The sequence below is a fragment of the Streptomyces sp. NPDC012794 genome (assembly GCF_042901085.1).
GTDB lineage: Bacteria > Actinomycetota > Actinomycetes > Streptomycetales > Streptomycetaceae > Streptomyces.
This window is the reverse complement of record NZ_JBIBCI010000009.1, coordinates 221,006-274,174: the sequence shown is the minus strand read 5'-3', so window position 1 is coordinate 274,174 and position 53,169 is coordinate 221,006. Positions and strand designations below refer to the sequence as shown.

Here is a 53,169-nt window from a genome sequence, read left to right as displayed (position 1 = left end):
GCGGGACCGGCCGGGGTGCTAGCCGGTCTTCGTGAGGCCCTTGTCGAAGTCCGGCCCGACGTGGCTCGGCTTCAGCGGGGTCTTCCGGTTGAGCGGCGGCAGCGGCGCTCCCGGCTGGGGGTTCGCCGGGGTCCAGACGACCGGAGAGGGGCAGCTGAGCGTGTCCGGCTCGCCGCGGTTCACCGCGCATTCGGTTTCGAAGACGGTTCCGGCCGTGGTGAGCACCTCGACGATGACGCGGTTGGCGGTCTCCGCGATCGTCACGCCACAGGGGTTGGCCGGGAAGGTCGGGGACCCCGCGGTGAGGTTGTACCAGGTGTAGGCGGGGCCCGTGCCGGGGACGGTCGGGTTCTCCGCGTTGAAGTCGTACACCCCGGCCCAGACGGTGCCGTTGGGGGCCAGTACGGCCTTGTACTTGACCTCTTCCTCGTCCCACGAGGTCGAGATGTCGACGCACGGTCCGGCCGGTCCGGGCGGCCCGGGTACGCCGGGCTGGCCCGGGAGGCCGTCGCGGCCGTCGCGGCCGTCACGTCCGGGAGGTCCGGGCGGGCCGGGCCTCCCTTCGCACTTGTCCTTGCCGGGGCTGGCCGCGGCGCCCTTGACGTCCGAGTCGTCGTAGTCCTCGTCGTCCGCGCACTTGTCGCCGGCCTGCGCCGCGGCCACCGTCGCCGTCCGGGGCGCTTCGGTGTCCGCCTGTGCGGGGGTGGAGAGGCCGAGCATCGCGATGGCCATCGTGGCCACCGCGCCGCCGGCGAGCCACTTGCTCTGCCGCGGCAGCGGGCCCATGCGGGACGGTGTCCTTGTCTCAGGACTCATGTGTGGTGCTCCTCGTGGGAACCGGGGGGTCTGAACCTTGAGGCGTGAGCGGCCTCGACCGGCATCCTTCGGGCGCCGCGCACCGTACGACGGGAGGCACGCGCTCTGATCATCACATCGGTGTCTCGTGCGGAGCCGATCGGCCGAACCTCGCGTCGGGCCCGGCCGGTCCGGGACGCGTTCGTGGGCCGCCGGACCGGACCCGGCGGCCCTCGTGCGTGCCGCGGAAGAGGGCGCGGCCCGGTATTCGGGGGGTTACGGCTCCCGGTGCACCTTCGTGTTCGAGGCCTGGGCGCGGGGGCGGACCACCAGCAGGTCGATGTTGACGTGGCTGGGGCGCGTCACCGCCCAGGTGATCGTGTCGGCGACGTCGTCGGCGGTGAGGGGCTCCGCGACGCCCTCGTAGACCTTCTCGGCCTTGGCGGCGTCGCCGCGGAAGCGGGTCTTCGCGAACTCCTCCGTCTTGACCATGCCGGGCGCGATCTCGATGACGCGGACCGGCCGGCCGACGATCTCCAGGCGGAGGGTCTCGGCGAGTACGCGGGCACCGTTCTTGGCCGCGACGTAACCCGCGCCGCCCTCGTAGGTCGCGTGGCCGGCGGTGGAGGAGAGCACGACGACCGTGCCGTCGCCGGAGGCCACGAGGGCGGGCAGCAGCGCCTGGGTGACGTTGAGCGTGCCGATGACGTTGACCTCGTACATCGTGCGCCAGTCGGCCGGGTCGCCGGTGGCGACGGGCTCGGCGCCGATGGCACCGCCGGCGTTGTTGACGAGCACGTCGCAGCGCTCCAGGGAGGCGGCGAAGGCGTCGACGGCGGGCCGGTCGGTGACGTCGAGGGCGTGCGCGGTGGCCCGGTGGCCGGCGTCGGTGATCTCGGCGGCGAGGGCCTCGACGCGGTCCTTGCGGCGGGCGGTGAGGACGACGTGGTAGCCGGCCGCGGCGAGCTGTCGGGCGGTGGCCGCGCCGATTCCGCTGCTCGCGCCGGTGACTACGGCGGTTCGGGTGGCCGGGCGCGTGCTCATGGGCGGGGCTCCTCGTGGGTCGCGGGGGTCGCGGGGGTCGCAGGGGTCGCGCGGTTCGCGGATAGCGGGGCCGCGGGGGACGTCGCCCGCCGGATCGGTCGTCCGTACGGGCGAACGCTCGCCAGCATAGGCCGGGTGGGTCAGCGGCGCGGCGCGTACATGATCACGGCCATCCCGGCGAGGCAGACGAGCGCGCCTGCCACGTCCCAGCGGTCGGGCCGGTAGCCGTCGGCGACCACGCCCCACAGCAGGGATCCGGCGACGAAGACCCCGCCGTAGGCGGCGAGGACGCGGGCGAAGTCGCCCTGGGGCTGGAGGGTCGCGACGAACCCGTACAGACCGAGGGCGATGACGCCGGCGCCGATCCAGGCCCAGCCCTTGTGTTCCCGGACGCCCTGCCAGACCAGCCAGGCGCCGCCGATCTCCAGGAGGGCGGCGAGGGCGAAGAGGACGACGGAGCGGGCGATCAGCATGCCGTGAAGCCTACGCAGCGGGCCGGGGCGCGGGCGACGGGCGAAGGGCGGGCCCCGCGGGGGCGAATGGCGGACGGCTCGCCCTCATTCGTGTGATGGTCCGATCGGCGGTTGGGTGGGGTGGCTACCGTCCGCGCGAGGAGGTGGTGGCGGTGCGCCGTGGTGCCGTACGCAGTGTGGTGGTGGCGGGCTTGCTGGTGCTGTACGGGGCCGGGCCCGCGGACGCCCGGTCGGACCCGGACGCGGAGGCCGACGTGGCCTACCACGGGCGGGTCCGGCTGGCGCACGGGCAGCTGAAGGTGTGGATGGTGCCGCGGAACGAGGGGCCGGGTGCGGTGCCGAACGCCACCGTGCGGGTGAGGCTCTCGGCGGACCTCGCCGACGCCCAGGAGCCGGCCGGGGGCTGCGCGCGGGTGGGCCGTCGCGAGGTCGCGTGTGAGACGGGCGCGCTGCCGCGGCACGGTCGGGGGCGGCACATCGTGCTGCTGCTGGGCCTGCGGGAGCGGCCGGCGGAGGTCGCGGTCCGGATCGACACCCTGTGGGACGGCGGCGCGGCCGACCGCGACCGCGCCAACAACGAGCACGTGGTGCTGGCGCTCGACACGGGCGACACGTACGCGTTCTGAGCCCCCGGCCCGTGAGGCCGGGGGCGCGGTCCGCCGAGCGGCGTCACGTCTTCGGGGCGCGGCTTCCCGGGAGGATCCAGCGGGCGACGGCCGAGGCGGTCTCGGCGTCGCCGGCCCGGGGGGCGCTCCAGGCGACGTAGCCGTCGGGGCGTACGAGGACGCGGGCGGCACGTCCCTCCGTGGCCCAGTGGTGGTGCGCGAGGCCGGCTCCGGGCGGGGTGGCCGCGTCCGGTGGGGTGATGAGGACGAAGCCGCCGGCGCGCAGGGCCTCGTACAGCCGCGTCCCGTCGGCGAGGGGGACGTCGGGGGCGCGCCGGCCGGCGGGGCCGGGACGGCGGGTGCCGGGCGGGGGCGGGTAGGCGATGCCGATGCCGGTGACCAGGCCGAGTACGCGGTCCCGGGCGGGGCCGACGCGGGCGAGGAGGCCGGCGCCGAGGCGGCGTGCGGTGCGCACGGCGGGGTTGCCGGTGATGACGGCCCGGACGAGGGTGCCGCTGATCCGCAGCACGAGGCGGCCGACGGGGTGGCGTTCGCGGTGGTAGCTGTCGAGGAGCGCTTCGGGGTCGGGGGCCCGGCCGTGGAGGACGGCGGCGAGCTTCCAGGAGAGGTTGGCGGCGTCCTGGAGCCCGGTGTTCATGCCGAGGCCGCCGGCGGGGGAGTGGACGTGGGCGGCGTCGCCGGCGAGGAAGACGCGGCCGACGCGGTAGTGGGGGACCTGGCGCTCGTCGCTGTGGAAGCGGGACATCCAGCGCGGGTCGTGCATGCCGTGGTCGCTGCCGAGGGCGGCGCGGGTGAGGTCGCGCAGTTCGCCGAGGTCCACGGGGTCGGTGTCGGCGGCCCGGGCGGCGGGGCTCCAGGCGATGGCGCGGTGGTAGCCGTCGCCGAAGGGGACGAGGAAGGCGAAGGCGTCGGCCGTGCCGTTGGCGGTGAGGGCGTCGGCGGGCGGGTCGTCGAGGCGGACGTCGGCCAGGACCATGGAGCGGACGACGGCCCGGCCGGGGAAGGGGAGGCCGAGGAGGCCGCGGACGGTGGAGCGGACGCCGTCGGCGCCGACGACGTGGCGCGCGTGGACGAGGCGCGGGGTGTCGCCGGGGCGGGTGGCGTCGCCGGGGCGGGTGGCGTCGGCCGTTCCGTTGGCCTGGGCCGTCCCGTTGGTGTCGTGGACTTCGAGGGTGACGGTGTCGTGGTCCTGACGGAGGCCGACGACCTGACAGTCGTATTGGATGTCCACCCCTGTGGACAACGCGCGGCGCTCCAGCAGTTTCTCTGTCTCATATTGAGGGGTGATGAGGACGAAGGGGTAGCGGGAACGCAGCTGTTGGAGGGGGAGGGCCATGCCACCGAAGGGACGCAGCAGGTCGATCCGCCGGCCGGTGGAGACGAGTTCGTCGGCGAGTCCGCGCGCGTCGAGCAGTTCGAGGGTGCGGGCGTGCACGGCGAAGGCGCGGGTGAGGTTGGCGGCCGTGCGGGGCCGTTTTTCGAGGAGGGTGACGGAGAGTCCGGTGGCGGCGAGGTCGCCGGCGAGCAGGAGCCCGGTGGGCCCGGCGCCGACGACGGCCACGTCGAAGAGGTCGGTGGTGGTGCCGGTGGTGTGGTCAGCGGCAGTCATGTCACGGCAGTCTGCCAGCCGGGGGCCGCCTCCGGCAGCGCTATACGGAGGCGCCGTTGCCGAATTCGGCCAGGGCGTCGCCGACGATCCGCTCCAGGCGGGAGTGGTGGGCGCCGCGCCAGTAGACGCGCTCGCAGTCGGCGCACTGCGCGAACACGTCGTACGAGCGCTGCGTGCCGTGCTCCAACCGGTCTCCCACGCTGTCCTTGTCCGCCTCGCGGAGGGGGCCGTTGCAGGCGGTGCAGCGGGTCCAGGGTGCGAGCTCGGGAGCGAACCGGCCGAGGATGTCGCGGAGTTGGTCGTCGGGGTTGTCGCTGTAGACGTACGCGCCGGCGAAGATCTCGCGGCGGCGCAGCAGGCCGCGGTCGCGGGAGAGCAGGACGCGCCGCTCGGCGGCGGAGCGGGCGGCGAGTGCGGGGTCGCCGATGTCCTCGTTCTCGTAGGCGGCGTCGACGCCGAGCAGGCGCAGGCGGCGGGCGAGGGTGCCGAGGTGGACGTCGAGGAGGAAACGCAGCGGGGCGCCGGGGATCCGCTGGGGCCGGTCCACGCCGAACACCTCGACCGACTCGCCGGCTTGGGGCACGTACGAGACGGGGACCTCCTTGCCGTCAACGAGCAGCCGGCCGACCTCGGTGAGCGGGACACCGGCGGATTCGACCACGTGTCCGATGCTGGAGGCGCCGTCGGTGGCGGTCGGTACGCGGTCCGCGCGCCGGCTGGGCGGGGCGAAGAGGCGCAGTTCGGGGGCGAGGGTGAGGTGGATACCGGGACCGTTCACGGTCCCAGCATGCCATTGGGGGATGCCGCGGCGCGGCCGAATTGGTGACGGCGGTCAGCTGGTGGCGGCCTGGTCGTAGGCCTCGCGGTGGGCGCTGACCTCGTCGAAGTGGTTTTCGGCCCACTGCTTGACGGAGGAGAGGAGGCAGCCGAGGCTGCCGCCGAGTTCGGTGAGGCGGTAGTCGACGCGGACGGGGACGGTCGCGGTGACGGTGCGGGTGACGATGCCGTCGCGCTCGAGGGAGCGGAGGGTCTGGGTCAGCATCTTCTGGCTGACGCCGGGGATCTTGCGGCCGAGTTCGCTGTAGCGCATGGAGCCCTGCTCGGCCTCGCCGAGGGCGCTGACGATGAGGCCGACCCACTTGTCGCTGATGCGGGCCAGGAGCTGTGTGGTGGGGCACTCCTTGACGAAGGCGTCATAGGCGACGCGGGCCTCTTCGCGGAGGGCGGCGGCGGTGCGGGTGGCCATGGTTGCCCACTTCCGGGTCGGGTACGCACTCCCGAGTACGTACTTACGAAAAGAGAGTACCTCTCCATAAGTTAGTGGTCATCGGAACGGCCGAACGGGCCGGACGAGACCGACGTGACCCACGGGGAGACAGTCATGAGCGAGCAGCGGAACCTGACCCAGACCCAGACCCAGACCCAGACGCAGACCCAGACGCAGGCCCAGACGCAGGCCCAGATGCAGGCCCAGGCCGAGGCCGGGACCCAGACCATGCGGGCCGTGGTGGTCAGCGCCTTCGGCGGGCCGGAGCGGGTGGAGCTGGCCGAGGTGGCGGTGCCGCGGCCGGCGGGGGGACAGGTCCGGATCCGGGTCCGCGCCGCCGGGCTGAACCCGGTCGACGGGGCCGTCCGCGCGGGCGTCTTCGGCGGGGCCGGACAGCGGCTCGGGCTGGGCTGGGACGTGGCGGGCGAGATCGACGAGGTAGGGCCCGGCGTGGACGGCTGGGCGCGGGGGCGCCGGGTGGTCGGGCTGCACTACGGTCCGGTGAAGCCGCTCGGCACGCACGCGGAGTACGTGGTGCTCGACGCCTCGGCGGTGGCGGCGGCCCCGGAGTCGGTGGACGACGCGGCCGCGGCGGCGCTGCCGCTGAGCGGGCTGACGGCCGCCCGCGCGGTGGACCTGCTGGGGCTCGCCCCGGGCGATTCGGTCCTGGTCACCGGTGCTGCCGGAGTGGTCGGCGGCCTCGCGGTGCAGCTCGCCGCGCGGGCCGGGCTGGTGGTGACGGCGCTGGCGGGCGCGGGGGACGAGGAGTTCGTACGCTCCCTGGGCGCGGCGGAGTTCGTGGCGCGCGGGTCGGCGCCGGCCGGGCCGGTGGACGGGGTCCTGGACACGGCGGTGATGGGCGCGGAGGCGCTGGGCTTCGTCCGCGACGGCGGTGCGTACGTCGGCCTGATCCCCGGCGCGGCGCCGGCCGCGGAGCGGGGGATCCGGGTGGAGGAGCAGGAGGTCGCCCCCGACGGCGCCCTGCTTGGCCGCCTCTCCGCCCTGGTCGACGCGGGCGCGCTGACGCTCCGCGTGGCGCAGACCTACCCCCTGGCGGAAGCCGCCAGGGCCCATACGGCCCTCGCCGCCCCGGGCACCCGCGGCCGCCTGATCCTGACCACCGCCTGAGCCCCGGCCCGCCCGCCCCGGCCCGGCCGCCGCAGCGCCCCGCCCGACGCGGCCCCGGGCCGTGCGGTCCGGCCCCGGGCGGGCCGTCAGGCCGGGGGGCGGAGGAGCCAGTGGCGGGTCAGGTCCATCATCTCGGCGTGGCTGCGGCCGCCGTGGTCGACGGCGATGAACCGGCCGCCGATCCGCAGCGAGAACACCATCAGGCAGCGCACCTCGACGTCGTCCGGGTCGGGGCAGAACGAGCCGAACAGGGCGCGCAGGTAGTCCATCCGCCGGTTGTCGACCCGGCGCAGCCGCGCCGCGACGGCCGGGTCGCGCCGGGCCCAGTCGCGGACGGCCAGGTCGACGGCCGTGCCCCGGACCGGGCCGTCGGCCGACTCCGCGACGAAGGTGAACAGCCGGTCCAGCCTGGCCCGCGCGTCACCGCCCCCGCTCTCGATGTGCTGGATCACCGCGTCCGCGACCTCGTGCTCCCAGGTGTCGAGCATCTCCTCCAGCAGCGCGTCCCGGTTGCGGAAGTACCCGTAGAAGCCGCCCTTGCTGACTCCGAGCGCCTGCGCGAGCGCCTCGATCCGTACGGCGTCCGGGCCGCCGGCGGCGAGGGCGCGCAGGCCTTCCTCGATCCACGTGCCGCGGGGTGTGCGGGCGGTGGCCATGGTGTGTCTCCCGTCACGTGGCGTTGATCTATACGGCCCCGTATAAACGGGCCTAGCCTCCATCTGTACGGCATCGTATAGATGGAGGGGCACACTCATGAAACTCCCCAGGACCGCCCATACCTCCCGCCCCTGGCGGATCCACGAGATCGCGGGCGACTTCCAGCTCGAGGACGTGTGGGCACTGCCGACACCGGGCGGCCCCGACGACCTGGCGAAGCTGGTCGCCCAGTTCGCGAGCGGCGGGAACGAGACCTCCGGCATCTCCTCCCCCCTCTACCGGGCCCTCTTCGCCATCCGCTGGAAGCTCGGGGCGCTGCTCGGCTGGGACGGGCCCGGCGACGGCGTCGGCGGGCGGGTGCGGTCGCTGCGCGAGCGGCTGCCGGCGGACCTCGCCGAGGGCCGGCGCGGGCCGGACCTGTCCACCCTCCCCTTCTCCTCCGTCTACCAGACGCACGACGAGTGGGTCGCCGAGATGGGCAACAAGACCGTGCACGGTCTGATGCACATCGGGTGGGTCCCGGACGGCCTCGGCGGCCACCGGGGTCAGATGGCCGTCCTGGTCAAGCCCAACGGCTTCTTCGGCGCCGCGTACATGGCCGCCATCAAGCCCTTCCGGTACACGGGGGTCTACCCGGCGATGATCAAGGCGATCGGCCGCAGGTGGCAGGAGGACGCCGCCGCGCGCGACGCGGCCTGACCGTCCGCGCCCCGGCCCGGCGCCGGACGCCCGGGCCGTCAGGGTCGTAGCCAGGGCCCCAGCCAAGGGCTGCCGGGGCTGCGGGGGAGACCCGTCAGGGCCAGACGAGGCAGTACGCCTGGTGGCCGTTCTCGTGGAGGCGGTGGGAGAAGTCCTGCCACTCGTGCAGCAGCTGGTAGACGTTGAAGGCGTCGCGCGGGCCGCCCCGGTCGGGGACCGTCGACCAGATGAAGGCGGCCGCGCCCACCGACTCCTCGCCCACCCCGCGCAGCGGGTCCACCACCGTCATGGGCAGCTTGACCACCGCGTAGTCGGGGTGCAGGACGACCAGTTCCAGCGGGGGCACCTTGTGCAGGGGTATGCCCTCGATGCCGGTGAGGACCATCGCGGCCATCGTCTCCGGCTTGATCTTGGTGAACATGCCGCCCATGCCGAGCTCGTCGCCGCCCAGCTCCTCCGGCCGCATCGTCTGCGGCACCCGCGCGGCCGTGGCGCCGTCGGGCGCGCCGAAGTACTTGTACGTCACTCCCATGCCGCGGCCCTTGAGCAGGCCGCCGGTGTCGTCCAGGTCATCCGTGTCGTCCTCGCCGCCCGGCGCCCGGGCCGGAACCGGCCCCGGTACGGGATCGACCTCGGCCGCACGCCGCCGGTGCTTGCCGCGTCGGCGGGCTTCACGGGCGCGCTGCGGGTCCAGGCCGTCCGTACCCTCGCCCGGTCCACCACCGCGTTGCATATCTCCACCCGACACGTATTGCCTGCCCCGGCCCCGCGGCCACCGCCACGCAGCCTGATCATCATGGCAGTGACCTCCCCCGCGGCGGCGCGGTGAAACGCCCCTCCGCAAGTCTGTCGCGGCCTCTGAGACCATGGCTGGTGTGAGCTACCCGTACCCGTATGAAGCCCCAGTTTCGCAGACGCTCTTCGAGCGCGCGTCCCTCGTGACCCCCGGCGGCGTGAACTCTCCCGTACGCGCCTTCCGTGCCGTGGGCGGTACGCCCCGGTTCATGGTGTCCGGTACCGGTCCCTATCTGACCGACGCCGACGGGCGCGAGTACGTCGACCTGGTCTGCTCGTGGGGGCCGATGATCCTCGGCCACTCCCACCCCGAGGTGATCGAGGCGGTGCAGGCGGCGGTCGCCCGCGGCACCTCCTTCGGCACGCCCGGCGAGGGCGAGGTCGCCCTCGCCGAGGAGATCGTCGCCCGCATCGAGCCCGTCGAGCAGGTGCGCCTGGTGTCCTCCGGCACCGAGGCGACCATGTCGGCGATCCGGCTGGCCCGCGGCTTCACCGGTCGCGCCAAGGTCGTCAAGTTCGCCGGCTGCTACCACGGACACGTCGACGCGCTGCTGGCCGCCGCCGGTTCCGGCCTGGCCACCTTCGCGCTGCCCGACACCCCCGGTGTCACGGGCGCGCAGGCCGGCGACACGATCGTGCTCCCCTACAACGACCTCGACGCGGTCCGGGCGGCCTTCGCCGCGCACCCGGGCGAGATCGCCTGCGTGATCACCGAGGCCGCGCCCGGCAACATGGGCGTCGTCACCCCGGGCGAGGGCTTCAACCAGGGCCTCGCCGACCTGTGCCGCGAGAACGGCGCGCTGTACGTCTCCGACGAGGTAATGACCGGATTCCGTACCTCCCGCGCCGGCTGGTACGGGGTGGACGGCGTCAAGCCCGACCTGATGACCTTCGGCAAGGTCATGGGCGGCGGCTTCCCGGCGGCGGCGTTCGGCGGCCGCGCCGACGTCATGGGCCACCTGGCCCCGGCCGGCCCGGTCTACCAGGCGGGCACGCTCTCCGGTAACCCGATCGCCACGGCCGCCGGCCTCGCGCAGCTGCGGCTGCTGGACGAGGCGGCGTACGACAAGGTCGACGCGGTCTCGAAGGAGATCCAGGACCTGGTGACGGCGGCGCTGAGCAAGGAGGGCGTGGTGCACCGGCTGCAGACCGCGTCCAACATGTTCTCGGTGTTCTTCACCGCGGACCCGGTCCGCGACTACGACGACGCGAAGAAGCAGGAAGCGTTCCGCTTCAACGCGTTCTTCCACTCGATGCTGGCGCAGGGCGTCTACCTGCCGCCGTCGGCGTTCGAGTCGTGGTTCGTGTCCACGGCCCACGACGAGCGGGCGGTCGAGCGGATCGCGGCCGCGCTGCCGACCGCCGCGCGGGCCGCCGCGGAGGCGACGGCATGAGCGACATCACCGTCGTCCACGTGGTGCGGCACGGCGAGGTGGAGAACCCGGAGGGTGTTCTGTACGGACGCCGGGCCGGCTACCACCTGTCCGAACTGGGCCGGCGGATGGCCGACCGGGTCGCCGAGCACCTCCAGGAGCGGGACGTCACCTACGTGGTGGCCTCGCCGCTGGAGCGGGCCCAGGAGACGGCCGCGCCGATCGCGAAGGTGCACGGCCTGGAGCTGAGCACCGACGGCCGGCTGATCGAGGCGGGCAACGTCTTCGAGGGCAAGACCTTCGGCGTCGGCGACGGCGCGCTGCGCAGGCCGGGCAACTGGAAGCACCTGACGAACCCGTTCAAGCCGTCGTGGGGCGAGCCGTACGTCGAGCAGGTCGTACGGATGATGAGCGCGATCGAGTCGGCGCGGGACGCGGCGCGCGGGCACGAGGCGGTGGCGGTCAGCCACCAGCTGCCGATCTGGATCGTACGGAGCTTCGCGGAACGGCGCCGGCTGTGGCACGACCCGCGGCGGCGGCAGTGCACGCTCGCCTCGCTGACGTCGTTCACGTACCAGGGCGACAAGCTGGTGTCGGTGGGCTACAGCGAGCCGGCGCGCGACCTGGTCCCGGCGCATCTCCTCGCGGGGGCGAAGCCGGTGAAGGGCAAGTCGAAGGCCTTCGGCGCCTGACCCCTCCGGGGGGTGGGGGCGCCGCTGCGCGGAGCGGCTCCCCTACCCCTCTTCGCCCGTTCCCCGGGGCTCCGCCCCGGCCCCCTCGGGGCTGTGCCCCGAACCCCGTCCGGGGCTGCGCCCCCGGCTGTGCCCCGGACCGCCTCGGGGCTGCGCCCCGAACCCCGCCCCGGGGCTGTGTCCCGGCCCCGTCCTCGGGCCCCGGCCCCGGCCCCCGCGCCTGGGGGCTCGGGTCGCCGGGGCGCCGCTGCGCGGAGCGGATCCCCTACCCGCCCTTCGCCCGTTCCCCGGGGCTGTGCCCCGGCCCCCGCGGGGCTGCGCCTCGAACCCCCGTCCGGGGCTGCGCCCCGAACCCCCGTCCGGGGCTGCGCCCCGAACCCCCGTCCGGGGCTGCGCCCCGAACCCCGCGGGGCTCCGCCCCGAACGGGCTGTGCCCCGGACCGCCCCCGGGCTGCGCCCCGGACCCCGCCTCGGGGGTGGGCCCGGAACTGCGCTCGGGGCTGGGCCCCGGACCCCGCTCGGGGCGGGACCGCCCACCGGACCCCGCCCCGGACGCGGGACCGCCGGTCTTCGCCGCCCGGCGCGCAGCGCCCGTGCGGGGTCCGGGGCGGAGCCCCGGGGAACGGTGGAAGGGCGGGGAGGGGACGGCCCCGCAGGGCGCCGCTCACGCGCAGCCCCGCGCCCGGTCACCGTTGAGGTGGTTTCGGGCCGTCCCCCGTGTCGGGGCACCGGTAGCCATGGAATGTCCGTTTATATGACATTTCATGAGTGATGTACCCGACCCCAGCAGGCGAACCGCGCTCGGCCTCGGGCTCGGCGCCGTCGCCGCCACCGTCGCGGCCGCCGCCGCCTCCCCGTTCACCCTCGCCGGCTGCGGCGCCGGCCACGGCCTCGCCGTGCAGGGCCCCATGGCCTCCGGCGGAGCCCCCGGCGGCAAGCCCATCGGCGACGGCTCCACCGCCGACGCCGGTCCCCAGCCGCACCAGCCGCCCCCGCCCGTGCCGCTCCAGCCCGGCGAGACGCCGCCGCAGTTCGTCGTGTTCAGCTGGGACGGCGCCGGCGAGATCGGCAACGGCCTCTTCCCGCGCTTCCTCAAGCTCGCCAAGGACCACGGCGCGGCCATGACGTTCTTCCTCTCCGGCCTCTACCTCCTCCCCGAGTCGAAGCGGGACCTCTACCACCCCCCGAACAACCCCGTCGGCGCCTCCGACATCGGCTACCTCAAGGACGAGAACGTCCGCAACACCCTGCGCCACGTCCGACAGGCCTGGCTCGACGGCCATGAGATCGGCACCCACTTCAACGGCCACTTCTGCTCCGGCACCGGCTCCGTCGCCCACTGGACCCCCGAGGACTGGCGCGCCGAGATCGACCAGGCGGTCTCCTTCGTCACCCGCTGGCGGACCAACACCGGCTTCGCCGACCTCGAACCGCTCCCCTTCGACTACCGCAAGGAGCTCACCGGCGCCCGCACCCCCTGCCTCCTCGGACAGGACGCGCTGCTCCCCGCCGCCCGGGACCTCGGCTGGCGCTACGACTCCAGCTCGCCCGGCGGCCTCCAGCGCTGGCCGGTGAAGAAGGGGGGCGTCTGGGACCTGCCGCTGCAGTCGCTGCCCTTCCCGGGGCACTCCTTCGAGGTGCTGTCCATGGACTACAACATCCTCGCCAACCAGTCGCGGAACAGTACGAGGGGGATGCCGGGCAACTACCCGAACTGGCGCGCCCAGGCCACCGCCACCTACCTCGGCGGTTTCCGGCGGGCGTACGAGACCAACCGCGCCCCCCTCTTCATCGGCAACCACTTCGAGGAGTGGAACGGCGGGATCTACATGGACGCCGTCGAGGAGGTCCTCAAGGCCATGGCGGACAAAAAGGACGTACGCCTCGTATCCTTCCGGCAGTTCACCGACTGGCTGGACGTCCAGGACCCCAAGGTGCTGGCCGCACTGCGCACCCTCGGGCCGGGGCAGTCCCCCTCCGGCGGCTGGCGCGGCCTGTTCTCCGCCGCCTGAGCGGGTCTGACCAGGGCCTTAACACCCCGTCGGGGGGTGCGGAAGATCCGCAAATCGGTCATGCGAAACTTTTCACATGAGCCTTAGCCGCGCGCGTGTCCGTCGAAGTAACCGCCGCTCTGCCAGCGGCCGCGCCGTCCTGCTGACCGCGATCACCGTCGCGAGTGCCCTGACCCTGTCCGCGTGCGGCGATTCCGGCAGCGGCGGCAAGCCGGCCGGTTCCGCCGGCGGCAACTACGTCACCGGCCCCAGCGGCATCTCCACCGTCGCCAAGGCCGACCGCGTCGACGCCCCGAAGCTCGACGGGGAGACCGTCGACAGCAAGACGCTCGACACCACCACCCTCAAGGGCAAGGTCGTCGTCCTCAACGTCTGGGGCTCCTGGTGCCCGCCCTGCCGCGCCGAGGCCCCGTACTTCGCGAAGGTCTCCAAGGAGATGGCCGAGGGCGGCAAGGACGTCGCCTTCGTCGGCATCAACACCCGCGACAACACCAAGCAGAACGCCGCCGCCTTCGAGGAGAACTTCGGGATCACCTACCCGAGCCTCTACGACCCGGACGGCAAGCTGATGCTCCGCTTCCCCAAGGGCACGCTGAACGCCCAGTCCATCCCCTCCACGATCGTCCTCGACAAGCAGGGCAAGATCGCCGCCCGCACCCTCGTCGCGGTCAACGAGGAGCAGCTGCGCTCGATGATCGACCCGCTCCTCGCGGAGCAGTGACCTCGTGACCCCGCACCTCCTGCTGGCCGCCGGGGCGACCGGCGTGAACACCACGGTCCTCAACGGCGCGCTGCTGCTGGCCCTGCCGATCGCGCTGCTCGCCGGGCTGGTCTCCTTCTTCTCCCCGTGCGTGCTCCCGCTGGTCCCCGGATACCTCTCCTACGTGACCGGCGTGAGCGGTGCCGACCTCGCCGAGGCCCGGCGCGGCCGGATGCTGGCCGGCGCGAGCCTGTTCGTCCTCGGTTTCTCCGCCGTCTTCATCTCGACCGGCGCACTCTTCGGCCAGTTCGGCGACGTCTTCCAGGGCGAGAACAAGGAGATCATCACCCGCGTCATGGGCGGCCTGGTGATCCTCCTCGGCCTCTTCTTCATGGGCGCGATCCCGGGCCTGACCATGCGGGAGTTCCGTTTCCACAAGAAGCCGACGGCCGGTCTGATCGGCGCGCCCGTGCTGGGCGTGCTCTTCGGCGTCGGCTGGACGCCGTGCATGGGTCCCACCCTCGCCGCCGTCCAGACGCTCTCCATCGACCAGGCCACCGCCGGGCGCGGCGCCCTCCTGACGGCCGTCTACTGCCTCGGGCTCGGCCTGCCCTTCATCCTCGCCGCGCTCGCCTTCCGCAAGGCGCTCGGTGCTTTCGGCTGGGTGAAGAAGCACTATGCATGGGTGATGCGGATCGGCGGCGCCATGCTGATCCTGACCGGCCTGCTGCTCGTCACGGGGATGTGGGCCGGCATCGTGAACGAGATGCAGAGCTGGACCGACGGTTTCACGGTGGGGATCTGAGGACTACACGGACATGAGTACGACCGACAAGGCGCCCGCCGAGGCGCCGCACGACCCCGCCGCCCGGGCGGGCGCGGACCCCGCCTCCCCGGCGGACTCCGACGCCGTCACCGACGCCGCCGCCGGAGCGCAGCTCTCCACCGCCCCCGTCGAGGACGGCGCCGCCGGCCCCGTCGGCATCGGGGTGATCGGCTGGGCCCGCTGGTTCTGGCGCCAGCTCACCTCCATGCGGGTGGCGCTGATCCTGCTGTTCCTGCTCTCCCTCGGCTCCATCCCCGGTTCCCTGGTCCCCCAGACGCAGGTCGACCCGATGAAGGTCGCCCAGTGGAAGAAGGACCACGCGTTCTGGGTGCCGGCCGCCGAGAAGCTCCAGCTCTTCGACGTCTACAGCTCGGTGTGGTTCTCCGCGATCTACATCCTGCTGTTCCTGTCGCTGATCGGCTGCATCATCCCGCGCACCTGGCAGTTCGTCGGCCAGCTCACCGGCCGTCCGCCGGGCGCGCCGCGCCGCCTGAAGCGGCTGCCGGCGTACGCGACGTGGCGTACGGAGGCCTCCCCCGAGGAGGTGCTCTCCCAGGCGAGGGACCTGCTCGGCAAGCGGCGCTTCCGTACGGAGTCGGCCGGTGATGCCGTCGCCGCCGAGAAGGGCTATCTGCGCGAGGCCGGGAACCTGGCCTTCCACATCGCCCTGATCGTGCTGCTCGTGGCCTTCGCGGCGGGTCAGCTCTTCAAGTCCGAGGGCGGCAAGCTCGTCCTGCGCGGCAAGGGCTTCGCGAACACGCTCACCCAGTACGACGACTTCAAGTCCGGCAGCCTCTTCTCCTCCGACGACCTGCCGCCGTTCTCGTTCACCCTGGACAGGTTCGACGCGAGCTACGAGAAGACCGGCCCGCAGAAGGGCACCCCGCGCGACTTCAAGGCGTACGTCACCTACAGCGAGGGCGCGCACGGGGAGCCGAAGAAGGCCGAGATCGAGGTCAACAAGCCGCTGGAGATCGACGGTTCCAAGGTCTTCCTGCTGGGCCACGGCTACGCGCCGGTCATCTCGGTGGCCGATCCCACCGGCAAGGTGGTCTACAAGGACGCCGTGCCGATGCTGCCCTTCGACGCCAACCTGAGCTCCTCGGGCGCGGTCAAGGTCCCGGACGGCTACCGCGACAAGAACGGCAAGAAGGAGCAGCTCGGCTTCAACGCCATGTTCGTGCCGACCTTCGCGGGCGAGGGCAAGGGCACGATGCTCTCGCAGTTCCCGGCCCTGGACTTCCCCGTCCTCGCCCTCAGCGCCTACCACGGCAGCCTGGGCGTGGACGCGGGCCTGCCGCAGAACGTGTACCAGCTGAACACCTCCAAGATGCAGGAGTTCAAGAACCCCGAGGGCGAGCTCTTCAAGCAGCGGCTGCTGCCGGGCGAGACGATGACGCTGCCCGACGGCGCGGGCACCGTGAAGTTCGAGGGCATCGAGCGCTGGGCCACCTTCTCGGTCACCCAGCAGCCCGGTGACGGACTGGCCCTCGCGGGCGCGGTCATCGCCATCGGCGGTCTCGCCGCGTCCCTGTTCATCCAGCGCCGCCGGATCTGGGTCCGCGCGGTCCGGGGCGAGGACGGCCTGACCGTCGTGGAGCTGGCGGGTCTGGGACGCAGCGAGTCGGCGAAGCTGCCGGAGGAGCTGTCGGTGCTCTGCGCCGCCCTGTACGAACGGGCGCCGAGTCCGGCGCAAGCACTGACCACAGAGGAAGAAGAGGGGGAGCGCGCATGACGACGCTGCTCGCGGCGGCGGCGAACGAGAGCCTCGCCGATCTCAGCAACAAGCTGGTCTACGCGTCGATGGCGGTCTACACGCTCGCCTTCCTCGCGCACATCACCGAGTGGGTCTTCGGCAGCCGCAGCAAGGTGGGCCGTACTGCCGCCGCGCTGACGGCGCGGAAGGCCGCGGCCGGTGCGGCTCCCGCCGTCCAGGTGCGCACCAAGGGCGGGGGCACGGCCGTCCTCGACAAGCCGGAGGTGGTCACCCGCTCCGCGTCGGGCACCCGGGACGTCCCGGACGGTCCCGGCGCGGCGGGCGGCACCGAGCAGGGTGACCTGTACGGGCGGATCGCGGTCTCGCTCACCGTGCTCGGCTTCCTCATCGAGGCGGCGGGCGTGGTCGCCCGCGCGCTGTCGGTGCAGCGGGCCCCCTGGGGCAACATGTACGAGTTCTCGGTGACCTTCTCCACGGTCGCGGTCGGGGCGTACCTGCTGCTGCTGGCGCTGAAGAAGAACGTCCGCTGGCTCGGGCTGATCCTGGTCACGACGGTCCTGCTGGACCTGGGCATCGCCACCACCTGGCTCTACACCGAGAGTGACCAGCTGGTCCCGGCCCTGCACTCGTACTGGCTGTGGATCCACGTCTCCACCGCCATCTTCTGCGGCGCCGTCTTCTACATCGGTGCGGCGGGCGCGGTGCTCTACCTGTTCCGCGACAGCTACGAGAGCCACCTGGAGGCCGGCCGCACCCCGGGCCGGTTCCGCACCTCGGTGCTGGAGAGGCTGCCCTCGGCGGCCTCCCTCGACAAGTTCTCGTACCGGATCAACGCGGCGGTCTTCCCGCTGTGGACCTTCACCATCGTCGCGGGCGCCATCTGGGCGGGCGACGCGTGGGGCCGTTACTGGGGCTGGGACCCCAAGGAGGTCTGGTCGTTCGTCACCTGGGTGGCGTACGCCTGCTACCTGCACGCGCGGGCCACGGCGGGCTGGAAGGGCCGCAAGGCTGCCTACCTGGCGCTCTTCGCCTTCGCCTGCTGGATCTGGAACTACTACGGCGTGAACATCCTGCTCAGCGGCAAGCACTCGTACGCGGGCGTCTGACCCCGCGGAGTGGGACGCTGGTGGTATGTCTCCTGTGAGCCATGCCACCAGCGAGCCGCGCGGCCCCGGCCGCTGGACCATCCGCTTCGAGATGCACCTGCCGTACGGGTACGAGGCCCTGTGGCCCGCCCTGACCACGGCCGAGGGGCTGCTCGGCTGGCTGGCGGCGGCTGACGTGCTGGAACGCCGCCTCGGCGGTGCCGTCACGCTGCGCTGGCCGAACACCGGCACCACCGCGTCCGGGCAGGTCACGGCCTGGGACACGGAGCGGGTCGCCGAGTACACGCTCTCGGGGCAGGGGCGGATCCGCTTCCACCTGGAGGCGGTGGGCACCGACTCGACGGTGATCCGCTTCCTGAACGAGCGCGGCGGCTCCGAGGAGGAGCGCCTGGACTGCCTGGCCGGCTGGCACGACCACTTCGAGCGGCTGGAGGCCGCGATGGCCGGGCAGCCGACCGACTGGGCGGCCTGGACGGACGCCCGCCGGTCGGAGCTGCGCGCCTCCTACGCGTCCTTCTCCCGGACGTAGGCGCGCTCGTTCCCCACGGCAGCGGCCGTCCCTCACGACAGCCCCCGTCCCTGCCTCACCACACCGGCCGCAGCGGCGGCAGGCCCTCGCCCCCGTGCAGGGCGCGGATGACGCGCGCCAGCTCCCCGCGCAGCACGCCGAGATCGGCCCGCTCGGCCAGCTCCGCCTCCAGCGCGTGCAGGACGCGTCCGGCGGTGGCGAGGTGCTCGACCGCGGCCGGGGTCAGGACGACCAGCTTGCGGCGCCCGCCGCCGGGGTGCGGCTCGCGCCGGACGTAGCCGCGCTTCTCCAGGTCGTCGACGATCTGCCCGGCGGCCTGTTTGGTCACCCCGAGCCGCTCGGCCAGCTCGCTGGCCGTGGCGCCGGGGCCCTTGAGCGCCTGGAAGGCCATGCCGTGCAGGGGGCGCAGGTCGGCGTAGCCCGCGTCGGCGAGGCGCCGGGTGAACTCGCCGAGCATCAGCTGGAAGCCGATCCCGAGGAGGAAGGTCAGCTCGACGCCGGAGGTCTCTTCGTGGGAAGTCACGCGGACCATGGTGGCACAGGCGAGTAAAGCCCCTTGACTCGCATGAGTAAAGGAGCTTTACTCGTGCGTGTCGCCGCGCATCCCACCACGAAGAAGAGGACCCGTCTTGCACGTGATCAGCGTTTCCCCCGAGAACGTCACCGCCTCGCCCAACGCCACCATGACGGGCCTCGCCGCCCCCAGCCGCGGCAGCCGCGAACTCTCCACCTGGCACGTGGACATGCCCGCCGGATCCACCGGCCCCGAGCACTCCGTCAGCCGCGAACAGGTCTGGCAGCTCACCGCCGGCTCCCTGGAGGTCACCTGCGACGGCCGCACCGAGAAGGTGTCCGCCGGCCAGACGCTCGTCCTGCCGCCGGACGTCCCGCGCCGGATCCACGCCCCCGAGACCTTCGAGGCGTACGTGGTCATGCGCGCGGACGGCGTCGCCTCGGTGCCCGGCACCGAGGGCACCCGTGTCCTGCCCTGGGCGCAGTGACCCGTACGCGCTACTCCTTGCCCGGCCCGCCCTTGCCCCGGTCGCCCTCGCCGTCGCCTTGGTCGTCCCCGTCCGGCTTCTTGTTGCGTTCCTGCTCCTCGCGCAGGGACTTCAGGAACTCCGGGTTGTCGTCGGGCGCCACCCACTGCTGCCGGCGCGCCCGGCCGCCTCCCCCGCCACCACCGCCGACGGCGGAGCGCTGACGGCCCGCGAAGAGCCACACCACCGGGCCGACGATCGAGAACAGCAGGATGATCAGCACCCAGATCGTCTTCGGCAGGTGCTTGACCTCCTCCTCCGGGGTGTTCAGACAGTCGATGAAGGCGTAGATGGTCAGCGCCAGGATCAGCAGGAACGGCAGATAGCGCAGCACGGTGTGGGACCGACTCCCAGGCAGTGGCGGCAGGGCCTCGCAGGGCCCCGGTGACACTCCCAGCGTAGTTGGTGGCGGATACTGGGCCCCATGGCTTACGACGATCTCCGCTCGCTGCTCCGGGCTCTGGAGCGGGAGGGCGACCTCAAGCGCATCAAGGCCGAAGTCGACCCGTATCTGGAAATCGGGGAGATCGTCGACAGAGTGAACAAGGCGGGGGGCCCGGCGCTCCTCTTCGAGAACGTCAAGGGCTCGGCGATGCCGCTGGCGATGAACGTCTTCGGCACCGACCGCCGCCTGCTGAAGGCCCTCGGCCTGAAGTCCTACGGCGAGATCAGCGAGAAGATCGGCGGCCTGCTCAAGCCCGAACTGCCGCAGGGCTTCATCGGCGTCCGCGAGGCCTTCGGCAAGCTCGGCTCGATGGTCCACGTGCCGCCGAAGAAGGTGAAGGGCGACTCCGCGCCCGTCCAGGAGGTCGTCCTCACCGGCGACGACGTCGACCTCGACCAGCTCCCGGCCCTCTTCACCTGGCCCAAGGACGGTGGCTCCTTCTTCAACCTGGGCCTCACCCACACCAAGCACCCCGAGACCGGCGTCCGCAACCTCGGCCTCTACCGCCTCCAGCGCCACGACAAGCGCACCATCGGCATGCACTGGCAGATCCACAAGGACAGCCGCAACCACTACGCCGTCGCCGCCGCGCGCGGCGAGCGGCTGCCGGTCGCGATCGCCTTCGGCTGCCCGCCCGCCGTGACCTACGCCTCCACCGCGCCGCTGCCGGGCGACATCGACGAGTACCTCTTCGCCGGGTTCGTCGCGGGCAAGCGGATCGAGATGGTCGACTGCAAGACGGTCCCGCTCCAGGTCCCGGCCAACGCCGAGGTCGTCATCGAGGGCTGGCTGGAGCCGGGGGAGATGCTCCCCGAGGGCCCCTTCGGCGACCACACCGGCTTCTACACCCCGCAGGAGCCCTTCCCCGCGCTGAAGATCGACTGCGTGACGATGCGCAAGCGTCCGCTGCTCCAGTCGATCGTGGTCGGCCGCCCCCCGACGGAGGACGGCCCGCTGGGCCGCGCGACGGAACGCTTCTTCCTGCCCCTCCTCAAGATCATCGTGCCGGACATCGTGGACTACCACCTCCCCGAGTCGGGCGGCTTCCACAACTGCGCGATCGTCTCGATCGACAAGAAGTACCCCAAGCACGCGCAGAAGGTCATGCACGCCATCTGGGGCGCGCACATGATGTCGCTGACCAAGCTGATCATCGTGGTCGACAAGGACTGCGACGTCCACGACCTGCACGAGGTCTCCTGGCGGGCCCTCGGCAACACCGACTACTCCCGCGACCTGACCGTGGTCGAGGGACCGGTGGACCACCTGGACCACGCCTCGTACCAGCAGTTCTGGGGCGGCAAGGCGGGCATCGACGCGACCAGGAAGCTGCCGGAGGAGGGCTACACCCGCGACGGCGGCTGGCCCGACATGGTCGAGTCCGACCCGGCGACCGCCGCCCTCGTGGACCGGCGCTGGAAGGAGTACGGACTGTGAGCCCGATCGCAGTGGAAGGCCCGGAGCTCTTCCTCGGCACCGAGGCGGCGTACGTGGCCCTGGCGCGCCCCGAGATCGACCCGACGCAGCCCGGTGTGGTCATCGCCGCCCGGGAGGCGGGCGTGAGCCCCGAGGAGTTCGCGGGCGCCGGCGACACCTGGGCCGTCATGTTCGACGGGGACTTCGACGGGGACGACGAGGGCGGCGGCTTCGAACTGCCCGGAGCGCGGGACGTCGAGGCGGACGACTTCGCGGAGCGGCTCCAGCACGCCCTGGCGGCCGGCGAGCCGTTCACGGTCGAGGCCGGGAACTTCCTGCGCCTCGACGGCCGCCCGTCCGGCGGGGCCTGGGTGGTCACCGCCCACGTCACCCCGCCGGAAGAGGGCGCCGCGGAGCGGACCCTGGAGCTCGGCGCGCTCCCGGCGGCGGAGTTGCTGGCCGGCCTCGAAACGTTCCGCGGGAGCCTCGCATGATGACGACCGCCGACGACGTCGTGGGACCCGGCTCCGGCCCCGCGCCGCAGGCCACCGGCAAGGTCAAGGCCTTCCTGCGCCTGGTGATGATCGAGCACTCGGTCTTCGCGCTGCCCTTCGCCTACATCGCCGCGCTGACGGCCATGTACCGGCTCGACGGGCGCATGCACTGGACCGAGCTGCTGCTCGTCACCGTCTGCATGGTGGGCCTGCGGACCTTCGCGATGGCCGCCAACCGGATCATCGACCGGGAGATCGACGCCCGTAACCCGCGCACCGCCGGGCGCGAGCTCGTCACCGGCGCGGTCTCGGTGCGCTCGGCCTGGACCGGCGCGGGGATCGCGCTGGTGGTCTTCCTCGGCGCCGCCGCGCTGCTGAACCCGCTGTGCCTGATGCTGGCGCCGGTCGCTGTCGTCCCGATGGTGGTCTACCCGTACGGCAAGCGCTTCACGGACTTCCCGCACGCCATCCTGGGCCTGGCCCAGGCGATGGGCCCGGTCGGGGCCTGGCTGGCGGTCACGGGGGAGTGGTCCTGGGAGGCGGTCGTCCTGGGCCTGGCCGTGGGCGTGTGGATCGGCGGCTTCGACCTGATCTTCGCCTGCCAGGACGTGGCGGCCGACCGCGCGGAGGGCGTCCGCTCGGTCCCGGCCCGCTTCGGCGTCCCGGCGGCTCTGTGGGGTGCCCGCGGCGCGCACGTCGTCACCACCGGCCTGCTGGCCTGGTACGGCGTGATGACGGAGGCGGGCGCGCTGTTCTGGTGCGGCCTGCTGGTGGTCGTGGCGGCGTTCCTCTACGAACACACCATCGTCAAGCCGCACGACCTGTCCCGCCTGAACCGGGCGTTCTTCACGGTCAACGGCTTCATCGGAATCGCCCTTTTCGTGTGCGCGCTGGCGGATCTGGTGGTGCGGGGTCTGACGGTCTAGTCACCGTGCGGCCTGCCATCGAGTGCATGGACAGGGAGGCCGACGCGACCGTCCCGGAGAGCGACCGCCTGCACTCACAGCTCAGCCGGTTCGAGGACATGTTCCCGGGCTACGCGGACTGGGGATCCATCAGTGACGTCGCCGTGCCGTTCGACGGTGACAGCGAGTTCTGCCCGGACCTCGGCCCCGAGGGCTACCGCGGCCGGGACGTGATCCCGTACGGGGATGCTGTCGTGGTGGAGACCGGGATCGGCAAGCTGACCGTGGACACCTCGGCCCTACCCGTGGACCCCGGTTCGGCCGTCAGCTGAGCAGGGCCGCCCGCCGGTGCGCCGGACGGCGGAAGTACAGCGCCGTCAGGACCCCGCCCACCAGCCCGCACAGGTGGCCCTGCCAGCTGATGGTCGGGTCCAGCGGCAGCAGGCCGAGGAAGAACCCGCCGCCCCAGTACGCGGCGACGGCCACGCCCACCAGGGCGCCGAGCACCTTCCGCTCGACGAACCCGCGCACCACCACGTAGCCGAAGAGTCCGTAGACGACGCCCGAGGCACCCAGGGTCATGCCGTCCGACGGGGCGATCAGCCAGGTGCCGATGCCGTCCACCAGGATGATCAGCGCGCACACCGCCAGGAAGCGCCGGATCCCGGACAGGGCGGCCATGAAGCCGAGGACCAGCAGGGGGACGCTGTTGGAGGCCACGTGGTCGAAGCCGAAGTGCAGGAAGGACCCGGTGAGCACACCGGCGAGGCTGTCCGGGTCGCGGCCGACGATCCCGTACGCGTCCAGAGCGTGCCCCGTGGCGTGGTCGACGACCTCGATCAGCCACAGCAGGGCCACCCAGCCCAGCATCAGCTTGGCGGCGGCCTTCGCACGGTCCGTCCGGCTCCGGGCCGGCTCGGCCGTCGTCGTCGCGCTCATGGTGTTCCCCCTCGTGCCGTCCCACCCCCTGGGACGTGCGGACACCTTACCGAGTGCCGCCGCGCCGTGGCCGGATAGTCTCGGAGGTATGACTGACGGCAAGCGCACCCCGTGGGTGGTCGGGGTTTCCGGGGCGTCCGGGACGCCGTACGCGGCGGCGGTGGTCCGGGGGCTGCTGGCGGCGGGCGAGAGTGTGGACCTGGTGGTCAGCCGGGCCTCGCGGCTCACCCTGCTGGACGAGACCGGGATCGCGTTCCGCGACGCGCACTGGCGCGCGGACCTGGAGGAGTGGCTGGGGCGCGGCGCCGACGGCAAGCCGGGGACCTTCGCGGGGTTCGACCTCGGCGGGGTGCGGTACTGGGGGGCCGGGGACCTGGGGGCCGGGCCGAGTTCGGGTTCGTACCCCGCCAAGGGGATGCTGATCGTCCCGGCGTCCACCGCCTGCGTGGCGGGCGTGGCGCTCGGGCTGTCGAAGGACCTGCTCCAACGCGTCGCGAGCGTGACGCTCAAGGAGCGGCGCAGGCTGGTGGTCGCGGTGCGGGAGACCCCGCTGAACGGACAGACGCTGAGGCATCTGGTGGCGCTGGACGAAGCGGGCGCGGTCGTGCTGCCCGCCTCTCCGGCGTTCTACGCGGGCGCGACGCACATCCAGGACCTGGTGGACTTCGTCGCGGGGCGGGTGCTCGACGCGGCAGGGGTGCCGCACCGGCTGTACCGCCGTTGGGAGGGGGAGCTTGGCAGCGCCCGCCCCCGTGACTAGCGCTTCTTCTGGGTGCGCGGCTTGCGGGTGCGGTCGACGCGGTGGGCGGCGGCGGGCTGGTCGGTGCGGGATCGGTTGGCCAGCTCCTGGAGCTGTCGCATGTGCGCGTAGGCCGCCTCGATCGTGTACACGGTGAACCACTCCTGAAGATCGTCATTGATCTGTTGAAAGATTCACAGGGTGTTAACCCTGTGTGCCTTTGATTCTATACCTAAACTTGCAGGATCGCCGAATAATGGAAGGCTCCACGTAATGGACACGGTGGACAGGCAGCTCATCCAGGCACTCCGTGAGAACGGTCGTGCCTCGTACGCGGAGCTGGGCCGTCTCGTGGGCCTCTCCGGCCCCAGCGTCACCGACCGCATCAACCGGCTGGAGACGGCCGGCGTCATCACCGGCTACCGCGCGACGGTGGCCGCCGCCGAGCTCGGCCTCGGCGTCACCGCGCTGATCGGCATCTCCCTCTCCGACGCCGCCGACCACGAGGACGTGGCGCGCCGGCTGCGCGACCTCGCGGAGATCGAGGACTGCTGGTTCATCGCCGGCGACGACTCCTTCATGCTCAAGGTCCGCGCCAGCGACGTCGACGGCCTGGAGAAGATCATCCGCAAGCTCTCCGGCACCAAGGGCGTCTCCCGCACCCGCACCACCATCGTGCTCTCCACCAAGTGGGAGAACCGGGTCGGCGAGCTGCCCGAGGACGCCTGAGAGTACGGTGGGTGGCGGTTGCAGACAGGTCTGGACAGGGACAGGTAGAGGAGACACCGGCATGGACGCGGGGCTCAAGCGCGAGCTGGAGGAGAAGGTCCGCTCCGGCGAGCGGCTGACGCGTGAGGACGGCATCGCCCTCTACGCATCGGACGACCTGGCCTGGCTGGGCGGTCTCGCCCACGAGGTGCGCACGCGCAAGAACGGCGACGTGGTCCACTTCAACGTCAACCGCCACCTCAACATGACGAACGTGTGCACCGCCTCCTGCGCGTACTGCTCGTTCCAGCGCAAGCCGGGCGAGAAGGACGCGTACACGATGCGTATCGAGGAGGCCGTCCGCCTGGCCAAGGCCATGGAGAACGAGAACCTCACCGAGCTGCACATCGTCAACGGCCTGCACCCCACCCTCCCGTGGCGGTACTACCCGCGCTCCCTGTCCGCCCTCAAGGAGGCGCTGCCGAACGTCTCCCTGAAGGCGTTCACGGCCACCGAGATCCACCACTTCGAGAAGATCTCCGGTCTCACGGCCTCCGAGATCCTGGACGAGCTGATCGAGGCCGGTCTCGAATCGCTCACCGGCGGCGGCGCGGAGATCTTCGACTGGGAGGTCCGCCAGCACATCGTCGACCACGACACCCACTGGGAGGACTGGTCGCGCATCCACCGCCTGGCGCACGAGAAGGGCCTCAAGACCCCGAGCACCATGCTCTACGGGCACATCGAGGAGCCGCGCCACCGGGTGGACCACGTGCTGCGGCTGCGCGAGCTCCAGGACGAGACCGGCGGCTTCCAGGTCTTCATCCCGCTGCGCTACCAGCACGACTTCGTGGACATGAAGGACGGCAAGGTCCGCAACAGGCTCCAGGCGCGCACGACGATGGCCACGGGTGCCGAGGCCCTGAAGACCTTCGCGGTCTCGCGCCTCCTGTTCGACAACGTGCCGCACGTGAAGGTCTTCTGGGTGATGCACGGCGTGCAGACCGCCCAGCTCGCGCTCCAGCACGGCGCTGACGACATGGACGGCTCGGTCGTCGAGTACAAGATCACGCATGACGCGGACAACTACGGCACCCCGAACAAGCTGGGCCGCGACGACCTCCTGGAGCTCATCCGCGAGGCGGGCTTCCGCCCGGTCGAGCGCAACACGCGCTACGAGATCATCCGCGAGTACCCCGGCCCGGACGCCTCCCTGCGCGAGTCCCCGCAGGCGATGCGCCTCTGACGGAGCGACGCCCGCGCCGACAGGAGCCCCGGTCCCCGCGGGACCGGGGTTCCCGCGCGTCCGGAGGCCTCCGGGGGACCCGTTGCCCACCGCCTTCAGTAATAGATACTCTGCATCTATGACCCTTACCTTCACCTTCGATCCGGTCGTGGACCCCGCCCTGCGCGAAGGCATCGCACAGCTGTGGACCGAGGTCACCAACGCCGGCGGAGCGGTCGGCTTCGTCCCGCCCGTCACCGTCGACGACATCCGGCCCGCGCTGGTCAAGCACCTCGTCGCGCTGGCCGAGGGCCGGCACCGGCTGCTGGTCGGGCAGGACGCCGAGGGGGCGGTCCGGGCCGTCGCGTTCCTCGCCTTCGAGCCGCACCCGTTGCGGAAGCACTGGGTCTGGGCGTACACGGTGATGGTCGCCCCCGCCCTCCAGGGCCGGGGCGCGGGGCGGGAGCTGATGGACGCCCTCGCCGACGCGGCCCGCTCGCTGGAGGGGATCGAGGCCATCCGCCTGGAGTGCCGCGGCGGGGTGGGCCTGGAGCACTTCTACGCGGCCTGCGGCTACAAGGAGGTCGGCCGGGTGCCCGGCGCCATCCGCGTGGCCCCCGGCGACGACCGCGACGACGTCACGATGCTGCTGCCCTTGCACTGACCCCGCCGGGCCGCGGCAGGGCCCCGGCGTGCTTCACTGGACGGGCACGTGCCGACGTAGAAGAGAGGGAGGGGTCACCGTGGCCCTCAAGCCGAGCGCGACGATCCGCTACACCGCGATGCGGCTGGGCATCTTCGTCGGGTGCCTGGTGATCGTGGCCGTCCTGGTCAACCTGGGCTGGGTGCCCGCCGGTCTGGGCGACGCCAACTTCGCCTGGGTCGTGCTGCTCGCCCTGGTGATCTCCGCCCCGCTCTCCTTCGTCCTGCTGCGCAAGCAGCGCGACGAGATGTCCGCGCAGATCTCCGGCCGCGTCGCGGATGCGAAGCAGAAGCTCGCCGCGAACCGCAGCCAGGAGGACGCGGCCGACGACGCCGCACGCGCGTGAGCCGAGCTCGGCGGAGTCCGAGCTGAACTGAACTGAACTGACGCCGGGGCCGGCGCGGAGCCGGTTGGCTTCGTCACAGCCGCCCCGCGGCCTTCCGTCCGCCGATGCGCCCCAGCGCCGGGAACTCCCCCCGCCACGCTGGGGCTTCGTCGTTCCCGGGGTCCGGGGCTCCCCGGCGGGCCCACTCCCGCACGATCAGTCCTCAAAGCATCTCTTTGAGTTTCCCAAAGCGGGAGTGTTAGCGTGTTCACCATGTTGACCGCAGCCGCGCACCCGATGAGCCAGAGCGTCCTGCTCGTGGCGCGCCTGCACGTCGACTTCTGCCGCCGCGTGTCCGCGGCCTGTTGCTGTTGCCGCTGAGGCTCCGCCAGCAGCGGTCCCCGGCCGGCCCGGCCCCTTTTCCGGCTGCCGCCGTACCGCACCCCTCGCAGAAACCTTCCGCCGTACGTCCGTGCGTCCCCCGGAGAGTGTCGTGTCCGCGTCCCCCCAGGCCCAGGCTCCCGCCAAGGCCCCCTCCACATCCTTCAAGTTCCCCTTCTGGGCCCAGATCGTCACCGGCCTCGTGCTCGGCGTCCTCTTCGGCTGGCTCGCCCGCAGCCAGGACATCGGCTGGCTGAAGACCACGCTGGAGCAGGTCGGCGACATCTTCATCCAGCTCCTCAAGCTGGCCGTCGCCCCGCTCGTCTTCTTCGCCATCCTGGTGTCCATCACCAACCTCCGGAAGGTGAACAACGCCGCGCGGCTCGCCTCCCGCACCCTGCTCTGGTTCATGATCACCTCGCTGATCTCGGTCGGCATCGGCCTCGCGATAGGCCTGCTGACCAACCCCGGCGCCGGCACCGGCCTCACCCCGGCCGACGGCAAGGAGCCCAAGCGGCACGGCTCCTGGCTCGACTTCCTGACCGGCATCGTGCCGAAGGACATCGTCACGCCCTTCACCGAGCTGAACGTCCTCCAGATCGTCTTCCTGGCCGCCGTCGCCGGTATCGCCGCCCTCCAGCTCGGCAGCAAGGCCCAGCCCGTGCTGAACCTCGCCGAGTCCGTCCTGGAGCTCCTCCAGAAGGCCCTGTGGTGGGTCATCCGCCTCGCCCCCGTCGGCACCGTCGGCCTCATCGGCACCGCCATCGCCAGTTACGGCTGGGACCTCATCGGCAAGTACGCCACCTTCACCGCCGACGTCTACATCGGCTCGGCGCTCGTCATGTTCGGCGTGTACCCGCTGCTCCTCGCGACCGTCGCCAAGGTCAACCCGGTCCAGTTCTTCAAGGGCGCCTGGCCCGCGATCCAGCTGGCCTTCGTCTCCCGCTCCTCCGTCGGCACCATGCCGGTCACCCAGAAGGTCACCGAGCGCCTCGGCGTCCCGAAGGAGTACGCCTCCTTCGCCGTCCCGTTCGGTGCGACCACCAAGATGGACGGCTGCGCCGCGATCTACCCGGCACTCGCCGCGATCTTCATCGCGAACATCTTCGACGTGCAGCTCGGCATCAAGGAGTACCTGCTCATCGCCTTCGTCTCGGTGGTCGGCTCCGCCGCCACCGCCGGTCTGACCGGCGCGACCGTGATGCTGACGCTGACCCTCTCCACGCTCGGCCTGCCGCTGGCCGGCGTCGGCCTGCTGATGGCGATCGACCCGATCCTGGACATGATGCGCACCGCCACCAACGTGGCCGGCCAGGCCGTCGTCCCGGTGATCGTCTCCGCCCGCGAGGGGATCCTCGACAAGGAGGCCTACGCCTCCGCCTCGTCCTCCCCGCTGGACGAGCCGGCCGCCGCCTCCGCCGCGGCCCCGGTGCCCGTCGCCGCCTGAGCCGACGCACGAGGCGCGACGCACGCCGAACGCCCAGGGGCGCCCCGGATCACCGCGATCCGGGGCGCCCCCGCGCATGCCGCGGCCGGGGGACCGTGCCGCCTTACGCTTCCCGGCCGCCGGGGCCGGTCGCGAACGCCAGCGGTGGCGCCATCGCCTGCGCGTCCGCTCCCTCGCCCACCCACAGACCGATGAACAGCGCGGCCGTCGCCTCCAGGAGCCCCGCCCGGTCGAGGCCGCCGCCGGACACCGGTTCACAGCCCACGTCCCGCACCAGCCCGTGCACGAGGGCGAGGGCCGTCCCGTCGTCCCCGCAGACCGGTACGGCCAGCGGCCGCGTACCGAAGACGGGCGGCCGCATCCGCCACACGTCCTCGTGGCAGAGGTTGAAGGCCTTGACCACGTGGGCCCCCGGAGCCGCCTCGGCCAGGCGCCGCGCGGCCGAGGGGCCCTCCCCGGTCAGCAGCCGGAAACCCGCCCCGATCGGGTTGGAGCAGTCCAGCAGCACCTTCCCCTCCAGGACCCCGCCCAGCTCCCGCACCACCTCGGCCCCCGCCCCGAAGGGCAGCGCGGCCAGCACCACCTGCCCGGACCCGGCCGCCGTACGCAGGTCCGCGGACCGCGCTCCGCCCCCGACGCGCGCCGCGAGCCGCTCCGCCTTGTGCGCGTCCCGTCCCCCGATGACCACCTCGTGCCCGGCCCGCACCCAGTGGGTGGCGAGCGCGTCGGCCATGTTGCCCGTGCCCAGTACGCCGATTCTCATCACGTGTTGCCCTTCGTGCCTGTTCGGACCGTTCGCATCGACGCTAGAAAGCCGTTCGGGCACCATTCGGTACGTGACGACCGACGCCTTCCTCGCCGACTGCCGGGCCCGCCTCGGCTTCGACCTGCTCTCCAACACGTGGAACTCCGTGGTGATCTGGGGACTGCGCGACGGCCCCTGCCGGCATGGCGACCTGCGGGAGCGGATCGGGGGCATCAGCTCGAAGGTCCTCACCGAGACCCTGCGGCGGCTGCAGTCCTACGGGCTGGTGGACCGGCGGGTGCGCCCCGACGCCGGCTCACGGGCCGAGTACCGGCTCACCGACCTGGGCCGCACCCTGCTGGCGCCCATCGAAGCGGTCGGCGCCTGGGGGTTCGCGTACGGCGACGAGGTGATGGCCGCCCAGCAGCCCGCCACGGACCCCGACTGACCCCGGGCTTCGCCCCGTCAGGCCAGTTTCCACACCCGGACGGTGGCGTCGTCGCTGCCGCTGACCAGGGTCGTTCCGTTCGGGCTGAACCCGACCGAGCCCACGGCGGCCGCGTGTCCGTTGAGGGTCGCCCGGTGGGCGCGGGTGGCGACGTCCCACAGCCGGACGGTACGGCCGCCGCCGCCGGCCAGTGTCCTGCCGTCCGGACTGAACGCCACCGACCGCACGGCGCTGTTGTGGCCGCTGAGGGTGCCGGCGGAGGTGCTGGTCCGGGTGACCACGTCCCACAGGCGGATGGTGCCGTCGGCGCTGCCGCTGGCCAGGAGCCCGCCGTCGGGGCTGAAGGCCACCGAGGCCACGGGTTGGGTGTGACCCGTGAGGGTGGCGGTGGCTTTGCGGCTGGGGAGGTTCCACAAACGGATGGTGCCGTCCTCGCCGCCGCTGGCGATGGTCTTCGCGTCGGGGCTGAACACGACCGAGGTGACCGGCCGGGTGTGACCGGCGAGGGTCACGGCCGGCCGCAAGCGGTCCACCAAGTCCCAGAGGCGGATGGTGCCGTCCTCTCCCGCACTGGCCAAGGTGGTGCCGTCCACGCTGAACGCCACCGCCCGGACCGGGGCCGTGTGGCCGGTCAGGACGCCCGCTTCGGCGAGGCCGCCGACGTCGTAGAGGTGCAGGAGACGGTCGCTCCCGGCCACCAGGGTGGTGCCGTCGTTGCTGAAGGCCAGGCAGGCGACGGGTTTCTCGAATCCGGGGAAGGGGTCGGTGCCCCGCCAGCTGAGGGCGTCCCACAACCGGAGGCTGCGGTCGCTGCCGCCACTGGCCAGGATCCTGTTGTCGGGGCTGAACGCCACGGCCTCCACGGGACCGGTGTGGCCGGTGAGGCTGCGCGTCAGCCGCACCCCGCCCGTGCCGGGCCCGCCCGCGTCCCCGCCGCCGCCGGTCAGCCGGAGCAGGGCGTACGTCCCGCCGCCCGCCCCCGCCAGCAGCGCGAGCCCGCCGAACAGGACGCCCCGGCGGCCCGGCCGGGCCGCCGGGGGCCGCAGGTCCAGGGTGGGTACGTCGGGCACCCTGGCGGGGACGGCCGTGCCCCGCAGCACCGCGCGCAGCCGTTCCGCGACGGCCGGGGCGTCCGGCCGGCCAGCGGGCTCCTTGGCCAGCAGCGAGGCCGCCAGCTCCACGAGCGCGGGCGGCACGTCCGCCCGTACGGAGCCCAGGGGCGGAGGTTCCTCCTCCAGGTGCATCCGCATCAGCACCCAGGCGTGGTCGGTGCCGGAGAACGGCGGCGCACCGGTCAGCAGCGCGTACAGCACGCACCCGAGGGCGTACACGTCGCAGCGCCCGTCGGCCTGCTCGCCCCGCCACTGCTCCGGGGCCATGTAGTGCGGCGTCCCGAACACCTTGCCGGTCGTGGTCAGCCCGCCCGTGGTGTCGGCGGTGCGGGCGATGCCGAAATCGCAGATCTTGAGCCGGCCGTCGCCGAGGAGGAAGAGGTTCCCGGGCTTCAGGTCCCGGTGCGCCACCTTCCGCGCGTGCGCGGCGGCCAGCGCCTCCGCCGTCTGGAGCGCGAGATCGAGCGCCTCGGCGAGGGCGAGGCCTTCGCCGGGCGAGGCGGCCAGGCGGTGGGCGAGGTCCTGGCCGTCGAGCAGCTCCATCACGAGGAAGAGCCGGTCGTCGTGGCGGCCGATGTCGTGCACGACGGTGATGCCGGGATGCTGGAGCCGCGCCCCGATGGCCGCCTCGCGGCGAAACCGGCCTAGCTGCTGCTCCGACGCGTCGAAGGCCAGCAGCACCTTCACCGCCACCGCCCGGCCCAGCTCGACGTCGAAGGCCCGCCAGACCTCGCCGAACCCGCCCTGCCCGAGCGGCACGTCCAGCCGGTACCGCCCGGCCAACTGCTCCCCCGGCTGCATCCCGCCCCCTGGGCCCCGTTCAGCTATTGCGCGTGCGAGGGGTCATTGTGCCGCAAGGAACCCCGCCCAGGCGGTGGCGCCGAAGGTGAGGTGGGGGAGGGCGGTGTCCTTGGAGTCGCGGACGTGGATGGCGGCGGGGGTGGTGGCCACCTCGACGCAGTCGTTGCCGTCACTGCTGTCGCTGTAACTGCTCTTGAACCAGTCCAGGTCGGCATTGCGGATCATGTCTCTCCCAGAAGTTCCTCGATGAACCCCATGCCCCGTCCGACCGACCCGAGGGGTCACTGTGCCGCAAGGAACCCCACCCAGGCGGTGGCGCCGAAGGTGAGGTGGGGGAGGGCGGTGTCCTTGGAGTCGCGGACGTGGACGGCGGCGGGGGTGGCAGCCACCTCGACGCAGGAGTCGCCTTCGCTGCCATCGCTGTAGCTGCTCTTCCTCCAGGCGTACGCCACCTCGACACAGTCGTCGCCTTCGCTGCTGCTGCTGTAGCTGCTCTTGAACCAGCTCAGCTCGGGGATGTGGATCACGTCTCTCCCAGTAGTTCCTCGATGAAGGCGCTCGACTCCCAGGGCGTGAGAGCCTGTGCCCGGATGGTGCCATAGCGCAACTCAAGGATCCGTAGCTGCTTCGGGTCTGAGACAGGGCGTCCGTTGAAGGCACCTTCGGACCGCCCGACAGCCGAACCGTCTCCGAATTTCAGCACTTCGATCAAGCCGCCCATTCCGGCGTGGTCTTCGCGGTTCGTGGGCATGACCTGAAACTCGATGTTCGGCAACCTGATCACCTCCAACAGACGTTCGAGCTGTCGGCGCAGCACCATTGTGCCCCCGATGGGACGGCGGAGCGTGACCTCTTCTTGGACGAAACTGAGTGCGGGTGCCGATGTCCGCTCGAAGATCGACTGCCGGGCCATCCGGGCGGACAGGATCCGTTCCAACTCGTCCGGGGAGTAGGCGGGCCTACGCATCCCGAACAGCGCGGCCGCATATTCCCTCGTCTGTAGCAGCCCGTGGATGTTGTGGTTGTTGTAGATGCCGATCTCGACGGCCTTGGCCTCCATACCTGCCAGCGCGCGGATCTTCTTCGGGTAGCGGACCTGCTCCATGTCCGCCTTCATCGCGGCGATCTGGCCGCCCGCGCCCAGGACCTCGTCCGCCCTGTCCAGGTACTCCGAGCGCGGGATCCGCCTGCCCGATTCGACCTTGCGGACCAGGTCCTCCCCGTACCCGATCTCCACCCCGAAGGCGGCGGCCTTCATTCCCGCCTTCTCCCGCCAGGTCCGCAGCTGGCGGCCCAGCGCAGCCAGGACCGCCGCTCCCTGTTCGTCCTCGGGGTCGACCTCCCAGCCCGCGTCTTCCGTACCGTCGTTGTCCACCGTCATGCGTGCCCCACCTCCGACGCACCGAATACCTCAACGCCCCCTGCCCAAGCGGCCGTCAGGACAGCCGGGACAGCGCCGGACAAGCGCGGGACAAACCCCGGACGCACCGGCGGTACCGCTTCTCACGGTAGTCACGGCGCCCCACGCTGGGTGATGTGACGACTCAAATCTGGTGCTCTGCACATCAGTTCGGTGTCCGGCTGCCCGCCACGCCCCGGGGTGCCCGGCAGGCGCGGCAGCTCGTGGTGGAGAGGCTGCAAGGGTGGGGGCTGCCCACGGAGGATCCCGGGCTGATCGTGGCCGAGCTGGCGGCCAACGCCGTGACCCACGGGCGGGTGCCCGGGCGGGGCTTCATGGTGGTGCTCAGCCTGGAGGGCGGGACCCTCCGGATCGCGGTGGCGGACGCCTGCCGCGACCGGGTCCCGGTTCTCCGGGAGGCGGACGTGAGCGCCGAGGGCGGCCGGGGTCTGGCCGTGGTGGAGGCGCTGGCCGACCGGTGGGGAGTGGAGCAGGAGCCGCCGCCGCGCAAGGCGGTGTGGGCGGAGGTGGACCTGCCTACAGGCGGCACGCCAGCAGGATCGTGACCGGAGCCGGGATCACCGCGATCCAGCCCGCCCAGCGTCCGGCGGCGGCCAGCGCGGGGCGCCGGCGGAGCAGCAGGCCGGCGAGGGCGAGCAGCGGGGCGGCCGTCCAGGAGGCCAGCCAGAACACCTTGACGACCGCCACGGTCTCGGGGTGGACCTGCTCGGCCATCCCGGCCAGGGCCCCGAAGAGGAACGCCACCGGGATCAGGGCCATGGCCAGGGCCGTGGCCCACGCCAGTGCCGTGCCCGAGGCGGGGGAGCCGGGGGTCTGGGTCTCGTGCATGGGGTCCAGCCAAGCCGCCGCGGGGGGCGGGGCGCCTGCGCCCGCGTACTCAGGATCCGCGGTCCGCGTACTCATCCGGGACGCGGGCCGGCGGGACCCGGTGACCCTCGACGTAACCACCTAAGTACCGGGTAAATCCACCCAACCCCCCCTCCGGCCCCCCGCTCACTCACTCGGGTGAACTCTGCCAACTCGGCTGGCTTTCGGGACGGTTGGCGGGCATATGCTCGCCGCACAACAACAGACATGAGACGGCCCCCGCCGGGACTGGCATCCCGGGCGAGGGCCTGACCAACCAGGAAGAAGCAGCTTCCCAATGGCGTTCAAGAAGCCTAACGCGCTTGTGCGCGCGTCGTCCCGCGTTCGTGCCGGGACCGTCCCATCGGGTGTCATCCACGTCAACGTGCGGCACACCGAGAACTACCTCGTCGTCGGCAATCACCTCGCCCAGCACGGCGCCCTGTCGCTGGTGTCGATCGGGCTGGCGGTGTACATCCAGTCGCTGCCCGCCGGTACCAGGATCGGCATCAAGGAGCTCGCGGCGCGCTTCCCGGAGGGCGAGGTGCGGATCGCCGCCGCGCTGCGGGAGCTGGAGGCCGCCGGGTACCTGGAGCGGACCGCCGTACGGACCCCCGAGGGCAGGCTCGTGACCCGGACCGTGTCCTACAACCACCCGCGCGGCACCGTCCCGCCGCAGGACGACCCGCCGCCCCCGCCGCCGGCCGGACGGGCCCCCGAGCCGGATCCGGAGCCGGAACCAGTGGCCGCGACGGCCGCCGTACCGGAGCCGGGGCCCGCCCCCGCGCCCGTACCGGCGCCGGAACCCGCACCCGCGCCGCCCCCGGCGGCCCACCGGGACGCCGCCGGCCTGCTCGCCCGGCTGCGCGATGACGACCCCCGGCTGCTGCTCTCCGAACGCGACGTGCGGCGGCTCGCGCCCGACCTGGCCGCCTGGCTGGAACGGGGCGTCGAACCGCAGGCCGTACGCCTCGCCCTGGCCGCGGACCTGCCCCACGACCTCCGCAGCCCGGCCGCGCTCATCGCGTACCGGCTCAAGGCGGGGATCCCGCCGCACCTGCCGGTCGCACCGCCGCCCGCCCTCCAGGCCGTACGGCGGCCCGACCCGATGCAGAACTGCGACGGCTGCGACCGCGCCTTCCGCGCCCCCGCCCCCGGCCGGTGCCGCGACTGCCCCCCGGAAGCGGCCCTCGCCGCGTAGCGGCCCGCCGGCCGTGTCAACCCGACCGTGCCGTAGGCCCGTTGAGGTGCGAGGATGGCGGCAGGTTCCGAACGGTGGGAGGCGGCATGGCCAAGGAATTCCAGGTGACGTACGACTGCGCCGACCCGGGCGCCCAGGCGGTGTTCTGGGCCGAGGCGCTGGGCTACCGCGTCCAGCCGCCGCCCGAGGGGTTCGCCGACTGGCCGGCGGCGCTGACGGCGTGGGGCGTGCCGCCCGAGCGGCACAACGACCGGTCCGCGATCACCGACCCGGAGGGCAAGGGGCCGCGGGTGTTCTTCCAGAAGGTCCCGGAGGGGAAGACGGTCAAGAACCGCATGCACCTGGACGTCCGCGCCGCCCCCGGCCTGACCGGCGCCGAGCGGATGGACGCGCTGGAGGTGGAGGCCACCCGGCTGGAGGGGCTGGGGGCGAAGCGGCTCTACCGGCTCGAACCCAACGGCGTGGACGAAGGAATGATCGCCATGGCCGACCCGGAGGGCAACGAATTCTGCCTCGACTGAGGGGCAGCGGCTGACCCTCCGGACGGGCCCGGCCGTGGCGATCAGCCGTTCCCGTCCCGGGGCGGCGCGTAGTCGAGGGAGCGCCAGACCCGCTGGGCCCAGGCCAGGTCGGCGGCGTCCTCGTGGGTGCAGAAGACGCGGGCCGCGCTGCCGGAGGCGTGGACGGCGAAGCCGTAGAACTCGTGGCGCTCGCGGCCGTGGTCCCGCGGGGTCATCCAGAACGCGTACCGGACGCCGTCGGCCGTCGCCTCGCGGGCGCGCTGGGCGGGCCGGGTGTCGGGGGCGCCCGAGAGCAGGGCGGTCAGGAAGTCCTCCGGGGCGCGGTCCGGGACGTCGTCCCGCATCAGGTTCACGGCCGCGCTGCGGTGCGGGCCGGTGTAGTGGTCCGCGCCGCCGGAGAAGGAGGCGGTGAGCCCGGCAGTGCGTTCAGCCTAGGGGGCCGGTATCGAGCGGCCGCTGCCTGGCGCAGCCTTCCGTGGCCTGCGCGCGGTGACGGCATCCACCAGCACGCGGTGGCGGGCCGGGCCCGCGTTCGTGCGGGCCCGGCCCGGCGTTCAGGAACCGTGGGGAGCGGGTCAGTCGGTGCAGTACCTCTTGATCGCGGAGTCGAACGCGGCGGTGTAGGCCTTCGTGTAGGCCTCGTCCGCCTTCTTCTTGGCCTCGCTGTCGGCGGTCAGGCCCGGGAAGTTCTTCAGCTTCGGATTCGGCGCGGCGTCGCAGGCACCGGACTTCGCCAGCGCCTGGCCATCGGTGAAGCCCTCACGGCTGCCGCGCTGGCGCTCGTTGTCGATGAAGTTCTTGTTGACCGCGTCCTGTGCCTCCTGGCCGCCCAGGCAGGTCGTCGCGGCCCCACCGGTCTGGGAGGCCTTGTACTTGCCGAGGGGCAGGTCGGCGGCGCTGAACTTGCCGTCGGCGCCCGCCGTGACGAGAGCCCCGCCGTCGCCGTCGGTCTGGTCGACGGTCACCTTTCCCTTGGCCTTGTCGAAGCCTTCGCCGGTGACGATCACCTTGGTCGCGTCGCCGGCCTTGGCCTCGACGAAGCACTGGGCCGTGGGTGCGGCCTGCGGGGTCGTGGCCCATGCGGCGGTGACCGGCCCGATGGCGAGCGAACAGGCCACGAGGGGGATGAAGAGAGTGGTACGGGTGCGCTGGTTCATGTCGTTCCTCACCTTGGGGGGCGGGAGAGGGGGCGTGAACCGGGGCGGGGTCGGCACCGCGAAGGGGGTGCCCAACGGCACGCGGTCCACACGACGGGGCGGCGGGGCGGGTGCGCTCCAGGCGCGACGACCGGCCCCGGAGGCAGTCCGTCCCTTCCATGCTCCCCCTTACGCCCGGGCCTGTCGACCGGAGGCCCCGACGCCCCGCCGGTGGGCGTCGCGCCGCCAGGAACCCGCTGAACGGCCTGCCGGGCCGGTGCCGTTGCGCCACACCTCCGCCCGGGCGCGTCGGCGCGCGGGCGCATAAACTGGTGTCGTCACGCCCTGCGCCCGTCGCGGGTTCCGGCACCCGCCCACGGGCCTGGGTACCACCCGTGGGCCGCGCCCGGGTCGAGACATCCGGGCCGGGCCGGGTCCACCCGTCCGAGAGGGCGACCATGACCGGCCACCTCCGGCGGCGGGCGTTCGGCCCGCTTGCCATGTTGTCCGCACCCGCGCTGGTGCTGCTGGCGGTCGCGCCCGCCGGCGCCCTGCCACTGGCCGCCACGGCGACCACCACGACCACGGCGACCACCACGACCACGACGGTGACTGCGCCGACGGTCTGCCACGGGTTGTCACAGGGTCAGGACCCGTACCACCGTGGCTGCCGTGAGGGCTACCTCCAGGGCTCCAGCTCCGGCAACCGCGACGGCAAACCGCCCATCTGCCAAAAGATCCTGCCGCCCTTGGTCCCGCCCAACCCCACGCCGTACGTACAGGGCAAGGCCGCGGGCTACGCGTACGGGTACAACCAGGCCTACGCGAAGTCGGCGGCCGCCAACAAGGCCGCGTGCGCCGCGATGAACAACCCCCAGCCCCCCCAGCCCCCACCGCAGCCGCAGCAGCAGACCCAGGAGAGCATGTTCGCCGCGGGGAAGTCGTCCGGGGAGGCCTGGGGACGTGACGAGGGGAAGGCGTGTCTCCTCGCACGCACCCACGCCCGGCTGATGCCACCCAAACAGCCCGACCCGCTCGTCATCGCCTTCCAGAACGGCTACGCACTGGGCTACGACACCGCCTTCGACGAGGCGTACCGCCAGAACTGCCTGAACAAGTGACCGTGTGCCGATTGCGAGGTAGGACGATGACGATGCGACGCGCTGCCATCGTGACGGCGGTGGTACCGCTGACCCTGCTGTGCGTGTGGACCGCCCCGCCCGCCTCGGCGGCCAGCACCCACACCATCACCGTGAGCGGAAGCCTGACGGTGTCGGACGCGCCGGGCATCACGACGAACCGCACCACGAGGACCATTCCCTTCACCAGAATCGCCCAGCTGAGCCACGACAGAACGAACGACACGCTGACCGCGGAGTCGTGCGTGGGCGGCGAGACCAGAGGTGTGCTGAGCGTCCAGATCCAGATCAGGGAGGACGAGACGGCGGTGATCTCCCCCACGCTCCGGCTCTACGAGGGCTCGGACTGTCTCACCAACGACCTCGACGGCGAGGACCAGGGCATTCAGCGGGGCTTGAGGCCGGGGAGGAGCCTGACCAACTGGGGGCTGTCCGCCGAGAACGGTGAGGCCGGCTCCGACGACTACGCCCGGGTGAACTTCAATGTGAAACATCAGGGCGGCACCGGTATCGGCGTCGGCAGCCCGGCCGAGCCGTCGAACGTGGTCGCCACCAGGGAGGCCGACCCCACGAGCGTGCGGGTGGAGTGGAGTGACGCCGCGACCGACGAGACGCGGTACGAGATCTTCAACAGCAGCCTCCAGCAGGCCAAGGGAGTGTCCGCGAACACCACCTCGTTCGTCTGGACGGGGCTGCCGCTGGGCAAGCAGTGCTTCCAGGTGCGGGCGGTCAACGACGTCGGTCCGTCGGACTGGACCCCGGTCAGTGCCAGGTCCGAGTGCGTCTGACCCCGCAACGGTGGGAGTCGGTACGAGGGGCGGCTGAGGATTCCGGTCGGCGGTGGGGGTCCTCCGCCGCCGGTTCCGGCTTGTCACGGTCCTGTCACAAGGGTGAGTTGAATGTGTTCAAAAGCTGGTGGTGCGGCCCTACGCTGAGCCCTCCGCAACAGGGGAGGGATCGATGTCCGAGAACGCCGAGAACGCCGGACAGGCGAAACCGGGAGGGCCCGCCCAGGCTCCGCTTCCGCCGACTCCGGTTCCGGCTCCGCAGCCGCCCATCGCCCCGGGCCTGCCCCGGCACGACCCGGCCGCCTGGCACGCCTGGCGGATGCAGCAGTTCCAACTGCAACAGCAGCAGGCCCGGGAGGCGGCCGCCGCGCGGGCGGCGAACTCGATGTGGCGGCGGATCCGGCCCGCAGAGGCAGCCCCGATCCAGACCGCCACCCTGGTCGCCGTGCTCGCGGCCGGGCTGACCACCGCCGTCGCCCTCGGGGACGGCATGGGCCCCGGGCTGCTGCTCGCCGCGCTGCCCGCCATGGTGGCCGCGTACGCCTCCGCCCGCGCGGCCGGGCGCAAGGCCCGCCCCTGGAGCCTGCTGTGGGCCGCCGGCTGCGTGGCGCTACTGGTGGTTCCGGCGCTGCGGGACTCCGCATGGCCGTCCACGCTGGCGATCCTCGCCGCCGTACTGCTCGCCGCGCTGGCCCTGCACGGAGCCGGCCGTTGGCCCGGCGTACTGCTCGCCCCGCTCGGGTTCCTCGACAGCGCCGTCAGCGGCGTCGGCTGGGCCTGGGCGGGCGTGCGGGCCCGCGGCGGCGGCGCGCGCCGCGGGCGCTGGCTGCCGGTGCTGAAGGCGGCCCTGGTGGCGGTGGCCCTGCTGCTCGTCTTCGGGACGCTGTTCGCCTCAGCCGACGCGGCCTTCGCGGACCTGCTCGGCGGGCTGGTCCCCGAGGTGTCGGTCGGGGACGGCCCCCTGAGGTTCCTGCTCTTCCTGACCGGCGCCGTCCTCGCGCTCGCCGCCGCCCGCACGGCGGCGGCCCCGCACCGCTGGGACCGGGTCAAGACCCGTCAGTGGAAGGCGCGTTCGCGGGTGGAGTGGAGCCTGCCGCTGATCGTGCTCAACCTGCTCTTCGCCGGGTTCAACGCGGTACAGCTGGCCGTGCTCTTCGGCGGCTACGGCAAGGTGCTGGAGAGCACGGGCCTCACGTACGCCGAGTACGCGCGCCAGGGCTTCTGGCAGCTGCTCTGGGCCACCGTGTTCGTGCTCGGGGTGATCGCGCTCGCGCTGCGCTGGGCACCGCGCGGCGGGGCGGGCGACCGGCGTCTGGTCCGCTCGGTGCTGGGGACGCTGTGCCTGCTGACGCTGGTGGTGGTCGCGTCGGCGGTGCGCCGGATGGACCTGTACGTGGACGCGTACGGGCTGACCCGGCTGCGACTGTCCGTCGTCACCATGGAACTGTGGCTGGGCCTGGTGCTCGTGCTGCTGATGGCGGCCGGGGCGGTCGGCGGGCGGTGGCTGGCCCGCGCGGTGGTCGGCAGCGCGGCCGCGACCGTACTGGCCTTCGGACTGCTCTCGCCGGACGGGATCATCGCGGAGAGCAACGTGACCCGGTACGAACAGGACGGCAAGCTCGACCTGAACTACCTCCGCGACCTGTCGGCGGACGCGGCCCCCGCCCTGGACCGGCTGCCCGAACCCCAGCGCTCCTGCGCCCTGACCGGGATCCGGGACGAGCTCCGGCGCGCCGGCGACGCCCCCTGGTACGCCACGAGCCTCGGCGAGTACCGGGCCCGCGAGATCCTGCGCGAGCGTCCGGTGACCACCACCTACCAGGAATGCAGGGTGCTCGGGGTGTACAGCGGCCCCAACCCGTGACCGCATGACGGGACTTCGGGGCGACCTGGTCGTGGACATGCCATGATGACGGCCGGTTCACCCCGTCCCGCCCCAGGAGTACCCCGTCGTGCGGATATCCCGGTTCCTCGCCCCCGTCGCCGTCCTCGGCGTCCTCGCCCTCACCGGCTGCGGGGGTGGTGCGCGGGCCGACGCGAAGGAGACCCCGGCCGCCGCCTCCCTGCCGCCGGCCACCGCGACGCCCACACCGTCGGCGACCACGGCCGCGCCGGATCCGGTCATGCCCGGCCTGACCGGCCGGACCGTGCGGGACGCGCGCCGGGAACTGGCCGCGCTGGACGCGGTCAAGGGGCGGATCACGGACGCCGCCCTGCACAAGGACGTCACCCTCCCCCCGGACCACGACGGCTGGTTCGTCTGCGAGACCGGCCCGGCGAGCGGTGCGCCGCTCCAGGCGGGCACCGCGGTGACCCTCAGGCTGGCGCAGAAGTCCGGCGACTGCTCCGTCGGCTTCCACGGCTACCTGGACGAGAAGAACGACCCGGCGTACACCCCGCCCAGGACCGCCGCCCCCACGCCGGAGCCGGAGCCGGAGCCGGCGCCCGCGAAGACCAAGCCCGCGGCGGGCGGCAGCGGCGGAGGGTCGATGACCACCTGCCCCGACGGCAAGAGCGGCTACGCCTGCACCTCCAACGGCCACCCGGTGGTGGACGGCCAGTTCTGCCCGAACGCCGACCGCGGCCGCACCGCCCGCGCCACCAACGGCACCACGGTCACCTGCTCCTACGACCCCAGCATCAAGCCGTACCGCTGGCAGTAGGCACCCGGAGGGCCGGCGGAGCCCGTCAGGCGCGGGAGTAGGAGCCGATGCCGACCAGGCAGTACACGTACTCGTTGATGACGCTGCCGTTGATCGTGTACTGGTACGAGAAGCCGTACTCCGTACGCGGGTTCTCGTCGCAGCGGCTCATGTCGCTGGTGCCGGGGAAGCGCTGGATGACCCGGTAGTGGGCGTCGGGGGCCGAGCAGGAGACCTCGTCGACGTCGACGGACTGGGCGACGGTGGAGTCCGGGAGCCGGCCGTTGAGGCAGGTGCCCGTCTCGAAGGGGCGGGGGGCCCGCGTGGTCGGGGTGGGGGCCGGCTCGGAGGTCTCCTCGTCCGCCGACGGGGTGGAGGCGGGCGGGTCGTACGTCGGCGGACGGTAGGTCGGCGCGGTGTACGTCGGCCAGGGGTCCGGGGTGTCCGTCGTGGAGGCCGTCGGGGCCGTGGATGCCGTGTGGGAGGAGTCGTCGTCGCCGACCGCGAGGGAGACGCCGACGATCAGCGCCGCCGCGGCCCCGAGCAGCACCAGCCACCCGACGGCACCGCCCTTGCGCGCAGGGGCGGCCGGGGCGGCCGTGGCCGCGGCCGTCGGCGGTGGTGCCGGTGGCCCGGACACCCGTATGCGCAGCAGGACTTCGGCCCCGCCGACCCTGGCCCGGACGAGGTCGCCGTTGCGGGCCGGGGGTATGCGCAGCCGTTGTGGGCCGTCCGGCAGGGGGACGGAGACCAGGGCGCCCGCGGCGGCCTGGGCGGGGGTGAGCGTCAGCTCGATTTCCTGGGACGGCGGCACGGCTGCTCCTCGGGGTGGGGGCGGACCCTCCGCGATTCTGTCCCTTCGCCTCGGGGGGACGCAGGCGTTCCGCGATGCGGGGCCGTCCCGGTGCCGGTGGCCGGCAGGTTGGCGTGTGCGCGCCTCGGGGGCATCCCGTCGACGTGGTGTGGAGCCGGCGGGGAGATGGCGTACGAGGGGTGTTCGCGGGAGGCGGCCGTGCGTACATTACCGGCGGTAACCCGCGCCGACCGAGGAGAACGCCGTGGACGCAGCCGCGCCGAAGCCCGTCGAGCCCGTCGAGCCCGTCAAGACGATCGTGGGCGGGGTGGTGCGGGAGGTGTCCGTGCCGGCGCTCGTCGGGCCGGCGACGAGCGGCTCCCTCGGGGACATACCGTTCCAGAACGCCCGCGAGGCCCCCCGCGAGGCCGTGCTCGCCCGCAAGGAACCCGACGGCACCTGGCGCGACGTCACCGCCGCCGAGTTCGCGCGCGAGGTCCTCGCCGTCGCCAAGGGGCTGATCGCCGAGGGGCTCGCCGAGGGCGACCGGCTCGCCATCATGGCCCGGACCACCTACGAGTGGACCCTGCTCGACTTCGCCGGCTGGGCCGCCGGGCTGGTCACCGTACCCATCTACCCGACCTCCTCCGCCCTCCAGGCCCGCTGGATCATCCACGACTCCGGGGCCGTGGCCTGCGCCGTCGAGGACACCGTCCAGGCGCGGCTCATCAGCGCCGAGCGCGCCCACCTCCCCGGCCTCGCGCACCTGTGGGAGTTCGACACCGGAGCGCTGGCCCGGCTCGCCAAGGCCGGGGAGCACCTGCCCGACGCGATCGTGCACGCGCGCAGGGCCGCCCGTACCCCCGAATCCGTCGCCACCCTCGTCTACACCTCCGGCACCACGGGCAGGCCCAAGGGCTGCGTGCTGACCCACGGCAACTTCCACGCCGAGGTCGACAACGCCGTGGAGCTGCTGCACCCCGTCTTCCGGTCCGTCAGCAGGGACCCGGCCTCCACGCTGCTCTTCCTGCCGCTCTCGCACGTGTTCGGGCGGATGGTCGCCGTCGGCTGCCTGCGCGCCCGGGTGAAGCTCGGGCACGCGCCGAGCATCAGCACCGACGAACTCCTCGCCGACCTCGCCGGCTTCCGGCCGACCTTCCTGCTCGCCATCCCCTACGTCCTGGAGAAGGTCTACAACACCGCCCGCGCCACCGCCGAGCGGATGGGCCGCGCCTCCTCCTTCGACCGGGCCGCCCGCATCGCCCAGCGGTACGGGGAAGCCGCGGAGGGCAACCCGCCCGGGCTGGGCCTGCGGGCCGCCCGGGCCCTGTACGACCCGCTCGTCTACCGGCGGATCCGGGCCGCGCTCGGCGGCCGGGTGCGCTACGTCCTCAGCGGCGGCTCACCCCTCGGGCGGCGCCTCGCCGCCTTCTACACCGGCGCGGGCATCGACGTCTTCGAGGGCTACGGCCTGACGGAGACGACCGCGGCCTCGACCGTCACCCCGCCCCAGCGCCCCCGGCTCGGCACCGTCGGCTGGCCCCTGCCCGGGACGGCGGTGCGCATCGCCGACGACGGGGAGGTGCTGCTGCGCGGCCGGCACGTCTTCGCCGGGTACTGGAACGCGGCCGCCCACCAGCCCGGGCAGTGGCTGGCCACCGGGGACATCGGCGAGCTGGACGCCGACGGGTACCTGACCATCACCGGCCGGAAGAAGGACCTGATCATCACCTCCGGCGGCAAGAACGTCGCCCCCGCGCCCCTGGAGGACTGGCTGCGCGCCCACCCCCTGGTCGGCCAGTGCCTGGTGATCGGCGACAACCGGCCCTACGTCGCCGCCCTCATCACCCTGGAGCCCGACGGGCTCGCCCACTGGCGGCAGATGCGCAAGAAGCAGGGAGTGCCCCTGCGCGAGCTGGTCACCGACCCGGAGCTGCTGGCGGAGCTCCAGCGGGCGGTCGACGAGGCGAACAAGCTGGTCTCGCGGGCCGAGTCCATCCGCCGCTTCACCGTCCTGCCGGCGGAATTCACCGAGGAACGCGGCCACCTGACGCCCTCGCTGAAGCTCAGGCGCGCCGCCATCGCCCGCGACTACGAGCGCGAGATCGACGAGCTGTACCGGGCGCCCCGCACGGCCTGACGGGGGTGCCCGACGCCGCCTGACGCGGGTGCCCGGCGCCGCTTGACCGGGCACCCCGCACCGCCTGGCGCGGGCGCCCCGCACCCGGTGCCCCGACGGGCGGCTCCGGGGGCGGGGGCGACGCGGCCCGCTTATGGTGGGCTGGGCCGACCGGTCCGGGGGGCGACCCGAGGAGGGCGCATGCCCCGTCACCGCCTCCGCCCCCGTACCGCCGCCGGCGCGGCCTGCGCACTGGTCCTGGCGGCCTCCCTCGCGGCCGTCCCCGGACCGCCCCAGGGCCCCGCCCGGAGCCCCGCGCCCACCGCCGGACCGCGCATACGGTGGGGGGACTGCCCCCTCGAACGCGTCCCCGCGGCGATGCGGTGCGCGGAGGTGACCGTCCCCCTCGACCACGCCGACCCCGCCAAGGGCACCACCCGGGTGGCGGTGGCCCGCATCCCCGCCACCGCGCCCGGCCGCAGACCCCTCGGCTCCCTGCTGCTGAACTTCGGCGGCCCCGGCGGCCCCGGGATCGCCTCCCTGGCCGCCGACACCGGGCTCTTCGCCCGCCTGGGCCAGCGCTACGACCTCGTCACCTTCGACCCCCGCGGCGTCGGCCTGAGCTCGCCCGTCTCCTGCGGCGGCTCCCAGGAGACCGGCGACGAGGTGCCGGGCGACGCCGCCTCCCAGCTGGCCGCCCTGCGCGCCGTGGCCGAGCGGTGCGCGCTGCACTCCGGGCCCGTGCTCCCGTACGTCGGCACCGTCAACGTCTCCCGCGACCTGGACCGCATCCGCCACGCCCTCGGCGACAAGAAGCTCAACTACCTCGGCTTCTCCTACGGCACCCGGCTCGGCGCCGTCTACGCCGCGCAGTTCCCGAAGAGGACCGGCCGGATGGTCCTCGACGGGGTCGACACCCTCACCGAACCGCTCGCCGAGCAGGCCCTGGTCTCCGCCCGCGGCCAGCAACGGGCCCTGGACCACTTCCTCGTCTGGTGCGCCCACCGGCGCGACTGCGTCTACGGCAGCAACACCCGCACCGCCCGGGAGAAGGTCGAGGCCCTGGTCGAACGGCTCGACCAGCACCCGCTGGTCGGGGACGACGGCTCGCACTTCACCGGACAGGACGTGGTGGGCGCCATCGCGGCCGCCCTGTACTCCAAGAGCCAGTGGCCCGACCTCGCCGAGGCCCTCGCCCGCGTGGAGCGCGACCGCGACCCCGTCGCCCTGATGGAACTGGGCGGCCCGGCCGAGACACCGCCCGACGACGGACCCACCCGGATCCCCGACGACAACGCCTCGGCCGCCCGCACCGCCGTCAACTGCGCCGACGACCCGGACCGGAGCAACGACGAGGCCACCCCCGAGGCCATCGCACAGGAGATCGGCGACCTCCGGGCCGACTTCCAGCGGACCTCGCCGATCTTCGGGCCGGGCCAGCTGATGACCGTACTGTCCTGCTACGGCCGCCCCGCCGGCACCGACTTCATCCGCCGGATCGACCGCCCCGGCGCGCCCCGCATGCTCCTCGTCGGCACGCGCGGGGACCCGGCGACCCCGTACGAGTGGACCGAGGAGACGGCCCGCCGGCTCGGTTCGGCGGTGGTGATCGACCACAGGGGCGACGGGCACACCGGCTACGCCGCCTCGCCCTGCGTCCGTGACTACGTCGACGACTTCCTCACCGGCGGGAAGCTGCCGGGCGGGACGCGCTCCTGCCCCGCCGGGGAGTGAACCGGCGGGGCGGGCACGGCGGTGCGGTCCCCGCGGGCGGTTCAGCAGTCGGGGCGGGTGGCCCGGCCCGCGAAACGGTCCGCCAGCCAGTCCCCGACGGCCGCGGAGTGGGTGATGACCCCGCTGACGTGCTCACCGAGCACGATGGTGTCGAACTGGACGTCCGCGCCCCGCGCGCACCACTCGGAGCGCAGCCGCCGCCCCACCGCGTACGGGATCAGCTCGTCGCCGAGCGCGTGGTACTGGAGCACGGGCGCGGCCGGGGCCTTCCCGCCCAGCCGGCTCTGGTTCAGGCGGGCCCGCCAGTCGGGCTGCGCGAGCGGGTCGCGGGTGGTCAGGTCGGAGATCCGCTTGAAGGAGCCGGCGATCGCGTCGACCGCCACGCAGTGCTCCTTCATCCCGGCCACCAGCGCCCGGCCCGCCGGGTTGAGGTACGAGTCGAGCCGCAGCTCCGGGAAGGCCGCGTCCTGGCCGGCGGCCGCCATGAAGATCAGCCCGGAGCCGAAGGAGCCGTCGTTGAAGGCGGCCACCTCCAGCAGGTCGGCGGGGACCCCGCCCGTCGCCGTGCCCTTCACCTTCAGCTCCGGCGCGTACGAACCGTGCAGCTCGGCGGCCCAGCTGCCTGCCTGGCCGCCCTGGGAGTAGCCCATGATGCCGACCGGGGTGTCCGCCGTCAGCCCGGTCCCGGGCAGCCGGATCGCGGCGCGGGCGGCGTCGAGCATGGCGTGGCCCGCCGAGGGCCCCACCGTGTAGGTGTGGACGCCGGGGGTGCCGAGGCCCTCGTAGTCGGTGACGACCACGGCCCAGCCGCGCCGGGTGTACTGCTGGATCAGGTTGGCCTCCATGGCGGTGCCGTACGGGAGGTTGTTGCTCGGCGCGCAGGAGTCGCCCATGCCCACGGTCCCGACGGCGTACGTGATCAGGGGGCGCGGGCCGGTGCGGCCGTCCTGCGGGACGATGACGGTGCCCGAGACGACGTTCGGGGCGCCGTCGGCGGTGGTCGAGCGGTAGTGCACCTTCCAGGCCCTGGTGCCGCTCGGCTGGCCGGGCAGCGGGTGGAAGGCGGACGGGGCGCTGCTGACGATGTCGCCGGGGCGGCCGGTGACATCGCCGTCGGCGGCGGTGGCGGCGGTGGCGGAGGGGGTCACGGCCGGGAAGGCCAGGGCGGTCAGTGCGGCCGCGGCGGCCAGGGCGGTGCTGCGCAAACGCATGGGCGGAACTCCCAACGTGCGTAAGGGTGGGGGCAGGTGAGGCGAAGGTAGTGACCGACCGGTCGGCATGTCGCTGACCGGACAGCTCACCTTTCCTGACCGCGCCTCCCACCCCCGGCCCGGCGCGCCGCCTCGAGACCCGCCCGCCGCGCCCGGCCGTGCCGCCGTGTCACCCGCCGCGCCCGGCCGTCACCCGCCTGCCGCACCCGCCCGCGCCCCGCCCCGCCGCCCCGCCGCCTCGTCACCCGCCCGAGGAGATCCGGTACGCCCCCGGCGTCGTCCCCGTCCAGCGGCGGAACGCGCGGTGGAAGGCGGTGTCCTCCGAGAAACCCAGCCGGGCGGCGAGTTCCGCGATCGGCTCCCGGCTCTCGGCCAGTCCCGCGATCGCCGCGTCCCGCCGCACCTGGTCCTTGAGCTGCTGGAAGGAGGTCCCTTCCTGCCGGAGCCGGCGCCGCAGCGTCGCCGGGGACACCGCCAGGCACGCCGCCACCTCCCCGAGCTCCGGCAGCCGGGGCGAGCCGCGCAGCCGCCGCGTCAGGGTCCGGCGTACCTGCTCGGCGACCGTGGTCCCGTACTCCGGGCGCGACAGCAGGTCGAAGGGGGCACGGCGCAGCATCGCGTCGAGCGCGGCCTCGTCCCGCACCAGCGGCGCGGTCAGCCACCGCGCGTCGAAGACGGCCTCGGTGCGCCCGGCCCCGAAGCGCACCGGGCAGTCGAAGAGGGTGTCGTACTCGTCGCGGTGCGGCGGCGGGGGATAGGCGAAGGCGGCGTGGACCAGCGGGATCCGCCGTCCGACGAGCCAGCTGCTGAGCCGGTGCCAGATCGCGAGCACGCACTCGGTGAGGAAGCGTTCCTCGTCCCCGTCGAAATCGTTGCGCACGCCGAACCGCGCCCGCCCGCCCGCCGTCTCCAGCACCAGCTCCGGCCCGCCGGGGAACAGCCCGTAGAACACGGCCGCCCGCTCCACGGCCGCACCCAGGTCCCGGCAGCCCAGGCAGGCGTGGCACATCATCGCGAAGGTGCCCGGCCGGCTCGGGACGGCCGACAGCCCGAGGAACTCGTCCTGCGTGGTCCGGTACAGGGCGCGGAAGAGGCGCGCGAACTGCGCGGGCGTGATCCGCGCCCGGTCGTCACCCAGCAGCAGCGGCGGGATCTGCGCCTCCTGGAGCAACGGCACCAGGTCGCAGCCGGCGCGCCGCGCCCCCGCGAGCACGGCGCGCACGTGGTGCACGGTGACCGTCCGCCTCCCCATGGCTCCGAAGGTAGCCCCAATGAGCGCTGCGGTCAGCGGGGGTGACGCTTCCGGTCATGCCGGGCGGGCCCCGGCCGGGCCCACCATCGGGGGTCACCTACCCCCGGGAGGGCATGCCATGGACGGTCGGCCGAGCACACCGGCGGTGTTCACCCAGTGGACCGAGGAGCGGTACGGGCCGCACCCGGCGCTCCGCTTCCGCGCACCGGACGGCACCTGGCGGACCCGCAGCCACACCCAACTCGCCGCGGCCGTACGGGAGAGCGGGCGCGCCCTCCTCGGCCTGGGCGTCGGGGCCGGCGAGCGGGTGGCGGTCCTCGCCGAGACCCGGCCCGAGTGGACCTACACCCACCTCGGCATCCTCGCGGCGGGCGCGGTCCTGGTGCCCGTGTACCCGACGGCGGGGGAGGAGGAGCTGGCCTGGGTGCTGTCCGACTCCGAGGCGGTGATCGCCGTCTGCGAGGACGCCGCCCAGGCCGCCCGGGTGGAGGCGCTGCGGCCGGAACTGCCCGCGCTGCGGGCGGTCGTACGCATGGACGAGGAGATCCCGGCCATGGCACCGCAGGCCGAACTCGACGCCCGGGCCGCCTCGGTCACCCCCGACGCGGACGCTGCGATCGTCTACACCTCGGGCACCACGGGCCCGCCCAAGGGCTGCCGGCTCACGCACGGCAACCTCGGGGCCGTCCAGGACGCCATCCTCCCGCTGCTCCCGGGCGGGCCCGGCTCCTCGACGTACCTGTACCTGCCGCTGGCGCACCTGCTGGCGCAGCTGATCCAGTTCACCACCCTGCTGGAGGGCGACGAGCTGTGCTATTTCGGGGGCCGGGTGGAGGACGTCGTCGCCGAGCTGGCCGAGGCGCGGCCGACGCATCTGCCCTCGGTGCCCCGGCTGTTCGAGAAGGTGCACGCGATGGCGCTCGGGCTGGCGGAGGGGCGCGAGGGCGGCCGGGAGCGCTTCGAGGAGGCGGTCCGGCTGGGCGTCCTGGCGGCGGACGGCACTCTGCCGGAGGAACTGCGTCCGGCGTGGGAGGAGGCCGAGGAGTCCCTCTACGCCCCCGTCCGGGCGGCCTTCGGGGGCCGGCTCACCTGGGCCCTGACCGGCGGCGCCCCGATCGCCCCCGCCACCCTCGACTTCCTGCGCGCCTGCGGGATCCGGGTGTTCGAGGGCTACGGGATGACCGAGTCCGCCGGGGTGATCAGCCTCAACCACCCGGACGCCGTCCGGTACGGCACGGTGGGCCGGCCGGTGGCGGGCTGCGAGGTGCGGATCGCCCCGGACGGGGAGGTGCTCGCCCGGGGCCCGATGGTCTTCCCCGGCTACCACGCCAACCCCGGCGCCACCGCCGGGGCCCTCGACGCGGACGGCTGGCTGCACACGGGGGACCTGGGCGCCCTGGACGGCGACGGCTTCCTGACCATCACCGGCCGCAAGAAGGAGCTGATCATCACCTCGGCCGGCAAGAACATCACCCCGACCGAGGTGGAGTTCGCCGTGCGGGCCGCCTCCCGCTTCGTCTCCCGCGCGGTCCTGATCGGCGACCGGCGCCCCCACCCGGTGGCCCTGATCACCCTGGACACCGAGGAGGTCACCGCTTGGGCGGCCCGCGAAGCCCTCGACCTCGGCCCGGTACCGGCCGCCCACCCGGCGGTACGGGAGCTGGTGGCCGCGGCCGTCGCCGCCGCCAACGCCACCGTCTCCCGCCCGGCCCGCATCCGCGCCTTCCGCGTCCTGGACGAGGAGCTCTCGGTCGGCGCCGGCACCCTCACCCCGACCCTCAAACCCCGCCGCGCCGAGGTGGCCCGGCGCTACGCCGCCGAGATCGAGGAGCTGTACGCCGCCCGGTAGGCGCCGCCCGGGACCTTGGCGGCAAGGGCCTACGACAGGGCGAGCCGGAGCCGGTCCAGGCCCTCGGTGATCTCCCGCGGGGTGTGCGTGGTGAAGGACAGCCGCAGCGTGCGCGGGTCCGGGGTGCCCGTGAAGAAGGGGGCGCCGGGGACGTACGCCACGTCGTGCCCGACCGCGGACTTCAGCAGGGCCCCCGCGTCCCGGCCCTCGGGGAGGCGCGCCCACACGAACATGCCGCCCTCGGGGCGGTTCCACTCCGAGCCCGCCGGGAGCGCCCCGCCGAGTCCCGCCAGGAGGGCGTCGCGCCGGGCCCGGTAGGCGTCCCGGACCCGGGCGACGTGGGCGTCGAGGTCGTGGGCGCCGAGGTAGTGGGCGGCGGCCAGCTGGTCCACCGTCGAGGTGTGCAGGTCCGCCGCCTGCTTGGCGACCACCGCCGCGCGGCGCAGGGCGGCGGGCGCGCGCAGCCAGCCCAGGCGCAGCCCCGGGGCCATGACCTTGGAGAAGCTGCCGAGCAGGGCGGTGCGGTCCTCGGCGCCCGGGTGGGCGGCGATCCAGGGCTCGTGGGCGCCCTCGTAGCGGAGCTCGCCGTACGGGTCGTCCTCCACCAGCCACAGCCCGAGCCGGGCCGCGATCCGGGCCACCTCCGCCCGGCGGTCCCCGGGCAGGGTGCGCCCGGTCGGGTTCTGGAAGGTGGGGATGGTGTAGAGCAGCTTCGGCCGCTCCCGGGCGGTGATCTCGGCGAGGGCGTCGGGGAGCAGGCCCTGCCCGTCGCAGGGCACCGGTATGACCCGGGCGCCGGCAAGGCCGAAGCACTGCAGGGCCGCCAGGTAGGTGGGGTTCTCGACGAGCACCGTGTCGCCGGGCTCCAGGAGGGTGGCGGCGAGGAGGGTCAGCCCCTGCTGGGAGCCGGTGGTGACCAGCACGTCCTGCGCCGAGGTGGGCAGGCCCCGGGCGGCGGCCCGGGCGGCGACGGCCGCGCGCAGTTCGGGGGCGCCCTCGGTGGTGGAGTACTGGAGGGCCCGGGCGGCTTCGGCGCCGGTCAGGACGGTGTCGTACGCCGCCCTCAGGCCCTCGGTGTCGAAGAGTTCGGGCGCGGGCAGGCCCCCGGCGAAGGAGATCACCCCGGGGCGTTCGGTGAGCGCGAGGATCTCGCGCACGGGCGAACCGCCCACGGCGGCCGCGCGGGCGGCGAAGCCGGGCGGAGCGGCGGCGGGCAGGGCGTCGGGCGTGACGGCGGCAGCGGTGCTCGGGCGCATGGGGGTGGCTCCTTCGGTGGCGGGTGGCGGCAGCCTAGCGCCGAAAGGTGCAGTGCACACCTACCATTCCGGAGAGTGAACAGCGGTAGCGCTCTCCACAACTGACGTAGCATCAGATAAACCGGTGGCATGACGAGAGACGAGCGGGAACGAGAGGACACCCGGGCCGGGGACTACGCGGAGCTCGCGGCCGTCGGCCCGTACGGGGTCCGCCCCGGCCACGCCCTGATCACCATGGTGGAACCGCACCCGGGCCACGAGTACGCGTACAACCGCTGGTACGAGGACGACCACTACTACGCCGGCGCCATGGCCATGCCCTGGATGTACGCCGGCCGCCGCTGGGTGGCCACCCGCGAGCTCCAGGAGCTGCGGTACCCCGAGAAGTCGGCCGTCGCCCAGCCCGTCACCGCCGGCTGCTACCTCTCGACGTACTGGGTGACCGAGGGCCGCTACGACGAGCACATGAAGTGGACCGTCGGCATCAACAGGCGGCTGAACCGCGACGGGCGCGTCTACCAGGACCGCACCCACGTCTTCACGGCCTTCCAGGACCACGAGGCCACCGTCTACCGTGACGGCGCCGCCGGCCCCCGGGACTACCACGCCCTCGACCACCCGTACGCCGGGCTCGTCCTCCAGGTCGTCGACACCGACGGGCCCGGACGGCGGGAGGAGCTGCGGGAGTGGCTGCGTTCCCGGGCCCTGCCGCGGCGGCTGCACGGCTCACCCGCGGCGATGGTCACGCTCTTCCGGCCGACACCGCTGCCCGGCGACCGGATGACCTACGTCAAGGAGGTCGAGGGGATCGGAACCCGGCTCACGCTGCTGTGGTTCCTGGAGGCCGACCCGCGCACCTGCTGGGACCGCTTCCGGGGGCTGGACGCGGAGGTCGCGGAGTCGGGGCTGGGGAGGGTCGAGCTGGTGGCGCCGTTCGTCCCGACCGTGCCGGGGACCGACCGGTACGTCGACCAGCTGCGCTGAGGCGGCCGACGGGGGCCGGGGCGGGGAGGTGCCGGGCACGGCCGAGCCCCCTCGGCCAGGACGGCGGGCCGGTCGAGAGGGCTCCGTGCGGGGTGTTCGGTGTGGGGGGCGGAGACGTTCAGGCGAGGCGCCCGGGTCCGTCGCCGACCACGCCGGTGACGAAGGAGGTCCAGGAACCCGGCGCGAAGGTGAGGGACGGACCGTCCTGAACCTTCGAGTCGCGGACGGCGACGGCGTGGCTGACGGGCGACTTGACCTCGACGCAGGCGCCGTTTCCGCCGGAGTAGGAGGACTTGGTCCAGTTTTCCGTACCGCCCTGACGAATAGCCATGTTTCTTCTCCGGTTCAGCGAGTAGT

The 53,169-nt window shown here is 73.2% G+C and carries 59 protein-coding genes; 34 read left to right on the top strand and 25 right to left on the bottom strand.

What is annotated here, in order from left to right; genetic code table 11:
* Positions 1-18 precede the first annotated feature (18 nt).
* The 3 genes from ACFY7H_RS19445 to ACFY7H_RS19435 all read right to left on the bottom strand — a co-directional run bounded on the left by ACFY7H_RS19445 (position 19) and on the right by ACFY7H_RS19435 (position 2,312).
* Positions 19-816 carry a hypothetical protein gene (locus tag ACFY7H_RS19445; RefSeq protein WP_388939497.1) on the bottom strand — a complete coding sequence of 266 codons (798 nt, stop codon included), beginning with the start codon at positions 814-816 and terminating at the stop codon, positions 19-21.
* Positions 817-1,071: 255 nt separating this feature from the next.
* Complete coding sequence (locus ACFY7H_RS19440; protein WP_388939496.1) at positions 1,072-1,839, bottom strand: SDR family NAD(P)-dependent oxidoreductase; 768 nt, start codon at positions 1,837-1,839, stop codon at positions 1,072-1,074.
* Positions 1,840-1,979: 140 nt separating this feature from the next.
* Entirely contained in the window at positions 1,980-2,312 is a 333-nt protein-coding gene (locus tag ACFY7H_RS19435; protein ID WP_388939494.1) for a YnfA family protein, read from the bottom strand.
* 152 nt (positions 2,313-2,464) lie between these two features.
* Here ACFY7H_RS19435 and ACFY7H_RS19430 point away from each other — a divergent pair, with 152 nt between their 5' ends.
* Positions 2,465-2,938, top strand: coding sequence for a hypothetical protein (locus ACFY7H_RS19430; RefSeq protein WP_388939492.1), 474 nt, complete (start codon positions 2,465-2,467; stop codon positions 2,936-2,938).
* Between the two features lie 43 nt (positions 2,939-2,981).
* Here ACFY7H_RS19430 and ACFY7H_RS19425 read toward each other — a convergent pair whose 3' ends face one another.
* Genes ACFY7H_RS19425 through ACFY7H_RS19415 form a run of 3 tightly spaced genes read right to left on the bottom strand, consistent with a single transcriptional unit; the run spans position 2,982 to position 5,793 of the window.
* Positions 2,982-4,547, bottom strand: a complete 1,566-nt coding sequence (locus ACFY7H_RS19425) for an FAD-dependent monooxygenase (RefSeq protein WP_388939490.1) — start codon at positions 4,545-4,547, stop codon at positions 2,982-2,984.
* A 40-nt stretch (positions 4,548-4,587) separates the two neighbouring features.
* Positions 4,588-5,325, bottom strand: a complete 738-nt coding sequence (locus ACFY7H_RS19420) for a Mut7-C RNAse domain-containing protein (RefSeq protein ID WP_388939489.1) — start codon at positions 5,323-5,325, stop codon at positions 4,588-4,590.
* A gap of 54 nt (positions 5,326-5,379) precedes the next feature.
* A complete protein-coding gene (locus tag ACFY7H_RS19415) occupies positions 5,380-5,793 on the bottom strand; it encodes a winged helix-turn-helix transcriptional regulator (protein WP_388939487.1) in 414 nt (137 codons plus the stop codon).
* A 249-nt stretch (positions 5,794-6,042) separates the two neighbouring features.
* Between ACFY7H_RS19415 and ACFY7H_RS19410 the strand changes: the two genes are divergently transcribed.
* A complete protein-coding gene (locus ACFY7H_RS19410; protein ID WP_388939580.1) occupies positions 6,043-6,942 on the top strand; it encodes an NADP-dependent oxidoreductase in 900 nt (299 codons plus the stop codon).
* Positions 6,943-7,028: 86 nt separating this feature from the next.
* Here ACFY7H_RS19410 and ACFY7H_RS19405 read toward each other — a convergent pair whose 3' ends face one another.
* Positions 7,029-7,598, bottom strand: coding sequence for a TetR/AcrR family transcriptional regulator (locus ACFY7H_RS19405; protein ID WP_388939485.1), 570 nt, complete (start codon positions 7,596-7,598; stop codon positions 7,029-7,031).
* 97 nt (positions 7,599-7,695) lie between these two features.
* On the opposite strand from ACFY7H_RS19405, the gene ACFY7H_RS19400 reads away from it, so the two are divergent.
* Positions 7,696-8,298, top strand: a complete 603-nt coding sequence (locus ACFY7H_RS19400; RefSeq protein WP_388939484.1) for a DUF2867 domain-containing protein — start codon at positions 7,696-7,698, stop codon at positions 8,296-8,298.
* Positions 8,299-8,392: 94 nt separating this feature from the next.
* On the opposite strand, the gene ACFY7H_RS19395 is transcribed toward ACFY7H_RS19400, so the two are convergent.
* Positions 8,393-8,830 (bottom strand): hypothetical protein, encoded by a 438-nt coding sequence (locus ACFY7H_RS19395; protein WP_007264729.1) that lies wholly within the window; start codon positions 8,828-8,830, stop codon positions 8,393-8,395.
* A 334-nt stretch (positions 8,831-9,164) separates the two neighbouring features.
* Here ACFY7H_RS19395 and hemL point away from each other — a divergent pair, with 334 nt between their 5' ends.
* The 8 genes from hemL to ACFY7H_RS19355 all read left to right on the top strand — a co-directional run bounded on the left by hemL (position 9,165) and on the right by ACFY7H_RS19355 (position 18,048).
* On the top strand, positions 9,165-10,487 hold the full coding sequence (gene hemL / locus ACFY7H_RS19390) for a glutamate-1-semialdehyde 2,1-aminomutase (RefSeq protein WP_388939482.1): 1,323 nt from the start codon (positions 9,165-9,167) through the stop codon (positions 10,485-10,487).
* The gene (locus ACFY7H_RS19385) at positions 10,484-11,158 is read left to right on the top strand and encodes a histidine phosphatase family protein (protein WP_388939481.1); all 675 of its coding nucleotides are present in this window, start codon (positions 10,484-10,486) and stop codon (positions 11,156-11,158) included. Before hemL ends, ACFY7H_RS19385 begins: the two co-directional genes overlap by 4 nt.
* A 764-nt stretch (positions 11,159-11,922) precedes the next feature.
* Positions 11,923-13,170 (top strand): hypothetical protein, encoded by a 1,248-nt coding sequence (locus ACFY7H_RS19380; RefSeq protein WP_388939480.1) that lies wholly within the window; start codon positions 11,923-11,925, stop codon positions 13,168-13,170.
* A 76-nt stretch (positions 13,171-13,246) separates the two neighbouring features.
* Positions 13,247-13,891, top strand: coding sequence for a TlpA family protein disulfide reductase (locus ACFY7H_RS19375; protein ID WP_388939478.1), 645 nt, complete (start codon positions 13,247-13,249; stop codon positions 13,889-13,891).
* A gap of 19 nt (positions 13,892-13,910) precedes the next feature.
* The gene (locus ACFY7H_RS19370; protein ID WP_388939578.1) at positions 13,911-14,675 is read left to right on the top strand and encodes a cytochrome c biogenesis CcdA family protein; all 765 of its coding nucleotides are present in this window, start codon (positions 13,911-13,913) and stop codon (positions 14,673-14,675) included.
* Between the two features lie 13 nt (positions 14,676-14,688).
* Positions 14,689-16,431 (top strand): cytochrome c biogenesis protein ResB, encoded by a 1,743-nt coding sequence (locus ACFY7H_RS19365; RefSeq protein ID WP_388939476.1) that lies wholly within the window; start codon positions 14,689-14,691, stop codon positions 16,429-16,431.
* Positions 16,428-17,519: a c-type cytochrome biogenesis protein CcsB gene (gene ccsB, locus ACFY7H_RS19360; protein WP_388939474.1), complete on the top strand. Its 1,092-nt coding sequence runs from the start codon at positions 16,428-16,430 to the stop codon at positions 17,517-17,519. Before ACFY7H_RS19365 ends, ccsB begins: the two co-directional genes overlap by 4 nt.
* Before the next feature lie 25 nt (positions 17,520-17,544).
* Positions 17,545-18,048, top strand: coding sequence for an SRPBCC domain-containing protein (locus ACFY7H_RS19355; RefSeq protein WP_388939472.1), 504 nt, complete (start codon positions 17,545-17,547; stop codon positions 18,046-18,048).
* Between the two features lie 55 nt (positions 18,049-18,103).
* On the opposite strand, the gene ACFY7H_RS19350 is transcribed toward ACFY7H_RS19355, so the two are convergent.
* A complete protein-coding gene (locus tag ACFY7H_RS19350; protein ID WP_388939470.1) occupies positions 18,104-18,580 on the bottom strand; it encodes a MarR family winged helix-turn-helix transcriptional regulator in 477 nt (158 codons plus the stop codon).
* 103 nt (positions 18,581-18,683) lie between these two features.
* On the opposite strand from ACFY7H_RS19350, the gene ACFY7H_RS19345 reads away from it, so the two are divergent.
* Positions 18,684-19,049 carry a cupin domain-containing protein gene (locus tag ACFY7H_RS19345; RefSeq protein ID WP_388939468.1) on the top strand — a complete coding sequence of 122 codons (366 nt, stop codon included), beginning with the start codon at positions 18,684-18,686 and terminating at the stop codon, positions 19,047-19,049.
* Between the two features lie 10 nt (positions 19,050-19,059).
* Here the strand turns inward: ACFY7H_RS19345 and ACFY7H_RS19340 are convergent, their stop codons facing one another.
* Entirely contained in the window at positions 19,060-19,422 is a 363-nt protein-coding gene (locus ACFY7H_RS19340; protein WP_388939466.1) for a PLD nuclease N-terminal domain-containing protein, read from the bottom strand.
* A 90-nt stretch (positions 19,423-19,512) separates the two neighbouring features.
* Here ACFY7H_RS19340 and ACFY7H_RS19335 point away from each other — a divergent pair, with 90 nt between their 5' ends.
* Genes ACFY7H_RS19335 through ACFY7H_RS19320 form a run of 4 tightly spaced genes read left to right on the top strand, consistent with a single transcriptional unit; the run spans position 19,513 to position 22,680 of the window.
* Positions 19,513-20,970 (top strand): menaquinone biosynthesis decarboxylase, encoded by a 1,458-nt coding sequence (locus ACFY7H_RS19335; protein ID WP_388939464.1) that lies wholly within the window; start codon positions 19,513-19,515, stop codon positions 20,968-20,970.
* A complete protein-coding gene (locus tag ACFY7H_RS19330; protein WP_388939462.1) occupies positions 20,967-21,443 on the top strand; it encodes a hypothetical protein in 477 nt (158 codons plus the stop codon). Before ACFY7H_RS19335 ends, ACFY7H_RS19330 begins: the two co-directional genes overlap by 4 nt.
* Positions 21,443-22,369, top strand: coding sequence for a menaquinone biosynthesis prenyltransferase MqnP (mqnP, locus tag ACFY7H_RS19325; RefSeq protein ID WP_388939576.1), 927 nt, complete (start codon positions 21,443-21,445; stop codon positions 22,367-22,369). The genes ACFY7H_RS19330 and mqnP overlap by 1 nt, the downstream gene beginning before the upstream one ends.
* Positions 22,370-22,395: 26 nt before the next feature.
* The gene (locus ACFY7H_RS19320) at positions 22,396-22,680 is read left to right on the top strand and encodes a hypothetical protein (protein ID WP_388939460.1); all 285 of its coding nucleotides are present in this window, start codon (positions 22,396-22,398) and stop codon (positions 22,678-22,680) included.
* On the opposite strand, the gene ACFY7H_RS19315 is transcribed toward ACFY7H_RS19320, so the two are convergent.
* Positions 22,673-23,287, bottom strand: coding sequence for a rhomboid family intramembrane serine protease (locus ACFY7H_RS19315; RefSeq protein WP_388939458.1), 615 nt, complete (start codon positions 23,285-23,287; stop codon positions 22,673-22,675). The genes ACFY7H_RS19320 and ACFY7H_RS19315 overlap by 8 nt on opposite strands.
* Positions 23,288-23,375: 88 nt before the next feature.
* On the opposite strand from ACFY7H_RS19315, the gene ACFY7H_RS19310 reads away from it, so the two are divergent.
* The gene (locus ACFY7H_RS19310) at positions 23,376-24,047 is read left to right on the top strand and encodes a UbiX family flavin prenyltransferase (protein ID WP_388939457.1); all 672 of its coding nucleotides are present in this window, start codon (positions 23,376-23,378) and stop codon (positions 24,045-24,047) included.
* Here ACFY7H_RS19310 and ACFY7H_RS19305 read toward each other — a convergent pair.
* Positions 24,044-24,178, bottom strand: a complete 135-nt coding sequence (locus tag ACFY7H_RS19305; RefSeq protein WP_388939455.1) for a hypothetical protein — start codon at positions 24,176-24,178, stop codon at positions 24,044-24,046. The two genes, ACFY7H_RS19310 and ACFY7H_RS19305, sit on opposite strands and share 4 nt — an antisense overlap.
* Before the next feature lie 121 nt (positions 24,179-24,299).
* Between ACFY7H_RS19305 and ACFY7H_RS19300 the strand changes: the two genes are divergently transcribed.
* The 5 genes from ACFY7H_RS19300 (at position 24,300) to ACFY7H_RS19280 (ending at position 28,815) form a co-directional block, all read left to right on the top strand.
* Positions 24,300-24,755 carry an Lrp/AsnC family transcriptional regulator gene (locus ACFY7H_RS19300; protein WP_042811055.1) on the top strand — a complete coding sequence of 152 codons (456 nt, stop codon included), beginning with the start codon at positions 24,300-24,302 and terminating at the stop codon, positions 24,753-24,755.
* A gap of 61 nt (positions 24,756-24,816) precedes the next feature.
* Positions 24,817-25,980: an aminofutalosine synthase MqnE gene (gene mqnE, locus ACFY7H_RS19295; protein WP_388939452.1), complete on the top strand. Its 1,164-nt coding sequence runs from the start codon at positions 24,817-24,819 to the stop codon at positions 25,978-25,980.
* A 118-nt stretch (positions 25,981-26,098) separates the two neighbouring features.
* Complete coding sequence (locus ACFY7H_RS19290; protein WP_388939450.1) at positions 26,099-26,623, top strand: GNAT family N-acetyltransferase; 525 nt, start codon at positions 26,099-26,101, stop codon at positions 26,621-26,623.
* A 118-nt stretch (positions 26,624-26,741) separates the two neighbouring features.
* Positions 26,742-27,008: a DUF4229 domain-containing protein gene (locus ACFY7H_RS19285; protein ID WP_388939574.1), complete on the top strand. Its 267-nt coding sequence runs from the start codon at positions 26,742-26,744 to the stop codon at positions 27,006-27,008.
* Between the two features lie 472 nt (positions 27,009-27,480).
* Positions 27,481-28,815: a dicarboxylate/amino acid:cation symporter gene (locus ACFY7H_RS19280; RefSeq protein WP_388939449.1), complete on the top strand. Its 1,335-nt coding sequence runs from the start codon at positions 27,481-27,483 to the stop codon at positions 28,813-28,815.
* 103 nt (positions 28,816-28,918) lie between these two features.
* Here ACFY7H_RS19280 and ACFY7H_RS19275 read toward each other — a convergent pair whose 3' ends face one another.
* Positions 28,919-29,578, bottom strand: coding sequence for an NADPH-dependent F420 reductase (locus tag ACFY7H_RS19275; RefSeq protein WP_388939447.1), 660 nt, complete (start codon positions 29,576-29,578; stop codon positions 28,919-28,921).
* 73 nt (positions 29,579-29,651) lie between these two features.
* Here ACFY7H_RS19275 and ACFY7H_RS19270 point away from each other — a divergent pair, with 73 nt between their 5' ends.
* Positions 29,652-30,008 carry a winged helix-turn-helix transcriptional regulator gene (locus ACFY7H_RS19270; RefSeq protein WP_388939445.1) on the top strand — a complete coding sequence of 119 codons (357 nt, stop codon included), beginning with the start codon at positions 29,652-29,654 and terminating at the stop codon, positions 30,006-30,008.
* A gap of 17 nt (positions 30,009-30,025) precedes the next feature.
* Here ACFY7H_RS19270 and ACFY7H_RS19265 read toward each other — a convergent pair whose 3' ends face one another.
* The 4 genes from ACFY7H_RS19265 to ACFY7H_RS19250 are packed head-to-tail and all read right to left on the bottom strand — an operon-like array spanning position 30,026 to position 33,302.
* Positions 30,026-31,921 carry a WD40 repeat domain-containing serine/threonine protein kinase gene (locus tag ACFY7H_RS19265; protein ID WP_388939444.1) on the bottom strand — a complete coding sequence of 632 codons (1,896 nt, stop codon included), beginning with the start codon at positions 31,919-31,921 and terminating at the stop codon, positions 30,026-30,028.
* Positions 31,922-31,963: 42 nt separating this feature from the next.
* Complete coding sequence (locus tag ACFY7H_RS19260) at positions 31,964-32,146, bottom strand: DUF397 domain-containing protein (RefSeq protein WP_388939443.1); 183 nt, start codon at positions 32,144-32,146, stop codon at positions 31,964-31,966.
* 56 nt (positions 32,147-32,202) lie between these two features.
* Positions 32,203-32,448: a DUF397 domain-containing protein gene (locus ACFY7H_RS19255; RefSeq protein WP_388939441.1), complete on the bottom strand. Its 246-nt coding sequence runs from the start codon at positions 32,446-32,448 to the stop codon at positions 32,203-32,205.
* Entirely contained in the window at positions 32,445-33,302 is an 858-nt protein-coding gene (locus tag ACFY7H_RS19250; RefSeq protein ID WP_388939439.1) for a helix-turn-helix domain-containing protein, read from the bottom strand. Before ACFY7H_RS19250 ends, ACFY7H_RS19255 begins: the two co-directional genes overlap by 4 nt.
* 155 nt (positions 33,303-33,457) lie before the next feature.
* Here ACFY7H_RS19250 and ACFY7H_RS19245 point away from each other — a divergent pair, with 155 nt between their 5' ends.
* Positions 33,458-33,886, top strand: a complete 429-nt coding sequence (locus tag ACFY7H_RS19245) for an ATP-binding protein (RefSeq protein WP_388939437.1) — start codon at positions 33,458-33,460, stop codon at positions 33,884-33,886.
* On the opposite strand, the gene ACFY7H_RS19240 is transcribed toward ACFY7H_RS19245, so the two are convergent.
* Entirely contained in the window at positions 33,858-34,169 is a 312-nt protein-coding gene (locus tag ACFY7H_RS19240; RefSeq protein ID WP_388939436.1) for a hypothetical protein, read from the bottom strand. The two genes, ACFY7H_RS19245 and ACFY7H_RS19240, sit on opposite strands and share 29 nt — an antisense overlap.
* A gap of 403 nt (positions 34,170-34,572) precedes the next feature.
* Here ACFY7H_RS19240 and ACFY7H_RS19235 point away from each other — a divergent pair, with 403 nt between their 5' ends.
* Positions 34,573-35,388 (top strand): helix-turn-helix domain-containing protein, encoded by an 816-nt coding sequence (locus ACFY7H_RS19235; protein ID WP_388939435.1) that lies wholly within the window; start codon positions 34,573-34,575, stop codon positions 35,386-35,388.
* A gap of 86 nt (positions 35,389-35,474) precedes the next feature.
* On the top strand, positions 35,475-35,909 hold the full coding sequence (locus ACFY7H_RS19230) for a VOC family protein (RefSeq protein ID WP_388939433.1): 435 nt from the start codon (positions 35,475-35,477) through the stop codon (positions 35,907-35,909).
* A gap of 41 nt (positions 35,910-35,950) precedes the next feature.
* Here the strand turns inward: ACFY7H_RS19230 and ACFY7H_RS19225 are convergent, their stop codons facing one another.
* A complete protein-coding gene (locus tag ACFY7H_RS19225; RefSeq protein ID WP_388939431.1) occupies positions 35,951-36,262 on the bottom strand; it encodes a hypothetical protein in 312 nt (103 codons plus the stop codon).
* Positions 36,263-36,484: 222 nt separating this feature from the next.
* Positions 36,485-37,066, bottom strand: a complete 582-nt coding sequence (locus ACFY7H_RS19220) for a hypothetical protein (protein ID WP_388939429.1) — start codon at positions 37,064-37,066, stop codon at positions 36,485-36,487.
* 437 nt (positions 37,067-37,503) lie between these two features.
* Between ACFY7H_RS19220 and ACFY7H_RS19215 the strand changes: the two genes are divergently transcribed.
* From ACFY7H_RS19215 to ACFY7H_RS19200, 4 genes are all read left to right on the top strand, one after another.
* The gene (locus tag ACFY7H_RS19215; protein ID WP_388939428.1) at positions 37,504-38,166 is read left to right on the top strand and encodes a hypothetical protein; all 663 of its coding nucleotides are present in this window, start codon (positions 37,504-37,506) and stop codon (positions 38,164-38,166) included.
* Between the two features lie 26 nt (positions 38,167-38,192).
* The gene (locus tag ACFY7H_RS19210) at positions 38,193-38,972 is read left to right on the top strand and encodes a fibronectin type III domain-containing protein (RefSeq protein WP_388939426.1); all 780 of its coding nucleotides are present in this window, start codon (positions 38,193-38,195) and stop codon (positions 38,970-38,972) included.
* A gap of 172 nt (positions 38,973-39,144) precedes the next feature.
* Positions 39,145-40,836, top strand: coding sequence for a DUF4173 domain-containing protein (locus ACFY7H_RS19205; RefSeq protein ID WP_388939425.1), 1,692 nt, complete (start codon positions 39,145-39,147; stop codon positions 40,834-40,836).
* Between the two features lie 88 nt (positions 40,837-40,924).
* Complete coding sequence (locus tag ACFY7H_RS19200) at positions 40,925-41,635, top strand: PASTA domain-containing protein (protein WP_388939424.1); 711 nt, start codon at positions 40,925-40,927, stop codon at positions 41,633-41,635.
* A gap of 25 nt (positions 41,636-41,660) precedes the next feature.
* Here the strand turns inward: ACFY7H_RS19200 and ACFY7H_RS19195 are convergent, their stop codons facing one another.
* Positions 41,661-42,428 (bottom strand): hypothetical protein, encoded by a 768-nt coding sequence (locus ACFY7H_RS19195; RefSeq protein ID WP_388939422.1) that lies wholly within the window; start codon positions 42,426-42,428, stop codon positions 41,661-41,663.
* Between the two features lie 244 nt (positions 42,429-42,672).
* On the opposite strand from ACFY7H_RS19195, the gene ACFY7H_RS19190 reads away from it, so the two are divergent.
* Complete coding sequence (locus ACFY7H_RS19190) at positions 42,673-44,547, top strand: AMP-dependent synthetase/ligase (protein ID WP_388939420.1); 1,875 nt, start codon at positions 42,673-42,675, stop codon at positions 44,545-44,547.
* Positions 44,548-44,727: 180 nt separating this feature from the next.
* Positions 44,728-46,260 (top strand): alpha/beta hydrolase, encoded by a 1,533-nt coding sequence (locus ACFY7H_RS19185; protein ID WP_388939419.1) that lies wholly within the window; start codon positions 44,728-44,730, stop codon positions 46,258-46,260.
* A gap of 41 nt (positions 46,261-46,301) precedes the next feature.
* Here the strand turns inward: ACFY7H_RS19185 and ACFY7H_RS19180 are convergent, their stop codons facing one another.
* Complete coding sequence (locus tag ACFY7H_RS19180) at positions 46,302-47,471, bottom strand: lipase family protein (protein WP_388939417.1); 1,170 nt, start codon at positions 47,469-47,471, stop codon at positions 46,302-46,304.
* A 241-nt stretch (positions 47,472-47,712) separates the two neighbouring features.
* Positions 47,713-48,723: an AraC family transcriptional regulator gene (locus tag ACFY7H_RS19175; RefSeq protein WP_388939416.1), complete on the bottom strand. Its 1,011-nt coding sequence runs from the start codon at positions 48,721-48,723 to the stop codon at positions 47,713-47,715.
* Between the two features lie 118 nt (positions 48,724-48,841).
* Between ACFY7H_RS19175 and ACFY7H_RS19170 the strand changes: the two genes are divergently transcribed.
* Positions 48,842-50,572, top strand: a complete 1,731-nt coding sequence (locus tag ACFY7H_RS19170; protein ID WP_388939414.1) for an AMP-dependent synthetase/ligase — start codon at positions 48,842-48,844, stop codon at positions 50,570-50,572.
* 29 nt (positions 50,573-50,601) lie between these two features.
* Here the strand turns inward: ACFY7H_RS19170 and ACFY7H_RS19165 are convergent, their stop codons facing one another.
* Complete coding sequence (locus ACFY7H_RS19165) at positions 50,602-51,828, bottom strand: PLP-dependent aminotransferase family protein (RefSeq protein ID WP_388939412.1); 1,227 nt, start codon at positions 51,826-51,828, stop codon at positions 50,602-50,604.
* Between the two features lie 129 nt (positions 51,829-51,957).
* Between ACFY7H_RS19165 and ACFY7H_RS19160 the strand changes: the two genes are divergently transcribed.
* On the top strand, positions 51,958-52,812 hold the full coding sequence (locus tag ACFY7H_RS19160) for a hypothetical protein (RefSeq protein ID WP_388939410.1): 855 nt from the start codon (positions 51,958-51,960) through the stop codon (positions 52,810-52,812).
* Positions 52,813-52,930: 118 nt separating this feature from the next.
* Here ACFY7H_RS19160 and ACFY7H_RS19155 read toward each other — a convergent pair whose 3' ends face one another.
* The gene (locus tag ACFY7H_RS19155; protein WP_388939408.1) at positions 52,931-53,143 is read right to left on the bottom strand and encodes a DUF397 domain-containing protein; all 213 of its coding nucleotides are present in this window, start codon (positions 53,141-53,143) and stop codon (positions 52,931-52,933) included.
* Positions 53,144-53,169 lie beyond the last annotated feature (26 nt).

Coding starts and splice junctions, on each gene's coding strand:
- ACFY7H_RS19445 (WP_388939497.1), bottom strand. CDS start 816: ATGAGTCCTGAGACAAGGACACCGTCCCGCATGGGCCCGCTGCCGCGG.
- ACFY7H_RS19440 (WP_388939496.1), bottom strand. CDS start 1,839: ATGAGCACGCGCCCGGCCACCCGAACCGCCGTAGTCACCGGCGCGAGC.
- ACFY7H_RS19435 (WP_388939494.1), bottom strand. CDS start 2,312: ATGCTGATCGCCCGCTCCGTCGTCCTCTTCGCCCTCGCCGCCCTCCTG.
- ACFY7H_RS19425 (WP_388939490.1), bottom strand. CDS start 4,547: ATGACTGCCGCTGACCACACCACCGGCACCACCACCGACCTCTTCGAC.
- ACFY7H_RS19415 (WP_388939487.1), bottom strand. CDS start 5,793: ATGGCCACCCGCACCGCCGCCGCCCTCCGCGAAGAGGCCCGCGTCGCC.
- ACFY7H_RS19410 (WP_388939580.1), top strand. CDS start 6,043: ATGCGGGCCGTGGTGGTCAGCGCCTTCGGCGGGCCGGAGCGGGTGGAG.
- ACFY7H_RS19405 (WP_388939485.1), bottom strand. CDS start 7,598: ATGGCCACCGCCCGCACACCCCGCGGCACGTGGATCGAGGAAGGCCTG.
- ACFY7H_RS19400 (WP_388939484.1), top strand. CDS start 7,696: ATGAAACTCCCCAGGACCGCCCATACCTCCCGCCCCTGGCGGATCCAC.
- ACFY7H_RS19395 (WP_007264729.1), bottom strand. CDS start 8,830: ATGGGAGTGACGTACAAGTACTTCGGCGCGCCCGACGGCGCCACGGCC.
- hemL (WP_388939482.1), top strand. CDS start 9,165: ATGGCTGGTGTGAGCTACCCGTACCCGTATGAAGCCCCAGTTTCGCAG.
- ACFY7H_RS19385 (WP_388939481.1), top strand. CDS start 10,484: ATGAGCGACATCACCGTCGTCCACGTGGTGCGGCACGGCGAGGTGGAG.
- ACFY7H_RS19380 (WP_388939480.1), top strand. CDS start 11,923: ATGAGTGATGTACCCGACCCCAGCAGGCGAACCGCGCTCGGCCTCGGG.
- ACFY7H_RS19375 (WP_388939478.1), top strand. CDS start 13,247: ATGAGCCTTAGCCGCGCGCGTGTCCGTCGAAGTAACCGCCGCTCTGCC.
- ACFY7H_RS19365 (WP_388939476.1), top strand. CDS start 14,689: ATGAGTACGACCGACAAGGCGCCCGCCGAGGCGCCGCACGACCCCGCC.
- ccsB (WP_388939474.1), top strand. CDS start 16,428: ATGACGACGCTGCTCGCGGCGGCGGCGAACGAGAGCCTCGCCGATCTC.
- ACFY7H_RS19355 (WP_388939472.1), top strand. CDS start 17,545: ATGTCTCCTGTGAGCCATGCCACCAGCGAGCCGCGCGGCCCCGGCCGC.
- ACFY7H_RS19350 (WP_388939470.1), bottom strand. CDS start 18,580: ATGGTCCGCGTGACTTCCCACGAAGAGACCTCCGGCGTCGAGCTGACC.
- ACFY7H_RS19335 (WP_388939464.1), top strand. CDS start 19,513: ATGGCTTACGACGATCTCCGCTCGCTGCTCCGGGCTCTGGAGCGGGAG.
- mqnP (WP_388939576.1), top strand. CDS start 21,443: ATGACGACCGCCGACGACGTCGTGGGACCCGGCTCCGGCCCCGCGCCG.
- ACFY7H_RS19320 (WP_388939460.1), top strand. CDS start 22,396: ATGGACAGGGAGGCCGACGCGACCGTCCCGGAGAGCGACCGCCTGCAC.
- ACFY7H_RS19315 (WP_388939458.1), bottom strand. CDS start 23,287: ATGAGCGCGACGACGACGGCCGAGCCGGCCCGGAGCCGGACGGACCGT.
- ACFY7H_RS19310 (WP_388939457.1), top strand. CDS start 23,376: ATGACTGACGGCAAGCGCACCCCGTGGGTGGTCGGGGTTTCCGGGGCG.
- ACFY7H_RS19300 (WP_042811055.1), top strand. CDS start 24,300: ATGGACACGGTGGACAGGCAGCTCATCCAGGCACTCCGTGAGAACGGT.
- mqnE (WP_388939452.1), top strand. CDS start 24,817: ATGGACGCGGGGCTCAAGCGCGAGCTGGAGGAGAAGGTCCGCTCCGGC.
- ACFY7H_RS19290 (WP_388939450.1), top strand. CDS start 26,099: ATGACCCTTACCTTCACCTTCGATCCGGTCGTGGACCCCGCCCTGCGC.
- ACFY7H_RS19285 (WP_388939574.1), top strand. CDS start 26,742: ATGCGGCTGGGCATCTTCGTCGGGTGCCTGGTGATCGTGGCCGTCCTG.
- ACFY7H_RS19275 (WP_388939447.1), bottom strand. CDS start 29,578: ATGAGAATCGGCGTACTGGGCACGGGCAACATGGCCGACGCGCTCGCC.
- ACFY7H_RS19265 (WP_388939444.1), bottom strand. CDS start 31,921: ATGCAGCCGGGGGAGCAGTTGGCCGGGCGGTACCGGCTGGACGTGCCG.
- ACFY7H_RS19260 (WP_388939443.1), bottom strand. CDS start 32,146: ATGATCCGCAATGCCGACCTGGACTGGTTCAAGAGCAGTTACAGCGAC.
- ACFY7H_RS19250 (WP_388939439.1), bottom strand. CDS start 33,302: ATGACGGTGGACAACGACGGTACGGAAGACGCGGGCTGGGAGGTCGAC.
- ACFY7H_RS19240 (WP_388939436.1), bottom strand. CDS start 34,169: ATGCACGAGACCCAGACCCCCGGCTCCCCCGCCTCGGGCACGGCACTG.
- ACFY7H_RS19230 (WP_388939433.1), top strand. CDS start 35,475: ATGGCCAAGGAATTCCAGGTGACGTACGACTGCGCCGACCCGGGCGCC.
- ACFY7H_RS19220 (WP_388939429.1), bottom strand. CDS start 37,066: ATGAACCAGCGCACCCGTACCACTCTCTTCATCCCCCTCGTGGCCTGT.
- ACFY7H_RS19215 (WP_388939428.1), top strand. CDS start 37,504: ATGACCGGCCACCTCCGGCGGCGGGCGTTCGGCCCGCTTGCCATGTTG.
- ACFY7H_RS19210 (WP_388939426.1), top strand. CDS start 38,193: ATGACGATGCGACGCGCTGCCATCGTGACGGCGGTGGTACCGCTGACC.
- ACFY7H_RS19205 (WP_388939425.1), top strand. CDS start 39,145: ATGTCCGAGAACGCCGAGAACGCCGGACAGGCGAAACCGGGAGGGCCC.
- ACFY7H_RS19185 (WP_388939419.1), top strand. CDS start 44,728: ATGCCCCGTCACCGCCTCCGCCCCCGTACCGCCGCCGGCGCGGCCTGC.
- ACFY7H_RS19180 (WP_388939417.1), bottom strand. CDS start 47,471: ATGCGTTTGCGCAGCACCGCCCTGGCCGCCGCGGCCGCACTGACCGCC.
- ACFY7H_RS19175 (WP_388939416.1), bottom strand. CDS start 48,723: ATGGGGAGGCGGACGGTCACCGTGCACCACGTGCGCGCCGTGCTCGCG.
- ACFY7H_RS19170 (WP_388939414.1), top strand. CDS start 48,842: ATGGACGGTCGGCCGAGCACACCGGCGGTGTTCACCCAGTGGACCGAG.
- ACFY7H_RS19165 (WP_388939412.1), bottom strand. CDS start 51,828: ATGCGCCCGAGCACCGCTGCCGCCGTCACGCCCGACGCCCTGCCCGCC.
- ACFY7H_RS19160 (WP_388939410.1), top strand. CDS start 51,958: ATGACGAGAGACGAGCGGGAACGAGAGGACACCCGGGCCGGGGACTAC.
- ACFY7H_RS19155 (WP_388939408.1), bottom strand. CDS start 53,143: ATGGCTATTCGTCAGGGCGGTACGGAAAACTGGACCAAGTCCTCCTAC.